Annotated in this window: 52 protein-coding genes and 1 pseudogene (1 of these 53 cut by a window edge); 36 read left to right on the forward strand and 17 right to left on the reverse strand. The window is 65.5% G+C overall.

The features are described 5' to 3' along the window. Positions 1–164 precede the first annotated feature (164 nt). Both GR328_RS17025 and GR328_RS17030 read right to left on the reverse strand, forming a co-directional pair. A pseudogene (locus tag GR328_RS17025) lies at positions 165–587 on the reverse strand (type III PLP-dependent enzyme domain-containing protein); the annotation flags it as partial. 692 nt (positions 588–1,279) lie between these two features. After that, positions 1,280–2,140 (reverse strand): IclR family transcriptional regulator, encoded by an 861-nt coding sequence (locus tag GR328_RS17030; protein ID WP_160885825.1) that lies wholly within the window; start codon positions 2,138–2,140, stop codon positions 1,280–1,282. A gap of 182 nt (positions 2,141–2,322) precedes the next feature. Here GR328_RS17030 and GR328_RS17035 point away from each other — a divergent pair, with 182 nt between their 5' ends. The 6 genes from GR328_RS17035 (at position 2,323) to argE (ending at position 9,107) form a co-directional block, all read left to right on the forward strand. Then, entirely contained in the window at positions 2,323–3,921 is a 1,599-nt protein-coding gene (locus GR328_RS17035) for an ABC transporter substrate-binding protein (RefSeq protein ID WP_160885827.1), read from the forward strand. Between the two features lie 68 nt (positions 3,922–3,989). Further along, complete coding sequence (locus tag GR328_RS17040; RefSeq protein WP_160885829.1) at positions 3,990–4,967, forward strand: ABC transporter permease; 978 nt, start codon at positions 3,990–3,992, stop codon at positions 4,965–4,967. Continuing rightward, a complete protein-coding gene (locus tag GR328_RS17045; protein ID WP_160885831.1) occupies positions 4,964–5,875 on the forward strand; it encodes an ABC transporter permease in 912 nt (303 codons plus the stop codon). Before GR328_RS17040 ends, GR328_RS17045 begins: the two co-directional genes overlap by 4 nt. A gap of 4 nt (positions 5,876–5,879) precedes the next feature. Beyond that, entirely contained in the window at positions 5,880–6,860 is a 981-nt protein-coding gene (locus GR328_RS17050; RefSeq protein WP_205790081.1) for an ABC transporter ATP-binding protein, read from the forward strand. Then, the gene (locus GR328_RS17055; protein ID WP_160885833.1) at positions 6,857–7,906 is read left to right on the forward strand and encodes an ABC transporter ATP-binding protein; all 1,050 of its coding nucleotides are present in this window, start codon (positions 6,857–6,859) and stop codon (positions 7,904–7,906) included. Before GR328_RS17050 ends, GR328_RS17055 begins: the two co-directional genes overlap by 4 nt. Before the next feature lie 34 nt (positions 7,907–7,940). After that, positions 7,941–9,107 carry an acetylornithine deacetylase gene (argE, locus tag GR328_RS17060; protein ID WP_205790083.1) on the forward strand — a complete coding sequence of 389 codons (1,167 nt, stop codon included), beginning with the start codon at positions 7,941–7,943 and terminating at the stop codon, positions 9,105–9,107. Positions 9,108–9,232: 125 nt separating this feature from the next. Here argE and GR328_RS17065 read toward each other — a convergent pair whose 3' ends face one another. From GR328_RS17065 to hutI, 4 genes are all read right to left on the reverse strand, one after another. Continuing rightward, entirely contained in the window at positions 9,233–10,558 is a 1,326-nt protein-coding gene (locus tag GR328_RS17065) for a YjiH family protein (RefSeq protein ID WP_160885837.1), read from the reverse strand. Positions 10,559–10,615: 57 nt separating this feature from the next. Continuing rightward, positions 10,616–12,283, reverse strand: a complete 1,668-nt coding sequence (gene hutU / locus GR328_RS17070) for a urocanate hydratase (RefSeq protein ID WP_160885839.1) — start codon at positions 12,281–12,283, stop codon at positions 10,616–10,618. 92 nt (positions 12,284–12,375) lie between these two features. Next, the gene (gene hutH / locus GR328_RS17075; RefSeq protein ID WP_160885841.1) at positions 12,376–13,920 is read right to left on the reverse strand and encodes a histidine ammonia-lyase; all 1,545 of its coding nucleotides are present in this window, start codon (positions 13,918–13,920) and stop codon (positions 12,376–12,378) included. Next, positions 13,917–15,125, reverse strand: a complete 1,209-nt coding sequence (gene hutI, locus GR328_RS17080) for an imidazolonepropionase (RefSeq protein ID WP_160885843.1) — start codon at positions 15,123–15,125, stop codon at positions 13,917–13,919. Before hutI ends, hutH begins: the two co-directional genes overlap by 4 nt. Before the next feature lie 175 nt (positions 15,126–15,300). On the opposite strand from hutI, the gene hutC reads away from it, so the two are divergent. Next, complete coding sequence (hutC, locus tag GR328_RS17085; RefSeq protein ID WP_160885845.1) at positions 15,301–16,068, forward strand: histidine utilization transcriptional repressor HutC; 768 nt, start codon at positions 15,301–15,303, stop codon at positions 16,066–16,068. 150 nt (positions 16,069–16,218) lie between these two features. After that, a complete protein-coding gene (gene hutG, locus GR328_RS17090) occupies positions 16,219–17,121 on the forward strand; it encodes a formimidoylglutamase (protein ID WP_205790084.1) in 903 nt (300 codons plus the stop codon). A gap of 15 nt (positions 17,122–17,136) precedes the next feature. Here the strand turns inward: hutG and GR328_RS17095 are convergent, their stop codons facing one another. Further along, positions 17,137–17,634: an Lrp/AsnC family transcriptional regulator gene (locus tag GR328_RS17095; protein WP_160885849.1), complete on the reverse strand. Its 498-nt coding sequence runs from the start codon at positions 17,632–17,634 to the stop codon at positions 17,137–17,139. A gap of 63 nt (positions 17,635–17,697) precedes the next feature. On the opposite strand from GR328_RS17095, the gene ehuR reads away from it, so the two are divergent. From ehuR to GR328_RS17150, 11 genes are all read left to right on the forward strand, one after another. After that, positions 17,698–19,158, forward strand: a complete 1,461-nt coding sequence (gene ehuR, locus GR328_RS17100; protein WP_160885851.1) for a MocR-like ectoine utilization transcription factor EhuR — start codon at positions 17,698–17,700, stop codon at positions 19,156–19,158. 313 nt (positions 19,159–19,471) lie between these two features. Beyond that, positions 19,472–20,473: a hydroxyectoine utilization dehydratase EutB gene (gene eutB, locus GR328_RS17105; protein WP_160885853.1), complete on the forward strand. Its 1,002-nt coding sequence runs from the start codon at positions 19,472–19,474 to the stop codon at positions 20,471–20,473. After that, the gene (eutC, locus tag GR328_RS17110) at positions 20,470–21,483 is read left to right on the forward strand and encodes an ectoine utilization protein EutC (RefSeq protein WP_160885854.1); all 1,014 of its coding nucleotides are present in this window, start codon (positions 20,470–20,472) and stop codon (positions 21,481–21,483) included. The genes eutB and eutC overlap by 4 nt, the downstream gene beginning before the upstream one ends. Then, positions 21,480–22,661, forward strand: a complete 1,182-nt coding sequence (gene doeA / locus GR328_RS17115) for an ectoine hydrolase DoeA (RefSeq protein WP_160885856.1) — start codon at positions 21,480–21,482, stop codon at positions 22,659–22,661. Before eutC ends, doeA begins: the two co-directional genes overlap by 4 nt. Then, a complete protein-coding gene (gene doeB, locus GR328_RS17120; protein ID WP_160885858.1) occupies positions 22,658–23,677 on the forward strand; it encodes a N(2)-acetyl-L-2,4-diaminobutanoate deacetylase DoeB in 1,020 nt (339 codons plus the stop codon). The genes doeA and doeB overlap by 4 nt, the downstream gene beginning before the upstream one ends. A gap of 186 nt (positions 23,678–23,863) precedes the next feature. Continuing rightward, positions 23,864–24,715 (forward strand): ectoine/hydroxyectoine ABC transporter substrate-binding protein EhuB, encoded by an 852-nt coding sequence (gene ehuB, locus GR328_RS17125; RefSeq protein ID WP_160885860.1) that lies wholly within the window; start codon positions 23,864–23,866, stop codon positions 24,713–24,715. Between the two features lie 73 nt (positions 24,716–24,788). Further along, the gene (gene ehuC, locus GR328_RS17130; RefSeq protein ID WP_160885862.1) at positions 24,789–25,454 is read left to right on the forward strand and encodes an ectoine/hydroxyectoine ABC transporter permease subunit EhuC; all 666 of its coding nucleotides are present in this window, start codon (positions 24,789–24,791) and stop codon (positions 25,452–25,454) included. Continuing rightward, on the forward strand, positions 25,451–26,143 hold the full coding sequence (ehuD, locus tag GR328_RS17135; protein ID WP_160885864.1) for an ectoine/hydroxyectoine ABC transporter permease subunit EhuD: 693 nt from the start codon (positions 25,451–25,453) through the stop codon (positions 26,141–26,143). Before ehuC ends, ehuD begins: the two co-directional genes overlap by 4 nt. Next, entirely contained in the window at positions 26,140–26,943 is an 804-nt protein-coding gene (gene ehuA / locus GR328_RS17140) for an ectoine/hydroxyectoine ABC transporter ATP-binding protein EhuA (RefSeq protein ID WP_160885866.1), read from the forward strand. The genes ehuD and ehuA overlap by 4 nt, the downstream gene beginning before the upstream one ends. Positions 26,944–27,041: 98 nt before the next feature. Then, on the forward strand, positions 27,042–28,553 hold the full coding sequence (locus tag GR328_RS17145; RefSeq protein ID WP_160885867.1) for an NAD-dependent succinate-semialdehyde dehydrogenase: 1,512 nt from the start codon (positions 27,042–27,044) through the stop codon (positions 28,551–28,553). A gap of 12 nt (positions 28,554–28,565) precedes the next feature. Further along, complete coding sequence (locus GR328_RS17150) at positions 28,566–29,957, forward strand: aspartate aminotransferase family protein (RefSeq protein WP_160885868.1); 1,392 nt, start codon at positions 28,566–28,568, stop codon at positions 29,955–29,957. 201 nt (positions 29,958–30,158) lie between these two features. On the opposite strand, the gene GR328_RS17155 is transcribed toward GR328_RS17150, so the two are convergent. From GR328_RS17155 to GR328_RS17170, 4 genes are all read right to left on the reverse strand, one after another. Further along, entirely contained in the window at positions 30,159–30,758 is a 600-nt protein-coding gene (locus tag GR328_RS17155; RefSeq protein ID WP_160885870.1) for a nucleotidyltransferase family protein, read from the reverse strand. Next, positions 30,755–31,774, reverse strand: a complete 1,020-nt coding sequence (locus GR328_RS17160) for a molybdopterin-binding protein (RefSeq protein WP_160885872.1) — start codon at positions 31,772–31,774, stop codon at positions 30,755–30,757. The genes GR328_RS17155 and GR328_RS17160 overlap by 4 nt, the downstream gene beginning before the upstream one ends. Beyond that, positions 31,771–32,463 carry an XdhC family protein gene (locus tag GR328_RS17165; RefSeq protein ID WP_160885874.1) on the reverse strand — a complete coding sequence of 231 codons (693 nt, stop codon included), beginning with the start codon at positions 32,461–32,463 and terminating at the stop codon, positions 31,771–31,773. The genes GR328_RS17160 and GR328_RS17165 overlap by 4 nt, the downstream gene beginning before the upstream one ends. Positions 32,464–32,525: 62 nt before the next feature. Next, a complete protein-coding gene (locus GR328_RS17170; RefSeq protein ID WP_160885876.1) occupies positions 32,526–32,849 on the reverse strand; it encodes an XdhC family protein in 324 nt (107 codons plus the stop codon). 395 nt (positions 32,850–33,244) lie between these two features. Here GR328_RS17170 and GR328_RS17175 point away from each other — a divergent pair, with 395 nt between their 5' ends. The 10 genes from GR328_RS17175 (at position 33,245) to dctA (ending at position 44,494) form a co-directional block, all read left to right on the forward strand. Next, positions 33,245–33,700 (forward strand): iron-sulfur cluster assembly scaffold protein, encoded by a 456-nt coding sequence (locus GR328_RS17175; RefSeq protein ID WP_160885878.1) that lies wholly within the window; start codon positions 33,245–33,247, stop codon positions 33,698–33,700. An 86-nt stretch (positions 33,701–33,786) separates the two neighbouring features. Beyond that, positions 33,787–34,248 (forward strand): SRPBCC family protein, encoded by a 462-nt coding sequence (locus GR328_RS17180; protein ID WP_160885880.1) that lies wholly within the window; start codon positions 33,787–33,789, stop codon positions 34,246–34,248. A gap of 186 nt (positions 34,249–34,434) precedes the next feature. Next, on the forward strand, positions 34,435–34,929 hold the full coding sequence (locus GR328_RS17185; protein WP_160885882.1) for a (2Fe-2S)-binding protein: 495 nt from the start codon (positions 34,435–34,437) through the stop codon (positions 34,927–34,929). Between the two features lie 104 nt (positions 34,930–35,033). Then, complete coding sequence (locus GR328_RS17190) at positions 35,034–37,397, forward strand: xanthine dehydrogenase family protein molybdopterin-binding subunit (protein ID WP_160885884.1); 2,364 nt, start codon at positions 35,034–35,036, stop codon at positions 37,395–37,397. 14 nt (positions 37,398–37,411) lie between these two features. Continuing rightward, positions 37,412–38,218: an FAD binding domain-containing protein gene (locus GR328_RS17195; protein ID WP_160885886.1), complete on the forward strand. Its 807-nt coding sequence runs from the start codon at positions 37,412–37,414 to the stop codon at positions 38,216–38,218. Between the two features lie 200 nt (positions 38,219–38,418). Beyond that, positions 38,419–39,333 (forward strand): AAA family ATPase, encoded by a 915-nt coding sequence (locus tag GR328_RS17200; protein WP_160885888.1) that lies wholly within the window; start codon positions 38,419–38,421, stop codon positions 39,331–39,333. Next, complete coding sequence (locus GR328_RS17205) at positions 39,330–40,547, forward strand: VWA domain-containing protein (RefSeq protein ID WP_160885890.1); 1,218 nt, start codon at positions 39,330–39,332, stop codon at positions 40,545–40,547. The genes GR328_RS17200 and GR328_RS17205 overlap by 4 nt, the downstream gene beginning before the upstream one ends. Before the next feature lie 227 nt (positions 40,548–40,774). Continuing rightward, the gene (locus GR328_RS17210) at positions 40,775–41,083 is read left to right on the forward strand and encodes a hypothetical protein (protein WP_160885892.1); all 309 of its coding nucleotides are present in this window, start codon (positions 40,775–40,777) and stop codon (positions 41,081–41,083) included. 583 nt (positions 41,084–41,666) lie between these two features. Then, positions 41,667–42,830, forward strand: a complete 1,164-nt coding sequence (locus GR328_RS17215; RefSeq protein WP_160885894.1) for a zinc-dependent alcohol dehydrogenase — start codon at positions 41,667–41,669, stop codon at positions 42,828–42,830. A 299-nt stretch (positions 42,831–43,129) separates the two neighbouring features. Next, on the forward strand, positions 43,130–44,494 hold the full coding sequence (gene dctA, locus GR328_RS17220) for a C4-dicarboxylate transporter DctA (RefSeq protein WP_205790085.1): 1,365 nt from the start codon (positions 43,130–43,132) through the stop codon (positions 44,492–44,494). A 258-nt stretch (positions 44,495–44,752) separates the two neighbouring features. Here dctA and GR328_RS17225 read toward each other — a convergent pair whose 3' ends face one another. Further along, entirely contained in the window at positions 44,753–45,769 is a 1,017-nt protein-coding gene (locus GR328_RS17225) for a LysR family transcriptional regulator (protein WP_160885896.1), read from the reverse strand. A gap of 168 nt (positions 45,770–45,937) precedes the next feature. Between GR328_RS17225 and GR328_RS17230 the strand changes: the two genes are divergently transcribed. The 4 genes from GR328_RS17230 (at position 45,938) to pgi (ending at position 50,714) form a co-directional block, all read left to right on the forward strand. Then, positions 45,938–47,146 (forward strand): M24 family metallopeptidase, encoded by a 1,209-nt coding sequence (locus tag GR328_RS17230; protein WP_160885898.1) that lies wholly within the window; start codon positions 45,938–45,940, stop codon positions 47,144–47,146. Between the two features lie 93 nt (positions 47,147–47,239). Next, positions 47,240–48,028: a hydroxypyruvate isomerase family protein gene (locus tag GR328_RS17235; RefSeq protein WP_160885900.1), complete on the forward strand. Its 789-nt coding sequence runs from the start codon at positions 47,240–47,242 to the stop codon at positions 48,026–48,028. A 35-nt stretch (positions 48,029–48,063) separates the two neighbouring features. After that, positions 48,064–49,029: a transaldolase gene (gene tal, locus GR328_RS17240; protein WP_160885902.1), complete on the forward strand. Its 966-nt coding sequence runs from the start codon at positions 48,064–48,066 to the stop codon at positions 49,027–49,029. Between the two features lie 47 nt (positions 49,030–49,076). Beyond that, a complete protein-coding gene (pgi, locus tag GR328_RS17245) occupies positions 49,077–50,714 on the forward strand; it encodes a glucose-6-phosphate isomerase (RefSeq protein ID WP_160885904.1) in 1,638 nt (545 codons plus the stop codon). Between the two features lie 138 nt (positions 50,715–50,852). Here the strand turns inward: pgi and otnC are convergent, their stop codons facing one another. The 5 genes from otnC to GR328_RS17270 form a co-directional block, all read right to left on the reverse strand. After that, positions 50,853–51,491, reverse strand: a complete 639-nt coding sequence (otnC, locus tag GR328_RS17250) for a 3-oxo-tetronate 4-phosphate decarboxylase (protein WP_160885906.1) — start codon at positions 51,489–51,491, stop codon at positions 50,853–50,855. Continuing rightward, entirely contained in the window at positions 51,488–52,762 is a 1,275-nt protein-coding gene (gene otnK / locus GR328_RS17255; RefSeq protein ID WP_160885908.1) for a 3-oxo-tetronate kinase, read from the reverse strand. The genes otnC and otnK overlap by 4 nt, the downstream gene beginning before the upstream one ends. 5 nt (positions 52,763–52,767) lie before the next feature. Beyond that, positions 52,768–53,385 carry an aspartate/glutamate racemase family protein gene (locus GR328_RS17260; protein ID WP_160885936.1) on the reverse strand — a complete coding sequence of 206 codons (618 nt, stop codon included), beginning with the start codon at positions 53,383–53,385 and terminating at the stop codon, positions 52,768–52,770. Between the two features lie 63 nt (positions 53,386–53,448). Continuing rightward, complete coding sequence (locus GR328_RS17265; protein ID WP_205790086.1) at positions 53,449–54,156, reverse strand: molybdate ABC transporter substrate-binding protein; 708 nt, start codon at positions 54,154–54,156, stop codon at positions 53,449–53,451. 7 nt (positions 54,157–54,163) lie between these two features. Beyond that, positions 54,164–54,364, reverse strand: coding sequence for a hypothetical protein (locus tag GR328_RS17270; protein WP_160885912.1), 201 nt, complete (start codon positions 54,362–54,364; stop codon positions 54,164–54,166). A 144-nt stretch (positions 54,365–54,508) separates the two neighbouring features. Here GR328_RS17270 and GR328_RS17275 point away from each other — a divergent pair, with 144 nt between their 5' ends. The 3 genes from GR328_RS17275 to zwf all read left to right on the forward strand — a co-directional run. Next, complete coding sequence (locus GR328_RS17275) at positions 54,509–55,369, forward strand: IclR family transcriptional regulator (protein ID WP_160885914.1); 861 nt, start codon at positions 54,509–54,511, stop codon at positions 55,367–55,369. A 452-nt stretch (positions 55,370–55,821) separates the two neighbouring features. Beyond that, positions 55,822–57,249 carry an NADP-dependent phosphogluconate dehydrogenase gene (gene gndA, locus GR328_RS17280; RefSeq protein WP_160885916.1) on the forward strand — a complete coding sequence of 476 codons (1,428 nt, stop codon included), beginning with the start codon at positions 55,822–55,824 and terminating at the stop codon, positions 57,247–57,249. Between the two features lie 17 nt (positions 57,250–57,266). Then, positions 57,267–57,671: the 5' end (the start) of a glucose-6-phosphate dehydrogenase gene (gene zwf / locus GR328_RS17285; RefSeq protein ID WP_160885918.1), read on the forward strand. Its footprint extends 1,074 nt past the window's final position; the window shows 405 of its 1,479 coding nt (coding positions 1–405); its start codon is at positions 57,267–57,269; its stop codon lies beyond the right edge, outside the window.

Raw genomic sequence — 57,671 nt, forward strand, 5'->3', positions numbered from 1 at the left:
CGTCTACATCACCGATCCTGATCAGCGTCGGCAGTCCCATTTGGCCCAACAGGCGGAGGAACAGTTTCGGCGGAAGTTCCTCGACATTGGCCATTCTGCCGGCATCCCAATCGCCGCCTGCGATCAGGACCGCTGCTGCGGCGGCTGGCACGCCGGCGGTGTAGGATACGGCTGTAGGGGCGGGCTGGATCAGCAAGGTCGAAACCTGATGCGCTGACCCGCAGGTTGAGACGGAGGCCGCGGCTCAATGCAGCGGTTTTATCCGCGAAGCGCTCGAACTGACCGACTGAGTTGAAAATGATCTTGTCCGCGTTGGCGATGACGTCGTCGACCTCATGATCGGCATAGGCAACGCTATAGGCGTGTGTCTCCCCGCCGAACTTGTCGTGACCCAGCTTCACCTCGAAGAGCGACGAGGACGTCGTACCATCCATGTACTCACACATGAGATCGAAGACCGACCATGTGGCGAAACATTTCAGGGCGAGCAGTATCTTCGCGCCAGAATGATCGCGCACATGCTGTATGATTTGCATGCTTCGAAGCAGAGCGGCCTTGTCGATGAGATAGTAAGGCGTTTGAGGCATCAGTGCGTGGTTCCCGTTGACGACGCGTTTCCCGCTGGGTCTGTGATGGACAGGGCTTGCATGGTTGATCAGGCATGGACAGATGCTTGTCGCCCGAGTTTGTTCAGGCGGCCCGCCCGGTCGCTCCGGCGCTAGAAACAGATATGCGCCTTCTTCAAGTGTCTCAGCTCCCCGAGCGACACTTTCGGAAGGTGTATGTCTATGGATTCTTGCCGGGAGGGCGGACGCGCCTTACATCAGCGCTTTAGCGCTGTTGCCCCGACTCCTCTTCTCTGCACGGGATACAGCGGCGACGGCCAATCCGTCAAAGCCAAGGTTACGGCTTTGCATCGCTACGTCGATTGTCTCAGCGCACGCAACAGCGGCGCGCACGGCAAGAGCATCTTCCGTTTGGGGGCATTCAGTAAAACTGAGCCCATCCCCAATTGGAAGAAGGTGTCATAAGACATAGCCCCCCAACCAGCAGATGAAGCCTGCATCTGACCGATGAATGTACGATACTGCGAGAGAATCAACCCCGCTTGGGCGATGCTCTGTTCCTGCGGGGAACTTTACTTCCGAATGCCGCTTCGAGAAGAGTCCCGGCGCAAGCGATCCGCGTCAGGCGAACGGCAGCCATCAGCCCTGACAGCATCGTTCACGCGGGCCCGGTACGGCGAGGACTTTGCAGCGGCTGCACCCGCGGGAGTGCCTCAGAACGGCTTCCATCCCCGCAACGAGCGGGAGATCAGGCGTGCTGCCTGCATGACAACCGGTGCGAGACGCTCTCGTGCGCCCTCAACGGTCCAGTCGGCGGTAGATGTCGAGATACCAACGGCTGCCAGAGGACGTCCGCTGCCGTCGAGAATTGGTGCTGCGAGCGCAATCTCACCGAGATTGACCTCCTCGCAGACAAGCGCGAAACCATCGCGACGCGCCGCCGTGAGGCATTGCTCCACCTCACCTCGGCCGATGATCGTGTGTGGTGTGCGCGCCTGGAATTCGGTGCAGTCGAGGATGTCGGCGACTTCCTTCGGGGATAGCCACGCGAGTTGCGCCCGTCCGCCGGCCGTGCAGAATGCCGGCAGCCGACGCCCGATGGTCGAGGTGGGATTCATGTACCGCTGACTGGGCATGCGAATGACCGCGACTACTTCCGGGCCATCTAGTTCGGCGACGTTCACAGTCTCCCTGCACTCATCGCGCGCCGATGCCACGAACGGGATAGCGACCTCGTAAAGCGGGCTTGCATGGAGATAATGATACGCGAAGTCGAGCATGCGTGCGCGAAGTCGGTAGCGGCGCGTCTTTTCATCCTTTCGGAGATAGCCGAGATGAACCAGCGTGTGCGTAATCCGCTGAGCTGCGCCCATGCTGATGCCTGATCGCACCGCAATTTCGCGTAAACCCAGAGCATCCCACTCGCCGTCGAAAGCCTTCAGCACACTCAAGCCCTTTGCAAGCGAGGCGATGAACTGCGGATCCTCCCGCAAGGGAGAAACCTGGGAATCCTCTGAGGGAGCAACAATTTTCTCATCCGGATCTGGCGCTCCAGCGCGCCTGCGCGACGTCAAGACAATTCTCCTCCAACAATGCCAAGCAGGACACTGCTTCTCTCGATCGCTTGACAAGCTTGACCTTTATAGATGTGATAATCGCGCTGCGCTACACTCATATCGCTATGCGATAGACGATACCGAAATTTCATAACAAAGCTGTCGGTGTTGCGCTTTGAGACATATACCAGAGAGAGGTCATGAAACAGCAGCTATCCGTCCTTGCCGGCATTCTCGCCGCCGTGCTTCTTGGAGGCCAAGCCTCGGCCGCCGAACTGCGCATCGGTACCGCCGCCGAGCCGAGCGCACTCGATCCGCATTATCATAACCTCACGCCGAACAACACCGTTCGCCGGCACATCTTCGAATCTCTGCTGGATCAGGATGCGAAGCAGCGCCTGATCCCGGCTCTCGCGGAATCCTGGAGGACGATTGATGACAGAACCTGGGAGTTCAAGCTCCGCAAGGGTGTGAAATTCCATGACGGGACCGAGTTCACCGCGCAGGACTTCGTTTACACGGTCTGTCGCATTCCGAACGTCGCCAACAGCCCGTCCTCGTTCACGCTCTACACGAAGGGCATCGACTCTATCGAGGTGTCAGATCCCCATACTCTCATCATCAGGACAGCCGCGCCCTACCCGCTGCTGCCCATCGAACTCACCACCTTCGGCATCATCTCGGCGAAGGCCGCCGGCGGCGAGAAGGTCACCTTCGACAAGGCCGGCTGCAAGGCCGATTCCTGGCCTTCGACCCAAGCCTTCAACGACGGCACCCTCGCCATCGGCACCGGCCCGTTCAAGCTCGTGGAATACCGCAAGGGCGAGCGGATCGTGCTCGACAGAAATCCCGACTACTGGGGCGCGAAGCCCGAATGGGACAAAGTGACATTCCGTCCGATCACCAGCGAGGGCCCACGCGTCGCCGCACTCCTTGCCGGTGACGTCGATCTCGTCGACGAGCCCCCGCTGCAGGATCTCGAGCGGCTGCGCAAGGATCCCAAAGTCTCGGTCGTCGAGACCCTGTCGAACCGCATCATCTATCTCGCCCTCGACCAAGCCGAGAAAACGCCGACGATCAAGGGCACCGACGGCAAGAACCCGCTGCGCGACATCCGCGTCCGTCAGGCGATGTCCATGGCAATCGACCGCGAGGCCATCGTCAAGCGCATCATGAACAACACCGCTGAGCCCGCAGCACAGCTCCTGGCGCCCGGCCTGTTCGGCACCAACCCGGACCTGAAGTTCTCCTACGATGCCAAGAAGGCGAAGGAGTTGCTCGCGGAGGCCGGTTATCCCAATGGCTTCGAGCTCACCATTGGCACGCCGAACGACCGCTACATCAACGACGAGAAGATCGCCCAGGCGGTCGCTCAGATGTACAGCCGCATCGGCATCAAAACCCAGGTCGACGCTGCGACGGTGAACGTCTTCTTCTCCCGTCGCAACAAGGGGGAGTTCAGCGTCTATCTTGGCGGCTGGAGCGCCGCTACCGGCGAAGCCTCGTCGCCCCTGAAGTCGCTGGTCGCAACGCGCATCAAGGAAAAGGGCTTCGGGCCGACGAACTACACCGGCTATTCCAACCCGAAACTCGACGATCTTATCACGAAGGCCCTTGCCACCGTCGACGACAAGGAGCGTGAGAAGCTCCTGGCCGAAGCGATGAAGGTCGCGGTCGACGACGTCGCCCTGGTGCCGCTGCACTACGAGGTCACCTCATGGGCGATGCGCAAGGGTCTGAGCTACGAACCGCGCGCCGACCAGTACACTCTCGCCTACGCCGTCCGCTCGGCCAAGTAGAAATACCATCGGCTGGGGGCGGCGCCTGCCGCCCCCGCTCCATTCCTGTCCCTCATGTGGAATTCGAGATGCTGGTTTTCCTGATCCGGCGCATTGCCCAAAGCGCGATCGTGGTCGCCATCATGTCCGTCCTGGTCTTCACTGGCATCTTCGCGATCGGCAACCCCATCGACGTGCTGATCAGCCCTGAGGCCGACGAGGCCGAGCGCGCCGCCGCCATCGCGCGCCTCGGGCTCGACCTGCCCATGCACGAGCAGTTCCTGGCCTTCGCCAAGAACGCGCTCTCCGGCGACCTCGGCACCTCCTTCGTTCACGGGGTCCCGGCGGTGCAGCTCGTCCTTGAACGCTTCCCGGCGACGCTGGAGCTGGCGCTTCTTGCCATGATCATCGCCGTGGCGATCGGTATCCCGCTCGGCATCTGGGCCGGGCTCAGACCCGATTCGAAGGCTGGCAAGATCATCATGGCCGGCTCGATCCTGGGCTTCAGCCTTCCGACCTTCTGGGTCGGCATGCTTCTGATCATGGCCTTTGCGGTCTCCCTCGGCTGGCTGCCAGCGAGCGGCCGCGGCGAGACGGTGGAGGTGTTCGGGATTCCCTTCAGCTTCGTGACGGCCGACGGCCTCAAGCACATGATCCTGCCGGCCCTGAACCTCGCTCTGTTCAAGGTATCCCTGGTGATCCGCCTCGCACGTGCCGGCACCCGTGAGGTCGCCCTGCAGGACTACGTGCGCTTCGCCCGGGCCAAAGGGCTGGCGCCACGCCGAATTGTCGGCGTCCATATCCTCAAGAACATCATGATCCCGGTCGTCACCGTCCTTGGCCTCGAATTCGGCTCCGTGATCGCCTTCTCGGTCGTGACCGAAACGGTCTTCGCCTGGCCCGGCATGGGCAAGCTCCTGATCGACAGCATCCTGCTGCTCGACCGACCCGTGGTGGTGGCTTATCTGCTCGTCACTGTGCTCCTCTTCATCGTCATCAACCTCGTGGTCGACCTGCTTTATTCACTGCTCGATCCGCGCATCCGCCTGGGAGGCGCCAAGGCATGACCGCCGTTAATCCCGCCACCGCCGCACCATCCCGGGTCCAGACGCCGCTCAAGCGCTTCGTCGTCGAGTTCCTCGACAGCCGCGTGGCCGTGCTCGGGCTCGTTGTGCTGGTGCTGATCGTCTCCTCAGCCCTGTTCGCGCCCTGGATCGCCCCGCAGGATCCCTACGATCTCAGCAAGCTCGACATCATGAACGGAATGCTGTCCCCTGGCAGCGCCGACATGGACGGCAATCTCTTCTGGCTCGGCTCCGACGAGCAGGGGCGCGACCTGCTGAGCGCAATCCTCTACGGGCTGCGCACCAGTCTCCTGGTCGGCTTCTCGTCCACCACGGTGGCGCTCGCCATCGGGCTCATGGTCGGCATGATCGCAGCCTATGCGGGCGGCAGTCTCGATGCCGCGATCATGCGGCTGGTTGATATCCAGCTTTCGTTCCCGGCGATCCTCATCGCCCTGATCCTACTGGCGGTGCTCGGCAAGGGTGTCGACAAGGTGATCATCGCGCTCACCGCCATACAATGGGCCTATTACGCCCGCACCGTGCGCAGCGCAGCGCTCGTCGAGCGGCGCAAGGAATACGTGGAGGCCGCCCAGTGCCTCGCGCTGCCGAGGCAGCGCATCGTGTTGCGCCACCTCCTGCCGAACTGCCTACCGCCGCTGATCGTCGTTGCGACCGTGCAAGTCGCCCATGCAATCACCCTTGAGGCGACGCTCTCGTTCCTGGGTGTGGGCGTGCCGGTCACGGAGCCCTCGCTCGGCATGCTGATCGCCTCAGGCTTCGACTATATGCTCAGCGGCGAGTTCTGGGTCAGCCTGTTTCCGGGTCTCGCCCTGCTGGTCACCATCGTCAGCATCAACCTGGTCGGTGACCAGATGCGCGACGTCCTCAACCCGCGCCTGCAGCATTGAGGAGTTGATCGTGACACGACAGGAAGCCGTGCTCGAGGTCGAGGATCTGCGGACCTATTTCTTCACCCGCGGCGGTGTCGCGAAGGCGGTGGACGGCGTGAGCTTCACCCTTCACCGCGGCGAGATTCTCGGGCTCGTGGGTGAATCCGGCTCCGGCAAGTCGGTGACAGGCATGTCGGTCCTGGGCCTCGTCGATCCGCCTGGACGCATCGTCGGGGGCGCGGTGCGCTATCACGGAGAGGATCTGGTGACGGCAGCCGAGAAGCGCCTGCGGCAATTGCGCGGCAGCCGCATCGCCATGATCTTTCAGGACCCGATGATGACGCTGAACCCGGTGCTCAGTGTCGAGACCCAGATGGTCGAGACCGTGCTCGCCCACGATAGGGTCTCGCGCAGCGAGGCGCGCGAGCGCTCCCGCGAAGCCCTGGCCCGCGTCGGTATTCCGTCGCCGGACGAGCGGCTCGCCGCCTATCCGCATCAGTTCTCCGGCGGCATGCGCCAGCGCGTGGCCATCGCCATCGCGCTCCTGCACCGGCCCGATGTGATCATCGCCGACGAGCCGACCACCGCGCTCGACGTGACGATCCAGGCGCAGATCCTGTTCGAGATGCAGAAATTGTGCCGGGAAACCGGCACGGCGCTCGTCTGGATCACGCACGATCTCGCGGTGGTGTCAGGCCTCGCCGACCGAATCGCCGTGATGTATGCCGGCCGCATCGTCGAGATCGGATCCGCAGTCGAAGTCATTGACGGCGCCCGTCATCCTTACACCCATGGCCTCCTCGGCTCGGTGCCGAGCCGCAACAGGCGCGGCGAGCCGCTCGCCCAGATCCCGGGCATGACCCCATCCCTGCTCAATCTGCCGGAAGGCTGCGCATTCCGGCCGCGCTGCCCGCGCGCCACCGATGCCTGCTTTGCCCTGCCGCCCTTGTCGGACGAAGCGCATGGCTGGCGCTGCTTCAACCCGCAAGGGGCCGTCGCATGACTGCAACCACCTCCTCGCGCGCTGCCGTGCCGCTTCCTGCGCCGGGCAGCGCGACGCCAATGCTCGAACTCTCCCACCTGACCAAGCGCTTCACCACCAAGCTCGATTTCGCCGAGCGTCTGGCGAAACGGCTCGGCGCCAAGGTGCAGGAATTCGACGTTCGCGCGGTCGATGACGTGAGCCTGGCCATCGCCCCCGGCGAGGTTGTCGGGCTGGTGGGAGAATCCGGCTGCGGCAAGACGACCCTTGGTCGCATGGTTGCGGGCATCATTCCGCCGAGCTCCGGCGAGCTCATCTATCGCGGCAGGCCCATGGCGGCGCTGCCGCACGACGAGGCTCGGCAGGCCACGCTGAAGATCCAGATGGTCTTCCAGGACCCGATGGCCTCGCTCAACCCGCGGCTGAGGGTGTCCGAGATCATCGGTGAGGCGCCGCGCGTGCACGGCATCGTCTCCCGCAATGAGCAGGCGGACTACGTCGCCTCGATCATGCGCAAGGTGGGCCTCGATCCTGCCTATGCGGCTCGCTTCCCGCACCAGTTCTCCGGAGGCCAGCGCCAGCGCATCGGAATCGCGCGGGCTCTGGCGGTGCAGCCAGATTTTCTCGTCTGCGACGAATCCGTGGCGGCCCTCGACGTCTCGATCCAAGCCCAGATCATCAACCTGTTCATGGAGCTGCGCCGGGATCTGGGCCTGACCTATCTCTTCATCAGCCATGATCTCGGTGTCGTCGAACACATCGCCGACCGCACCGTCATCATGTATCTCGGGCGCGTCGTCGAGGTGGCTCCGAGCGCGGAGCTGTTCACGAAGCCGAACCATCCCTACAGCCGCGCCCTTCTCGACGAAGCGCCCCGGGTCGATACCCGCAAGCGCACCTTCGCGCCGATCAGGGGCGAGATCCCCTCGCCTCTTGATCCGCCTGCAGGCTGTGCTTTCCATCCGCGCTGCCCGCTCGCTCTGCCCCGTTGCAGGAGCGAGCGCCCGTCGCTGCGCGAGATCGCGCCCGGACGGCTTTCCGCCTGCCATCTGAACGATATGCAATGAGCAGACGCTCGCACGTTTGAAAACTGGAGACATGATGCCTACTGACGACCTCGTCAGCCTCGATCTCATCCGTGATCTGGTCCGCTTCGACACCACGAGCCGCAACTCCAACTTGGAGCTGATCGGTTATATCCGCGACTATCTCGCAGGCCTGGGGATCGAGAGCACGCTGATCCTCGACGAGACCGGCCGAAAAGCCAGCCTCTATGCGACTGTCGGGCCGCAGGATCGCGGTGGCATCCTGCTCTCTGGGCATACGGATACGGTGCCGGTCGACGGCCAGGATTGGACGAGCGATCCGTTCACCCTCAGCAGGCGCGGCGACCGGCTCTACGGCCGCGGCACAGCCGACATGAAGAGCTTCGTAGCCATCGCGCTCGCTTTCGCCCCCGCGTTCGCGAAGTCGGATCTGAAGATTCCGATTCACTATGCCTTCTCCTACGACGAGGAAATCGGCTGCCTCGGGGTCCGTCCGCTCATTGCGTATCTGAACACCCTGCCAATACGCCCGCGCATGGCGATCATCGGCGAACCGACCGAGATGCAGGTCATCTGCGCGCACAAGGGCAAGCTCGCGACCCGCTGCCGTGTGGAAGGGAAGTCCTGCCACTCCTCGCTCGCGCCGCGGGGTGTCAATGCGGTCGAGTACGCGGCGGAAGTGGTTGCCTACTTGCGCGGTATGGCACGGCGCATTGCGGCGGAGGGGCCTTTCGATGAGGGCTTCGATATTCCCCACACTACCATTCATACAGGCGTGATCCGCGGCGGCACGGTGCTCAACATCGTGCCCTCGGAATGCGAGTTCGACTTCGAGTTCCGCTATCTTCCCGAGCAGAATCCCGACGCCCTGCTCGCTGAGGTAAAGCGCTTCGCCCACGATGTGCTGGAGCCGCAGATGAAGGCCGTGGCGCCAAATGCGGGCTTCTCCTGGCGGGAGCTGTCCTCGACCCCGGGCCTCGACGTCGCTCCGGAGGATGAAGTGGTGACGATCGCCAAGGCGCTCGCCGGTCAGAACGGCCAGTCCAAGGTCGCCTTCGCCACGGAGGCGAGCCTATTCCAGAAATCGGGGAGCATCCCAGCCGTGGTCTGCGGACCCGGTAACATCGACCAGGCGCACAAGCCTGACGAGTACATCGAGCTGAGCGAAGTGGCCAAGGGCGAGGCTTTCATGCGCGACCTGCTCGACAGAATCACGGCTTGATCCTGCCGTCAGCCTGAGCGCGCATTCTCGGTGCATGACCTCGCGGGACGTTGCGGGCGCCCGCCCGCCGAGATCGTCCAGCCCCGCCTTACAGGCGGGGCTGGAAATCAGGCTACGAACCGGCGCTACCCTATCCAGCCCATGTGGACAGCGAGCCAGGCTACTGGTGCCGTGAGCAGGATGCTCAGGGCCGTGCGAATATACCAGATGACCAGGAGATCGCGGAATCTGAGCGGAATCGAGGTCGCAAGCACGCAGGGGATCGACGCCGAAAGGAACAGCACCTGGCTTACCGAGACAATGGCAGCAGTGAAGCGCGCCGCAATCTCGCCCTCCTTCAGGAGGATCGCCGGCAGGAACATTTCGGCAAGTCCTGAAGCCATCGCCTTTGCGACTGCCATGGGCTCGGCGAACTGCGCGATCCAGGTAAACGGATAGAGAAGCAGGCCGAGGACGTCGAAGAGCGGAGTGTATTTCGCGGCGAGCAATCCGAGGAGGCCGACCGCCATGATGCTGGGCAGGATCATGGCCGCCATGCGCAGTCCATCGACCAAGTTTTCGCGCAGTGTTTCGGGAAGGCTCTTTGCCGCACTGGCCTGGTCGATGCCCGCCGCGACTGCGGCCTGCAACCGGCCTTTCCCCGCGGGCAGGGGCTGTTCGTGCTCCCTGCTGTGATCGAGTCCTGCGAGCGGCCACAGCCGGGCAGTGATCGCCGAGACGGCAAAGGTGATCACCAGGGTCGTCCAGAAGTAAAGATTCCAGGCATTCATCAGCCCGAGCGTCTTTGCGACGATCACCATGAAAGTTGCGGAAACGGTCGAAAAACCTGTGGCGATGATCGCCGCCTCTCGGACATTGTATTTACCCTCCCGGAACACCCGGTCGGTGATCAGCAGAGCCAGCGAATAGCTGCCGACGAAGGAGGCGACCGCATCGATAGCCGACCAGCCGGGTGTGCGCCACACGGGTCGCATGATCGGCTGGACGAGGATGCCGGTGAACTCAAGCAGCCCGTATCCGACAAGGAAGCCGAGGGCAAGCGCGCCGATCGGCACGATGAGGCCTACCGACAGGACTAGCTTGTCAAAGAGGAAGGGCAACATGTCAGGCGCAAACAGCGCGGCTGGACCGAACCCTGAAAGATACATGACCGTCAGGACGACACCGAGCACGCGCAGGATCGAGAAGACGGCTTGCGCCGTGTCCTTGCGCCATGTGCCCTGAACGAAGGGAGCGATCGCGCCGTACAGGATCAGCAGAGAGACGAAGGCGATTGCCGCCGGGCGTGCATAGGTCGAGACCGCCGTCGCAGCATGGTCAAGCGGTATAGTGGATTTGCCGGCAATGGTGACAGGCACGAAAAATACGAAGATGCCGATCAGGCTGTAGATGCAGAGCCTGGCAAGTGCTCCGCTGCGCGAGCCACGCTCGCTGTAAGTGATGTCCGTCATGCGTTTTCCCTCCCACATCAAAGGAATCGGCGGCCGTAAGCGGCCGCCTTGCTGCCGTCAGCCAAAAATCCCCGGCAGGTCGAGGCCGTGCTCCCTGGCGCAATCGAGAGCGATGTCGTACCCGGCGTCGGCGTGGCGCATTACGCCGGTGGCAGGATCGTTCCACAGCACGCGCTCGACGCGCTTGGCGGCTTCAGGTGTGCCGTCGCAGACGATCACCATGCCCGAGTGCTGCGAGAAGCCCATGCCGACGCCGCCGCCGTGGTGCAGCGACACCCAGGTGGCGCCGGAGGCGCAGTTGAGAAGCGCGTTCAGCAGCGGCCAGTCGGACACCGCATCCGAGCCGTCCTTCATGGCCTCCGTCTCACGGTTCGGGCTCGCGACAGAGCCGGAATCGAGGTGATCGCGACCGATCACGATGGGGGCCTTCAGTTCACCCTTTGCAACCATCTCGTTGAAGGCGAGGCCAAGGCGGTGACGGTCGCCGAGGCCGACCCAGCAGATGCGGGCGGGCAGGCCTTGGAACTTGATCCGCTCCTTGGCCATGTCGAGCCAGTTATGCAGGTGCTTGTTCTCAGGCAGCAGTTCCTTTACCTTGGCGTCAGTCCTGTAGATGTCCTCCGGATCACCCGACAGGGCGGCCCAGCGGAAGGGGCCTATGCCACGACAGAAGAGCGGACGGATATAGGCCGGGACGAAGCCGGGGAAGTCGAAGGCATCCGCGATCCCTTCCTCAAGGGCCATCTGACGGATGTTGTTGCCGTAATCGACCGTCGGGATGCCCATTTTATGGAAAGCGAGCATGGCACGGACGTGTTCGGCCATGGACTGTTTGGCCGCCTTCGCGACCACCTTGGGGTCAGCCTCACGTTTGGCTTCCCAATCGCCGATGCTCCAGCCCTTGGGTAGGTAGCCGTTGACGGGATCATGCGCGGATGTCTGGTCGGTGACGCAGTCGGGGCGAACGCCGCGCCTGACCAGTTCGGGGAGGATCTCGGCGGCATTCCCCAGCAGAGCGACGGAGACCGCCTTCTTCTCCTTGCAAGCTCTGTCGATGATCGCGAGGGCGTCATCCAGGTCCTTCGCCTGAACGTCCACATAGCCCGTACGAAGGCGGAACTCGATCCGGCTCGCCTGGCACTCGATGGCAAGGCACGAGGCACCCGCCATGGTGGCGGCGAGCGGCTGCGCGCCGCCCATGCCGCCGAGGCCTGCGGTGAGGATCCAACGGCCCGACAAATCGCCGTTGTAATGCTGGCGGCCCATCTCCACGAAGGTCTCGTAGGTGCCCTGCACGATCCCCTGGCTGCCGATATAGATCCAGGAGCCGGCCGTCATTTGGCCGTACATCATGAGGCCCTTGCGGTCGAGTTCGTTGAAATGCTCCCAGGTAGCCCAGTGCGGCACGAGGTTGGAATTGGCGATCAGAACCCGCGGAGCATCCGCATGCGTGCGAAAGACCCCGACGGGCTTCCCGGACTGCACGAGAAGCGTCTCGTCGGTTTCAAGGTTCTTCAGAGCCGCCACGATACGATCGAAGCTGTTCCAGTCTCGCGCCGCGCGGCCGATGCCGCCGTACACAACGAGCTCGCCCGGCTTCTCTGCGACGTCTGGATCAAGATTGTTCATGAGCATGCGCAGAGGCGCTTCCGTTAGCCAGCTCTTGGCCGACAGTTCGGTGCCGTGAGCAGCGCGGATCACGCGGGAGTTGTCGATACGGGTCATGAATTGGTCCTTACGTCATGGATCGGCGGGGCAATGCCCTTCAGGTTTCGAATGAAGGTAGGCGGCTCCCATTCGGCGTCGTCCTGGTCCGGTTAAACGGCCTCGGTCACGGAGGGCAGGACCTCGCAGCCTACAGCCTCCGCCAGCACCCCCGAGCGCACGAGCGCCGTGGCCGATGCGATGTCGGGAGCGATGTAGCGATCGTCGCCCAAGGTCGGAACGATGTTCCGGAGCGCGGAGCGAGCTGACTCCAGGCGCGGACTCGAGGCGAGTGGGGCGTGGAAGTCGCAGCCCTGGGCCGCGGCCAGCAACTCGATGCCGATGACATTCGCCGTGTTCTCGGACATGACCAGGAGCCGTCGCGCACCGTGGGCTGCCATCGAGACATGATCTTCCTGGTTGGCCGATGTCGGTATGGAATCGACGCTTGCCGGAAATGCCCGTTGCTTGTTCTCGGACACAAGCGCCGCTGCAGTGACCTGCGGAATCATGAAGCCGGAATTCAGGCCGGGCTCCGGAGTGAGGAAAGCGGGCAGGCCCGACAGAGCCGGATCGACCAGCATCGCGATGCGGCGCTCGGCGAGCGAGCCGATCTCGCACAGAGCCATGGCGATCATGTCGGCGGCGAACGCGACGGGCTCAGCATGGAAATTGCCGCCGGACACGACCTCGCCCGTTTCTGGGAAAACCAGCGGATTGTCGGAGACACCGTTGGCCTCGATCGCGAGCGTCGCTCCCGCCTGACGAAGAAGGTCGAGGCAGGCACCCATCACCTGAGGCTGACAGCGCAGGCAGTAAGGATCCTGCACGCGGTCGTCATTGGTGAGGTGAGAAGCCCTGATCTCGCTCGCTGTCATGAGCTCAAGCAGGGCGGCGGCAACTTCGATCTGCCCACGATGGCCACGGACGGCCTGGATTCGTGGATCGAAGGGCTTGTCCGATCCCCGTGCGGCATCCGTGGCGAGGGCGCCAGTGACAAGCCCGGCCTGCAGAAGGCGCTCGGCATGGAACAGCCCCGCCAAGGCCAGAGCCGTCGATGTCTGCGTTCCGTTGAGAAGCGCGAGACCTTCCTTAGGTCCGAGTTCGAGAGGTGCCAGGCCCACGCGTTCGAGCGCTTCATGAGCCGGCACCTGCACCCCGCCGAAGAAAAACGCTCCGAAGCCCATCATGGCAGCGGTCATATGCGCGAGAGGAGCGAGATCGCCCGAGGCGCCGACGGAGCCTTGCGCAGGGATCACAGGAACGAGGCCAGACTTGAGGCAATGGGCGAGATGCTCCACTGTGGAGCAACGCACCCCCGAGGCTCCCTGTGCCAGGCTTGCCAGCTTCAGGGCCATCATCAGGCGCACCACCGGAGCCGGAAGAGGTTCGCCCACTCCAGCAGCGTGAGAAATCACGATGTTGCGCTGAAGCACGATCAGGTCGGCATCGCTGATGCGGACATTCGCCAGCTTTCCGAAGCCCGTATTGATGCCATAGACGCTCTCACCCTTGGCAATGATCGCGTCGACGGCGGCGGCCCCTTGCGCCACTTTGACATCCCATCCCTTCTGAAGCGCGATGGCGGCGCCGAAATAGATGTCGCGCCACTGCGCCAGAGTGGCGGTGCCGGGATTGAGCGTCACGATCTGGTTCATTGTCCTCTCCAGACGCGGGAGTGCAACGGGTTGAAGCCGATCCGGTAGACGAGCTCGGCGGGACGTTCGATGTCCCAGACCGCAAGATCGCACCACTTGCCGGGCTCGAGCGTGCCGATGTCCTGCAAGCGGCCGAGCGCCCGCGCCGCTTCGCGCGTCACGGCTGCGATGCATTCGTCGACGGTGAGCCTGAACAGGGTCGCGCCCATGTTCATCGTCAGCAGCAACGAAGTCAGCGGCGACGTTCCAGGGTTGCAGTCGGTCGCCAGTGCCATCCGGGTGCCGTGAGCCCGAAACAGCTCCACAGGTGGCATCTGCTTCTCGCGAAGCATGTAGAACGCACCGGGAAGGAGAACGGCCACGGTTCCCGAGCGGGCCATGGCGGCGGCGCCCTCTTCATCAGTGTATTCGAGATGATCCGCCGACAGGGCGCCGTGCTCGGCCGCAAGTCTGGCCCCGTGCAGATTGGACAATTGATCCGCGTGCAGCTTGACTGGAAGATTGGCAGACTTGGCGGCCACAAACATCCGTTCAATCTGATCCGGCGTGAACGCTATCCCTTCGCAGAAGCCGTCGACCGCGTCGGCCAAGCCCTCCCGTGCGACAGTCGGCAGGAGCTCGTCACAAATGCGGTCGATGAACCTGTCCTTGTCGCCGTCCGCCTCAGGCGGGAGAGCATGGGCGCCCAAGAACGTGGTCGAGACGGATACAGGACGGACACTCTCCAGTCGCCGCGCGGCCCGAAGCATCCGAAGCTCCGTCTCGAGGTCGAGACCGTAACCGGACTTGACTTCGACCGTGGTGACGCCTTCAGCGAGCAAATGGTCGAGGCGCGGCAAGGCCAAAGCAATCAGCTCCTCCTCGGTAGCGGTACGGGTGGCCCGAACCGTCGAGAGGATGCCGCCTCCGGCACGCGCGATTTCCTCATAACTCGCGCCCGCCAAGCGCATTTCGAACTCATGAGCCCGGTTGCCGCCATAGACCAGATGAGTATGGCAGTCGATCAGACCGGGAGTGATCCAGCGGCCGGTGCAATCGATTGTTCGCACGGCGTCCCAGGGCGAAGGCAGCGCCTCTTGTGGTCCGACATAGGCGATCCGGCCGTCCTTCGCGCCGACCGCTCCCCCCTCGATGATCCCCAAGCCCTCGCGTCCCTCTGCGAGGGTCGCTAGGCGCGCATTCAACCAGACGGTATCGAATAGCATGGTCGGCCTTGGTTGCTCGTGATATGTATAGTCATAAATTGACCATTTTGACTTGTCTATACATTAATTGAAGATCCGATTAGACAATAGTCGCAAGGCGGGAGAAGGAATTGGCGGTACAGAAGCCATGCTTGGGAAAGACCCCGCAGAAATGTCGCTGGACACGAATCAGGACATGACCGAGCTCGAAGGGCGGAACACCGTGCATCTGAACCAGAGAATTCGGAGAGACATCGAGGACAAGATCATGTCCGGCGAGTGGCCGCCTGGGCACCGCCTGCCCTACGAGCACGAATTGATGGCCGAGTATGGCTGCTCGCGCATGACGGTCAGCAAGGTCTTGTCCGGTCTAGCCGTCCAGGGTCTCATCACGCGGCGGCGGCGTGCAGGATCGGTTGTCGCGACTCCTAAGGCCGACCGGGCCGTTCTCCAGATCCAGGACTTTGCGCTCGAGGCGAAGCGGGCAAACAAATCATACCGCCACCAGATCCTGCGCCGCTCTATCGAGCCGATCGACGCGGCCACGGCCGCGCGGATCGGCATGCCCGCCGAGGCGAAGGTGCTCTGCGTGGACACCATGCATCTGGTGGAAGGCGAGCCGGAAGCCTACGAGGAGCGCATTATCAATCTCGTAGCGGTCCCGGATGCGCGCGTGGAAAAGTTCGTCGAGGCTCCTCCCGGAACATGGCTCTTGAACCGCGTGCCCTGGACCGATGCTGAGCATGTGATCAGAGCAGTCAACGCAGACGCCAAGCTGCATAAACTGCTCCAGGTTGCGACAGGCTCGGCCTGTCTCGTACTCGAGCGACGGACTTGGCAGGCCGGGGTCTTCCTTACGGAGGCTCGCATCTCTTATCCTGGCGAACGCCACCGCCTCATTGGGCGCTTCTCTCCGGCCGGGAGCGGGCAGTTTCCGGAGGTGTCCTCCGATGGCACCAGTTAGCGTACAGACGCCGTCTCTCCGGAGTCGGGAGCTGCTACCGAAAGGTCCACCCAGATCGAGGTCTGCTAACCGGGCGCACGCACTATGGTGAACGACAGAAGCGGAATAGAGCCAGCTGGTCTTCCGGGCGATCAGGGAGAGGACGGCTCGGTGACACGTATCAAGGATATCCTTCGTCCATTGGATTTCGCAGCGCAGGGCGGTTCAGCCATTCTCGGCTTCGCCAGCGACGAGGGAGTGCGGCGCAATCATGGCCGGCCGGGTGCAGCCCGAGGCCCTGCCGCGATCCGGAACATGCTGAAGCGCTTTCCTGTCCACCGGCCAGTCAGCCTTTACGAAGCCGGTGATGTCGCATGCACGGAGGGCGACCTGGAAGGCTCCCAGGATCGCCTTGCCGAGCACATCGCAACGCTCCTCGGGCGCGACATTCGGCCTGTGGTCCTCGGCGGCGGGCATGAGATTGCCTATGGCAGCTTTCTCGGCTTGACCAAGCATCTTGGCGACCGGCTCGCCTCGACCAATGTACTCATCGTCAATTTCGACGCTCATTTCGACCTGCGGCGGGCGCCCCGACCGAATTCAGGGACACCGTTCCGGCAGATTGCGGAGCTGTGCGCCGCGCGCGGCGCCGCATTCCGATATCTCTGCTTCGGCATCAGTGAGCTTGCCAATACGTCAGCCCTGTTCGAGCGCGCCGACATCCTCGGCGTCGAGTACCGTCTCGACGAGGAGATGCGCGCATCGGCTCTCGCGGACATACGGGAGATGCTCCAGAAGAGGATGGCAAGCGTCGACAAGATCTATCTCTCGATCGATCTCGACGTGTTGCCGGCGGGAGTGGCGCCTGGGGTATCCGCACCGGCGGCACGCGGCGTTGCTCTTGAGATCATCGAAGACCTCGTCGACGAGATCGTGTCATCGGAGAAACTTGCTCTCGCCGATATCGCGGAACTCAATCCCCTCCTGGATCGGGACGATCAGACGGCGCGCATTGCAGCCCGTCTCGCCTACCGCCTTGCGGTCGGACCACGGAGGGCATGGCGTCACCCATAGACTCCGCAACACTCCTCACATGGGCTGCGTTGCCGATCGGTCCTCGGTCGGCAGCAAGCTCGGGAGCGGATCGGCGGATTTTACATTCTTCGTCACAACATATGTAAAGTATCGCTCGATCCCGAGATCCAGCCTCAGCAGCTTGTCGATCAGTCTCTGATAGGCATCGATGTCTTCGGAGACGATCCGGAGGATGTAATCCACACCGCCGCCGGTCGCGTCGCAAGAGACGATCGCAGGCTCTGCGAGGATTGCGGCCTCAAAGCGCTGGAAATCCGATTGCTGATGGCTCTTGAGCATGATTTCCACCAGAACGGTGGTCCGGCGCGCCAGTTTATCGGTGTTGATACGGGCGGTGTACCCGGTGATCACACCGCTCCTTTCGAGGCGGCTCAGGCGCTCCCAGCACGCTGTGGGAGACAGATTAACCGCTTCTGCCAGCCGAAGCTTGGTCATACGCCCGTCTCTTTGGAGAGCGGCGAGGATTTTCAGATCGATTTTGTCCAGTTTCATGACTATTCCGCAGCTCCAGCACAATGTAATGATTACCCCATCACAATCGGTTGAGACAATCCTATGCGTGAGCTGCCTCGCCTTCCCGCCAATCGGGATGCCCGGATCCAGTCCAAGGACGTTATCGTCGCGGATTGGAATCCAACACTGATCAAACGGAGGGGCATCACCAAGCACAAGCTCCTGACCGAGCGGATCATCGCGGACATCGAGGCTGAGATCCTGCCGGCGCATGCCCGCATGCCCACCCATCGCGACCTTGCGCGCCGGCTTGGGGTTTCGGTGCAGACGGTGAGCCTCAGCTACAAGGAGGCCGAGCGGTCCGGCTACCTCAGGGGCGAGGTCGGCCGGGGCACCTTCGTGCGCAGCCGCGTCACGGAGAAGGCGGACCGCTTCATGCTGGACCGGGACCCCGGCGAGACCGTGGACCTCTCGATCATCCGGGCCGTCTATACGGAGGCGCACGAGGAAGCCTCCCGCACCGTCATGGGAGAGCTCGCCCGGGGCGACAACAGCGCCTTCATGCGCCCGTGCCGGCCGATCGCGGGGCTGGAGCGCCACCGCGCTGCGGCCCAGGGCTGGCTGAGGGAGCTCGGGGTCGGGGCGGCGATGGACCGGGTCCTGATCACGAACGGCGCGGCCCACGGGCTGTTCCTGGCGGTCGCCGCCATCGTCCGTCCGGGCGAGATCGTCCTCACCGAGAGCCTGACCGACCATGGGATCATCGGCCTTTCCAACGTCCTGGGCTTCACCCTGCGGGGCCTTCCGACCGACCGCGAGGGCATCCTGGTCGAGGCCTTCGAGGAGGCCTGCGCCGCAGGCGGCGTGACGGCCCTGGTGCTCGTCCCCTCCCTCGGCAATCCCACGAGCCACGTCATGGGAGCGGAGCGGCGGCGGGCCATCGCGGAAGTGGCGCGCCGCCATGGGGTCTATGTGGTGGAGGACGAGGTCTACAAGCCGCTGCTGGAAGAGCCGCTCCCGTCCTTCACGGAGCTTCTGCCCGATCTCGGCTTCTTCGTGACGAGCTTCACCAAGTCGGTGCTGACGGGTCTGCGCGTCGGCTATCTCGTGGTGCCGCCGCAATACGCGATCCGCGTCGCGAGCATCATGCGGGTGACGAGCTGGAGCGCCACGAACCTGCCCGCCGAGATCGCGACCCGTTGGGTGGAGGACGGCACCGCCCGGAGCCTGGTCGATCTGCAGCGCCGGGAGGTCCGGGCGCGCCAGGCCGTGGTGGCGGACACCCTCGGGGCGCACGTCGCGCAGGCGCATCCCCTGTCCCTCTGCGCCTGGCTGAAGGTGCCGCCCCGGTGGACCGAGGACGGTCTCGTGCGCATGCTGGCCCAGAGGAACATCGCGGCGACCCCGTCCGATCCTTTCAGGGCAGGCCTGGACGGTCCCGGCGGGATCCGCATCTGCATCGGCGGCCGCCTGTCGCACGCGACCCTGGCGCGCGCGCTCCATGCGATCGCGGAAACTTTCGAGCAGCTGCCGCCCGTCTTCGACGCGGGGACCATCGCATAGATTGCCGATGGATTGCCCATAGATCCGCGCACGGATCCTCGCGGATGCGCCTTTCCTGCGCGCGGAGCACCCGCCGATGCACTTCCCGCTCCCGTCCTCGGCCCGCATCTGCCTCCATCATTGTTTCATGACAATATAAAGATTGACATGAAACTTGGTGCGCCACACCATCGCTTTGTCCTGACGAGAGGTGATGGATGCACGCAGTCGTCACAAAAGAATCCGGCTTCGGACCAGTTCAATTCGATGCGACACACGCAAACGTGGGCGCCGCCTCGAACCTCGCCGTTCCTGCACCGGCAGGTCCCCGGCCATGATCGCTGTGGGACCGGACCGGATCGCCGAGGCTCAGGCCCGCATTGCCGGACGCGTCCGGCGCACGCCGCTGGCGCCCTCTCCCAGCCTCTCCGCCCGCGCCGGCGCCCCGGTCCTCCTCAAGCTCGAAAGCCATCAGGCGACCGGCAGCTTCAAGCTTCGCGGCGCGACGAATGCGGTTCTTTCCTTGAGTCAGGAGGCGCGGCAGCGCGGCCTCGTGACCGCATCGACCGGCAATCACGGCCGCGCCCTCGCCCACGCGGCGAAAGCCGAGGGCGTGCGGGCCGTGATCTGCATGTCGGCCCTCGTTCCCGCCAACAAGGTCGAGGCGGTGCGCGCGCTGGGCGCCGAGGTGCGCATCGTCGGCCGATCGCAGGACGACGCGCAGGAAGAGGTCGAGCGCCTGGTGCGCGAGGCGGGCCTGACGGCGGTGCCGCCCTTCGATCATGCGGAGGTCATCGCAGGCCAGGGAACGATCGGCCTGGAGATCGCCGAGGCCCGCCCCGATGCCGAACTCGTTCTGGTGCCCCTCTCCGGCGGCGGGCTCGCCGCCGGAACCGCCATGGCGGTCAAGAGCAGGCTGCCGCGGGCGCGGGTGATCGGCGTCTCGATGGAACGCGGCGCAGCCATGCACGAGAGCCTGCGGGCCGGACGACCCGTCCTCGTCGAGGAGATGGAAACCCTCGCGGATTCCCTCGGCGGCGGCATCGGCCTGGAGAACCGTTACACCTTCGCCATGTGCCGGGATCTTCTCGACGAGATCGTGCTCCTGTCGGAGGAGGAGATCGCCGGGGGCATCCGCCACGCCTTCACGGCGGAAGGCGAGATCGTGGAGGGAGCGGGCGCGGTCGGAATCGCGGCGCTCCTGGCGGGCAAGGTCGAGGTGAAGGGGCCGACCGTAGTCGTGGTCTCGGGCCGCAACATCGACGAGGCGCTGCACGGATCGATCGTGAACGCCGCCGCCGGCGAAGCCGTCTCCCCGGGAGGATACACCCCATGACCCGGATGCTCGTTCTCACCGAACCCGATCTGCGCGAGATCGTGCGTCTCGACGCGAGCGCGGTGGCATGCGTGGAGGAAGCCTTTGCGGCGCTCGCCACCAAACCCGTCGTGATGCCGCCGATCCTGCGCCTCGACATCGTCGAGCATCGCGGCGAGGTGGACGTGAAAACCGCCTATGTGCCCGGCCTCGACGGGTTCGCCATCAAGGTGAGCCCGGGCTTCTTCGACAATCCGAAAATCGGCCTGCCGAGCCTCAACGGCCTGATGATCCTGTTCAGCACGAGGACCGGCCTCGTCGAGGCCCTCCTCCTGGACAACGGCTATCTCACCGACGTGCGCACCGCCGCGGCCGGAGCGGTCGCCGCCAAGCACCTGTCGCGGCCGGATTCGCAGGAAGCCGCGATCCTGGGCGCGGGCATCCAGGCCCGCCTGCAACTGGAGGCGCTCACCCTGGTGCGGCCAATCAGGCGGGCGCGCATCTGGGCGCGGGATTTCGCCAAGGCGGAATCCGCGGCCCGCGATCTCGCCACGTCGCTCGGCATCGCCGTGGAAGCGGTCCGAGACCCGCAGGGCGCCTGCGCGGCCGCCGACATCGTCGTCACCACTACCCCCGCGGAGCAGCCCATCCTGAAGGCCGAATGGCTCAGGCCCGGCCAGCACGTCACCGCCATGGGGTCCGATTCCGAGCACAAGAACGAGATCGACCCCGCGGCCCTCACCCGGGTCCGCTACGTCGCCGACAGCGTGGCGCAGACGCGCCGCCTCGGCGAGTTGCATCACGCCATCCGGGCCGGAGCGATCGACGGGACGCGTTCGTTCCCCGAACTCGGTCAAGTCATCGCCGGGCAGGCCCCCGGCCGCGAAGGCCCGGAGGACATCACGCTCTGCGACCTCACGGGGACCGGCGTGCAGGACACCGCCATCGCCACCCTCGCCCATGCCCGCGCCCGTGACGCGGGCGCGGGCCAATCCATCGACACCCAGAAAGCAACCGGAGATCGTCTGTGAGCGCGCCCAACCTCAATTTCAGCAGAGCGGAATATGCAGAGCGCCTCGCCAAGACGCGCAGGGCGATGGAACAGGCGGGGATCGATCTCCTGATCGTCACCGACCCGTCCAACATGCACTGGCTGACGGGCTACGACGGCTGGTCGTTCTACGTGCATCAATGCGTGCTCGTGCCGCCGGAGGGCGAGCCGATCTGGTTCGGCCGCGGCCAGGACGCCAACGGCGCGAAGCGCACCGCCTATCTCTCGCACGACAACATCCTCAGCTATCCCGACCACTACGTGCAGTCGACCGAACGCCACCCGATGGACTTCCTGTCCGGCATCATCGAGGCGCGCGGCTGGAGCAGGGGCGTCATCGCGGTCGAGATGGACAACTACTACTTCTCCGCCGCCGCTTATCTGTCGCTGGTGAGGCACCTGCCGAATGCGACATTCAAGGATGCGCTGTCACTCGTGAACTGGCAGCGCGCCGTCAAGAGCGCGACCGAGATCGACTACATGCGCAAGGCGGGCCGTATCGTCGAGGCGATGCACAGGCGCATCGTCGAGACGGTGGAGCCGGGCCTGCGCAAATGCGATCTCGTCGCCGAAATCTACGATGCGGGCCTTCGCGGCGTCGACGGCCACGGCGGCGACTACCCGGCGATCGTCCCGCTCCTGCCCTCGGGCGAGGAGGCCTCCGCGCCGCATCTCACCTGGGACGACCGCCCGATGCGAAAGGGCGAGGGCACGTTCTTCGAGATCGCAGGATGCTACAAGCGCTATCACTGCCCGCTCTCGCGCACCGTCTTCCTGGGCAAGCCGACGCAGGCCTTTCTCGACGCCGAGAAGGCCGTGCTGGAGGGCATGGAGGAGGGCCTCGCGGCGGCCAGGCCCGGCAATGTCTGCGAGGACATCGCCAACGCGTTCTTCGCCGTCCTCAAGCGCTACGGGATCGTGAAGGACAACCGGACCGGCTATCCCATCGGCCTGAGCTATCCCCCCGACTGGGGCGAGCGCACCATGAGCCTGCGCCCCGGCGACAGGACCGAACTCAAGCCCGGCATGACCTTCCATTTCATGACGGGTCTGTGGCTCGAAGACATGGGCCTCGAGATCACGGAGAGCATCCTCATCACCGAAACCGGCGTCGAGTGCCTCTCCAGCGTGCCGCGCCAGCTCTTCGTGAAGCCATGAACGCCGTCACGCCGATCAAGCGCCCCTCCCCCGTCACCGCCAGCGTCGATTTCGACGCGGACGGCGTGCAGCACGGCTTCCTGCGCCTGCCCTACAGCAGGGACGATTCGGCCTGGGGCTCGGTGATGATCCCGATCACAACCGTCAAGCGGGGCGAGGGGCCGACGGCGCTGCTCACCGGCGGCAATCACGGCGACGAATACGAGGGGCCGGTGGCCCTCTTCGATCTCGCCCGCACCCTCGACGCGCAGGCGGTGCAGGGCCGCGTCATCATCGTGCCCGCCATGAACTACCCGGCGTTCCGCGCGGGCACCCGCACCTCGCCCATCGACCGGGGCAACTTGAACCGGAGCTTTCCCGGACGCCCGGACGGCACGGTGACGGAAAAGATCGCCGATTACTTCCAGCGCATTCTGCTGCCGATGGCCGACATCGTGCTCGACTTCCATTCCGGCGGGCGTACCCTAGACTTCCTGCCCTACGCGGCCGCCCACGCGCTGCCGGACAAGGAGCAGGAGAGGCGCTGCTTCGATGCGGTCGCGGCGTTCTCGGCGCCCTATTCCATGCGGATGATCGAGATCGACGCGGTGGGCATGTACGACAGTGCCGCCGAGGAGATGGGCAAGGTGTTCGTGACCACGGAGCTGTCGGGCGGCGGCACGTCCTCGGCCCGCACGGTCGGCATCGCCAAGCGCGGCGCGATGAACGTGCTCAAGCACGCCGGCATCGTCGCGGGATCGCCGGAGACCGGGCCGACCCGCTGGCTCGACATGCCTTCGGGCGAGTGCTTCCGCTTCGCCGAGGACGACGGGCTCGTGGAGCCTGTCGTCGATCTCGGCGACCGGGTGCGGGAGGGCGACGTGATCGCGCGGATCCATCCGGTCGGGCGCACGGGGCAAGCCCCGTCCGAGTACCGGGCCGCCCTCGACGGCATTCTCGCGGCCCGGCACTTTCCCGGTCTCGTCAAGACCGGGGATTGTCTCGCCGTCGTCGCAACCGTGGAGGAAGCGAACTGAATCGAACTCAACCGCCGCCAGCGGCAACGCTGCAAGCCGGATCAACCGGCACGCGGCTCTTCAAGAGCATCGCACGCGCAAGCGGGAACCAGTTTCGCGTGAAAGGATGCTCAAGCCAAAAGAACAGCATCGGATGTGGGTTCGATCGTACGTCCGGTGATCGATAACACCAGAGGAGAAGACCAGATGAAGACCATGATCCGCTACGGCGTCGCCGTTCTCGCTCTCGCGGCAGGCCTCGGGGGCGCGCAGGCGCTCACCCTCGAAGATGTGAAGGAAGCGGGCTACATCCAGGGCGCCACGGCGAACGAAGTGCCCTACGGCTACATGAAGGAGGACGGCACCGCCGCCGGCATCGGCCCGGACGTCGCGATCGCCGTGCTCAAGCGCATGGGCATCGACGAGGTGAACTGGACGGTGACGCCGTTCGGCACCCTGATCCCCGGCCTGAAGGCCCGCCGCTTCGCCTTCGCGGCCGCCGAGCAGAACATCTCGCCCGAGCGCTGCAAGCAGGTGTCGTTCACCGAGCCGAATTCCAGCTATGGCGAAGGCCTGCTGGTGAAGAAGGGCAATCCGAAGAAGCTGACCACCTATGCGGACATCGCCAAGGATCCCTCCCTCAAGGTGGCGGTCGTCTCGGGCGCGAACAACATCGACTTCCTGCGCGCCGTCGGCGTGAAGGACAGCCAGATCGTCATCATCCAGGCCAATGCCGACGCGCCCGCGACCGTTCAGTCGCGCGTGGACGCCTATGCGGCGACGGAGCTCACCGTGTCGAAGCTCGCCGAAGGCAGCGAGGCCGTCGAGCAGGTGCGGCCCTTCACGGATCCCGTCGTCGACGGCAAGCCGGTCCGCAATTACGGCGGCTTCGCCTTCCGTCCCGAGGACAAGGAGCTGCGCGACGCCTTCAACAAGGAACTCGTGGAATTCCGCAAGACCGAGGATTACCGGAAGATCCTCACGTCCTACGGCCTGAGCGAGGAGAGCATCAAGGCCGCGGCCGCCAAGAACGTCGCCGACCTCTGCGCCGGAAAGTAATCCCGCTTCGTTCGAACCGTCCGGCCGGGGCTCGCCCATCCCGGCCGGATGAACGCCGTCAGGAGTTTCGACGATGACATGGACGCAATATCTGCCTCCCCTGCTGAAGGGTGCGCAAATCACGGTGACGATCTCGCTGGCCTCGATCGCCCTCGGCGCGATTCTGGCCTTCGCCGCCGGCATCGCGCGCACGTCGAGCAACCGGATCCTGTCGGGCATCGCCTTCGTCTATATCGTGCTGTTTCGCGGTACGCCGCTTCTCGTCCAGCTGTTCTGGTTCTACTACGCGCTCCCCCTGATCGGCATCTCCTTCGATCCGATCACGACGGGCATCATGACCCTGTCGCTCCTCACCGGCGCGTTCGGAGCCGAGGTGGTGCGCGGCGCTCTCCTCTCGGTGCCTCACACCCAGCTCGAGGCCGCGCGGGCGCTGAATTTCAGCAAGAGCTACACGCTCTGGCACATCTCGATGCCGCAGGCCGTGATCGAGATGATGCCGGCCTTCGGCAACCTCGCCATCCAGAATCTCAAGGACACGGCCCTGGTCTCGCTCATCTCCATCGCCGACCTGACCTTCCAGGCGCAGTCCATGCGCAACATCACCCTCGACAGCGCGACGGTCTACACCCTCACCCTCGTCGGCTACTTCATCATCGCCCTGTGCCTGATGCTCGTCATGCGGTTCATCGAGAAGAAGCTGAGGCGCGGGCCGGCCTTTCCCCGGAGCGCCCATTCATGATGTACGGTTATGCCTGGGACACGACGACGCCGCTGACCTTCGCGATCTCCATTCTGCCGATCCTCGGCATCGGCCTGCTGGTCACGCTCAAGGCCGCGGCGGTCGGCTATGCCATCGCGCTCGTTCTCGGCCTGGTGCTGGCGCTTCTGCGCCGCAGCCGGTTCAGGATCGTCTCCTGGACGGTGGCGGGCTTCACCGAGTTCGTCCGCGACACGCCGCTGCTCGTCCAGCTCTTCTTCCTCTACTACGTCCTCCCGGATTTCGGCATCGTCCTGCCGGCCTTCATGACGGGCGCGCTCGCGCTGGGCCTGCAATATTCGGCCTATACGTCGGAGGTCTATCGCGGCGGCATCGATGCGATCCCGCGCGGCCAGTGGGAGGCGGCGACGGCCCTCAACCTCAGCCGCCTCCGGACATACCGCGACATCGTCGTGCCGCAGATGGTCCCGCGCATCGTGCCCTCCCTGGGCAACTATCTCGTGTCGATGCTCAAAGAGACGCCGGTTCTCTCCGTCGTGACGGTGCTCGACATGCTCGGCCTCGCCAACATGATCGGCGAGCGGACCTTCGAGTATCTGGTGCCGCTCTCCATGGTCGGCCTGATCTTCCTGCCGATGACCCTCATCTGCTCGGCTCTCATCTACCTGGTCGAGAGAGCCCTGCCCAAAAGTGGGATTCCCCTGAGATGAACCCGATCATCCGTTTCGAGAACGTCACCAAGCGCTTCGGCGCGCTGACCGTCCTGGACAATTTCAACTTCGAGGTCGCGCGCGGCGAGAAGGTGACCCTGATCGGCCCGTCGGGCTCCGGCAAGTCGACGGTCCTGCGCATCCTGATGACCCTGGAGCCCTTCCAGGAGGGGCATCTGGAGCTCGACGGAATCCCCTACCACGAGCCCGGCGGCCACGGTCCGTTCAAGGCGAGCGAGAAGCATCTCCACAAGATCCGCTGCAATGTCGGCATGGTGTTCCAGAGCTTCAACCTGTTCCCGCACATGACGGTCCTGCGCAACATCGTCGAGGCGCCGGTGGCGGTGCTGAAGATGAAGCGCGACGAGGCGGAGAGCCGCGCCACCGAATTGCTGCGCATGGTCGGCCTCTACGACAAGAAGGACCATTTCCCGAGCCAGCTCTCGGGCGGCCAGCAGCAGCGCGTCGCCATCGCCCGCGCGCTCGCCATGCGCCCCCGCGTCCTCCTGTTCGACGAGCCGACCTCCGCCCTCGATCCGCAGCTCGTGGGCGAGGTGCTGGGCGTCATCCGCGACCTCGCGCAGGAACACGACCTGACCATGCTCCTGGTGACGCACGAGATGCGCTTCGCCCGCGAGGTCTCCGACCGGGTCTGCTTCTTCGACAAGGGCCGCATCGTGGAGCAGGGCGACCCGGAGCTCCTGTTCAGCAACCCGCAGCAGCCGCGCACCCGGGAGTTCCTGAGCTCCATCCTCGGCGAGCCGGCGCCCGCGCGAGAAAGTCTCCGGCGTGTTCCGTGAAAACCGAGAGAATCTCTCCCGCCCCGCCGGAGAACCGAAAGTGTCTCGCTGTCCGAAGCGCTAGCCTCGCCCTGATCCGATTTCCGAAAGGGCGACGCATGAACGCGATGACGCAGACCACCGCCTCCATTCCCGCGAAGGCGAACATCCACACGGCGCTCTCCCGCCTGCGGGATCCGCGCCTGCTCCGGGAGATGGCCTATATCGACGGCCGCTGGACGGCCGCGCCCGACGATGCGCGCTTCGAGGTGAACGATCCGGCCACGGGCCTGAACGTCGCCCGCGTGCCGCGCCTCGGCGCCGCGGCCGCCGGGCAGGCGGTGGACGCCGCGGCCCGGGCGCTCCCCGCCTGGAAGGCCCTGCTGCCGCAGGAGCGCGCGGCGCGCCTTCGCGCCTGGCACGCGCTCATGCTGGAGAACCGCGAGGATCTCGCCCTCATCATGACGCTGGAGCAGGGCAAGCCCCTCGCGGAATCCACCGGCGAGATCGATTACGCGGCCTCCTTCGTGGAATGGTACGCGGAAGAAGCCAAGCGCCTGAACGTGGAGAGCGTCACGAGCCACCTGCCCGGAGCGGAGATGCTGGTGCGCCGCGAGGCGATCGGCGTCGCGGCCCTGCTGACGCCCTGGAACTTTCCCTCCGCCATGCTCACGCGCAAGGCCGCGGCCGCGCTGGCGGCCGGCTGCACCCTGGTCGCCCATCCCTCCTCCTACACGCCGCTCTCCGCGCTCGCGCTCGCCGAACTCGCGGAGCGCGCGGGCCTGCCGCCCGGCGTGTTCAACATCGTGACGGGCGACGCCGAGCCCATCGCGAACCGCTTCTGCGACGACGAGCGCGTGCGCGTCGTCAGCTTCACCGGCTCCACGGAGATCGGGCGCAAGATCGCCGCGCGCTGCGCCCCCACCATGAAGCGCCTCGTGATGGAGCTCGGAGGCCACGCGCCGCTCATGATTTTCGACGATGCCGACCTCGACAAGGCGGTCGAGATCGCCATGGCGGCGAAGTTCGCCACCTCCGGCCAGGATTGCCTCGCGGCCAACCGCATCTATGTGCAGCGTTCGATCTATCCGGCCTTCTGCGAAGCCTTCGGCCGGCGCATCGCCGGCCTCAAGGCGGGACCGGGCCTCGACAGGGACGTGGAGATCGGGCCGCTGATGCACGCCAATGCGGTGGCCAAGGCGCAGGCGCAGATCGCGGACGCGCTCGCCCTCGGGGCGCGCCGCGTCACGGAGGAGAAGCGGACCGAAGGCCCGCTCTTCATGACACCGACGCTGCTGGCCGACGTGCCGGACGGCGCGCTGATCATGCGCGAGGAGACCTTCGCGCCGGTCGCGGCAGTGACGCCCTTCGACACGGAAGACGAGGTGGTGGCGCGGGCCAACGCCACCGAGTACGGCCTTGTCGCCTACGTGGTCACCGAGAACGGCGCCCGCGCCCTGCGGCTCGGCCGGGCCCTCGAATACGGAATGGTCGCGATCAACCGCGTGAAGATCACCGGCGCGCCCGTTCCCTTCGGCGGCGTGAAGCAGTCGGGGCTCGGCCGCGAGGGCTCGCGCCACGGCCTGGAGGCCTTCACCGAGCTGAAATACCTTTGTCTCGACATTCATTGACCGGAGAGTCCCATGCTGAACGAAACCAACAATCTCGACAACGAACTCAACGCCTGGGACCGGGATCACTTCTTCCATCCGTCCACCCACATGGCGCAGCACGCGCGGGGCGAGACCCCCAACCGCATCATCTCGGGCGGCGAAGGAGTCTACATCGTCGACCGGCAGGGCAAGCGCAGCCTCGATGCGTTTGCGGGCCTCTATTGCGTGAATGTCGGCTACGGCCGCACCAGGATCACCGACGCCATCGCCGCCCAGGCCGCCGCCCTGCCCTATTACCACGCCTATGTGGGCCACGGCTCCGAGCCCTCGATCCGCCTCGCCAAGATGATCATCGACCGCGCGCCGAAGGGCATGAGCCGCGTGTTCTTCGGCCTGTCGGGCTCCGACGCCAACGAGACCAACATCAAGCTCGTCTGGTACATCAACAACGTGCTGGGACGCCCCGAGAAGAAGAAGATCATCTCGCGCTGGCGCGGCTATCACGGCTCCGGCCTGATGAGCGGCAGCCTCACGGGGCTCGCCGCCTTCCACAACCTGTTCGACCTGCCGCGCCCGCCGATCCTGCACACGGAGGCGCCCTATTACTTCCGCCGTCCCGACAGGAGCATGAGCGAGGAGCAGTTCTCGCAATATTGCGCCGACAAGCTCGAGGAGATGATCCAGGCCGAGGGCCCGGAGACCATCGCGGCCTTCATCGGCGAGCCGGTGCTCGGCACGGGCGGCATCGTGCCGCCGCCAGCGGGCTATTGGCAGAAGATCCAGGCCGTCCTGGACAAGTACGACATTCTGCTCATCGCCGACGAGGTCATCACGGGCTTCGGGCGTCTCGGCACCATGTTCGGCTCGGATCATTACGGCATCAGGCCGGACCTCATCACCATCGCCAAGGGCCTGACCTCCGCCTATGCGCCGCTCTCGGGCGTGATCGTGTCCGAGAAGGTCTGGCGCGTGCTGGAGCAGGGCTCCGACGCCTACGGGCCCATCGGCCACGGCTGGACCTACTCGTCCCATCCCCTGTGCGCGGCGGCGGGCGTCGCGAACCTGGAAGTGGTGGACGAGCTCGACATCGTCGCCAATGCCCGCGAGGTCGGCGCCTATTTCAACCGGGCGCTCCAGGAGGCGGTGGGCTCGAACCGCTTCGTGGGCGAGGTGCGCGGCGAGGGCCTGATGGCGGCGGTCGAGTTCGTGCGCGACCGGGACGACCGCGTCTTCTTCGATCCCTCCGAGAAGGTGGGCCCGCGCATCACGGCCGCCCTGCTGGAGCGCGGGGTCATCGCCCGCGCCATGCCGCAGGGCGACATCCTGGGCTTCGCCCCGCCGCTCTGCCTGACCCGCGAAGAGGCCGACATCGTGGTCTCCGCCACGAAGGATGCCGTCGAGTCGGTCGCCGCGACTCTTTGAGGCCTTGCGACCCACCGGGTGCTCCGGGCCCCCGGACCGCGCCGCACCTCGTCATGGCTCTTCATCATGGCCGGGCCCGTCCCGGCCAGCTCGATCGGAAGGACGCTGCGTTTCGGACCATCGGGATCACCGGCACCGGGCCGGTGATCCCGGAAGACGGGATGGCGTGGGAGGTGCGTCGCGCCGGCGGCTCCCCCGCCGTCACGGCCGGAGCCCGGCGAGTTCCTCCCTCGTGTCGATGTCCTGAGCCACGGCCGGATCCGTGGTCGGCCATTCCAGGACGTCGGGCCTCCCGCGCAGAACCGGGCCCGCTCCGGCGTCTCCGGAGAGGCTCTCGATCTCCCCTTGAAGCGCGCGCGAGAGGACGACGGGGTTGCCCCGCCGGCCGTTCAGGGTGGGGACGAGAGCCGCGGGCTCTCCCCCGTCCCGCCAGGCGGCCGCGAGAGCGTCGATGAGACCGGCCGTCACGAACGGCATGTCCCCGAGGAGAACGATCGCGGCCCGGGCCCGTCGCGGCAGCGCGGAGAACCCGGCCTTGAGGGATGTGGAGAGCCCCTGCGCATACAGGGCGTTGCGAACGATCCGGACGGGGAGCCCCTCGAGCGCCGCCGCGACCTCCTCCCCGAGATGGCCGGTCACCACGACGACGGGATCGGCCGTGGACCGGATCGCGGCCTCGGCCGCATGGCGCACCAGGGACTTGCCGCCGACCTGCGCCAGAAGCTTCGGCTCGTCGCCGAAGCGCGTGCCGCGCCCGGCCGCCAGGAGAATGGCCGCAACGTCGCTTGTCTCCCGGCTCATTCCTCGCCCCTGCTTGTGCCGCCCTCGCGCGGCTGCGGCCGCGAGACGATCTCCATGAGAAGCCCTCCGACCCCGAGAGCCGTGATGTCGGCCCGCGTCACGGGCACGTCCGCCAGAAGGCGGTGCAGGATCCAGTCGAACCCGTTCTCCTTCGGGGAGCGGGCGCAGCCCGGGGCGCCGATGACGGGCTTTCCGGCGATGGAGCCGATGAGGAGCAGGTTGCCCGGATCCACCGGCATGCCGAAATGCTCCACCCGTCCCCCGGCCCTCTCGATGGCGGCGGGGATGACGTCCCGGCGGTCGGCGATGGCGGAGGCGCCGAAGATCACGATGAGCTGCGCGACGTCCTTGGCCTGACCGGCCAGCTCCTGCGCCAGGGCCGCCGCCTCGTGGGGCACCCGGCGGTCCGACACGATCCGGGCATCGGCGGGTTCCAGCCGCTGGCCGAGCACCGCGAGGGTCTTGTCCACCACGCTCGGCTTGAGGCCGGGAAGAAGCGTCGAGATCACCCCGAGCGCGCGGCGCTTGTAGGGGGCGACGCGCAGGGCATCCCTGCCGGCCCGGGCGATCCCGGTCTGCAGCAGGGTCTCAGGGATAGCATAGGGGATGATCTTGACGGTGCCGACCATCTCTCCCGCGACGACCGGCTTGAAGGCGGGCAATGTCGCGGCGGTCATGGCCTCGTCGACGGCGTTGAGGCCGTCGATGGCGCCGGCATCGATCAGGAGAACGCCCGACGCCTCCGCGTAGAGGTTGGAGCGCCCGGTGAAGGGCGCTTCGACGACGACGTTCTCGCCGGCCAGCGCACGGGCGAGCCGGAGAGCCGCCTCGTCCTCGGCGACGTCGCCGGGCTCGTACCGCGCCGCGATGATCGTCTCCACCCCGGCCTGCCTCAGCCGCATTGCCATGTCGGGCGAGACGAGGGTTCCCTTCCTCACCACGACATCGCCCGCGCGCACGCTGTGGGCGGCGAGCGCGCCGATCGCCTCCTCCACGGGAACGGGACCGAACCTCACGCCGAACGCCTCCGCTCCTTGCGCAGGGTCGCGACGATCTCGGCCAGGATCGAGACCGCGATCTCCGCGGGCGACACGGCTCCGATATCGAGGCCGATCGGTGCATGGATGCGGGCGAGGTCCGCTTCCGTGAAGCCGGATTCCGTCAGCCGCTGCACGCGCCGCTCATGGGTTTTGCGCGAGCCGAGGGCGCCGACATAGAAGCATTCCGACCGCAGCGCCGCGGCGAGCGCGGGATCGTCGATCTTCGGATCGTGGGTGAGCGCCACGAGTGCCGTGTAACGGTCGAGCCCCATCTCGGGCAGGACGGTGTCGGGCCATTCGGCGAGGACCGGCGCGTCCGGAAAGCGCTCCGGCGTGGCGAAGGCCGTGCGCGGATCGACGATGGTGACGTCGAAATCCACGGCCCGGGCCATGGGCGCGAGCGCCTGGCTGATATGAACGGCACCGATCACCGCCAGTCTCACCGGCGGCGCCTGCACGGTCAGGAAAAGCTGGCGGCCCTCCTGCTCGACGAGGCCGCTCCTGCCCTGGCGAAGCCTGTCCCGCAGCTCGTCTGCCAGCGGGTCGCCTGCGATCTCCGCCTCCCGGACGAGGCGCTGCTCGCCCGAGGCGATGTCCGTCACGAGGATGGCGGCCCGCCGGGCAGCGCGCTCCGCGTTGAGGTCGGACAGGAGGCTCAGGCGCATGCGGTTCCCCCGCCTCCGTGGCAGAGGAGCGAGACACGCACTCGCAGAGGATCGGCGCTCATCTAGTCCACCCGCTCCACATAGATCTTGATGCGCCCTCCGCACGACAGGCCGACCTGCCAGGCGGTCTCGTCGGCGACCCCGAATTCGAGCATGCGCGGCTTCCCGTCGGCGATCACATCCAGCGCCTCGGTGATGACCGCGCCTTCGACGCAGCCGCCGGACACGGAGCCGAGAAAGTTGGTGTCCCCGTCGATGACCAGGTGGCTGCCGACGGGCCGGGGCGCCGATCCCCAGGTCTCGACGACGGTGGCGACCGCGACGCCCCTGCCCTCGCGCCTCCAGGCTTCCGCGTTCTTCAGGATTTCGGCGTCGGTGGAGAGCATGGTTTTCCCGGCGGAGAGGCGGCTCACGCAGCCGCGCGACGATCGATACTGCCATCACCTTCCCTCGCGCCGCAACCCGCATGCGAGAGCATCGGGCGTGAAGAGCGCACCCGCACCGTCGGGATCGATCCGAGGCTCCCACCTTGGACGGGCGTGTCGTGTCATGGCCGGCCCCGTGCCGGCCATGACGATCCGAAAGGCATGGAGCTTCACGGGGTCGGGACCACCGGCACAAGGCGGTGACGACGTGGAGGAGCTGGCGAAAACCGGATCCGCTTGTTCGCACGATGCGCGAGGCCGCCGATGGCGAGCGGCGGGCGGAACGTTGACACGCGCGGCGATGGGGCGTCTGATCGGCTGCGAACAAGCACCATGTCGGATGGCTCGCGGTCAGGATGCTGAACGACATCTACAGCCGGCGCGTCTTGGAACTCGCCGCCGACATCCCGCTTCTGGGGATCCTGCCGAATGCGGATGCCAGCGCGAAGGCGCATTCGAAACTGTGCGGGTCGACGGTCACGGTCCATCTGAAGCTCGATGGCGGCGTCGTCAGCGCCTTCGCTCACGAGGTGAAGGCCTGCGCCCTGGGTCAGGCCTCCTCGTCGATCATGGCGCGCCACGTGGTCGGCTCCACGGCCGGGGAACTCCGCGCCGTCCGCGATCAGATGCGCCGGATGCTGAAGGAGAGCGGCCCTCCTCCGTCGGGCCGATGGGCGGAGCTGGCGCTGCTGGAGCCCGCGCGGGACCTGAAGGCCCGCCATGCATCCATCCTTCTGACCTTCGATGCGGTCGCCGACGCGCTCGCCCAGGCCGAAGCCGCCGCGCAAAGCCATGCCGCCGGAGATCCGTGATCGGCGCGCGCCTTCTGGACAGGTGACGCGCCGCCCGATTTGCCCATACTCTGCCGTGGGGAACGCTGACAGGAGGAGACATCAGCATGGCGATGACGATGCAGGGCGAGGTCACCCTTCCGGCCGACCGGGCGGCGGTGTGGGCGGCGCTCAACGATCCGGAGGTTCTCAAGGCCGCCATTCCCGGCTGCCAGGAGCTGGAGAAGATCAGCGACACGGAGTTCCAGGCGACGGCCAAGGTCTCGGTCGGCCCCGTGAAGGCGACCTTCAAGGGCGGCGTCACGCTCACGGATCTCGACCCGCCCAACGGCTACACCATCGGCGGCGAGGGACAGGGCGGCGTCGCCGGCTGGGCCAAGGGCGGCGCGAAGGTGCGCCTCGAAGAGGTCGAGGACGGGACACGGCTGGTCTACGACGTCGAGGCCCATGTGGGCGGCAAGATCGCCCAGCTCGGCGGACGCCTGATCAACGGCGTCGCCAAGAAATACGCCGACGAATTCTTCGCGAATTTCGCCAGGATCCTGTCGCCTGCGGAATCCGCCGCGTGATCGCCGCCTCGAGTCCTTCCGCTCAATTTCGCGATACTTGACCGCTCACACGGGGCGGTCCACACTCGACGTCGACGTGTCGCATTCGTGCGGCCGTCCAACAAGAACGCCAACAAGAACACCTGCCGGTGCCTGAGACCACCTGAAGGTTGGCCGGGTTGCCGGCGCCCGAGGAGGATATCACGCATGACCACCGTCTCCCTGACGGTGAACGGTCAATCCGTCACCGCAGACGTCGATCCCCGCACCCTGCTCGTTCAGTTCCTGCGCGAAAATCTGAGGCTGACCGGAACGCATGTGGGCTGCGACACCAGCCAGTGCGGCGCCTGCGTCGTTCACCTGAACGGACAGGCCGTGAAGGCCTGCACGATCCTCGCGGTCCAGGCGGATGCGAGCGTCGTCACCACCATCGAGGGCATCGCCGAAGGCGGCGAGCTGCACCCGATGCAGTCGGCCTTCCGCGAGCATCACGGCCTTCAATGCGGCTATTGCACGCCGGGCATGATCATGTCCGCCATCGACATCGTGAACCGCAAGGGGAGCGACCTCGACGAGCAGACCATCCGGGCCGAGCTCGAGGGCAATCTGTGCCGCTGCACGGGCTATCACAATATCGTCAAGGCCGTCGCCGCCGGAGCCCGGGCCATGGCCCGGGCGCCGCTGCAGCAGGCGGCCGAGTAGGGCCGGCACGCCCGCGCAAGGGCCGGCGGCGCGGGCCGGCGCCCTTCGGGGCCACCGTCGAGGCGCCGCCCGGTGCTGGGCCAACGAGGACAAGGGAGGATTTCATGACCGCAACAGGGATCGGCGCTCCCGTACGCCGGAAAGAGGATCAGCGTTTCGTCACCGGCCAGGGACGCTACGTGGACGATTTCAACCGACCTGGCCAGGCTTTCGCGTATTTCCTCCGCTCGCCGCACGCCCATGCCGCGATCCGGTCCATCGACACCGGCCCGGCCACGATCATGCCGGGCGTCGTGGCCGTCCTCACGGGCGACAACCTCGCGGCCGACGGGATCGGCGGCCTCATCTGCGGCTGGATGATCCATTCCAAGGACGGCTCGCCGATGAAGGCGGGACCGCATCCGGCGCTTGCGCAGGGCAAGGTGCGCTACGTGGGCGATCACGTGGCGGTGGTGATCGCCGAAACCCTCGCCCAGGCCAAGGACGCCGCTGAAGCCATCGTGGTCGATTACGAGGTGCTCCCCGCAATCGTCGACACCGCCGAGGCCGCGAAGGCGTCGGTGCAGGTGCACGACGTGGCGCCCGACAACACCGTGTTCAACTGGCATCTCGGCAATCGGGAGGAGACGGAGGCCGCCTTCGCGCGCGCCAGGCACGTGACGAGGATCGATCTCGTCAACAACCGGCTGGTGCCCAACCCCATCGAGCCCCGCGCGGCTCTCGGCGAGTACGATCCCGGAACCGACACCTACACCCTCTACACCACGAGCCAGAACCCCCATGTGGCCCGCCTCGTGCTGTCGGCCTTCATCGGAGTCGCGCCCGAGCACAAGCTCCGCGTCATCGCTCCCGACGTCGGCGGCGGTTTCGGCTCGAAGATCTTCATCTATGCCGAGGAGACGGTCTGCGTCTGGGCGGCCAAGAAGGTCAGGCGCCCGGTGAAGTGGACCTCGGACCGCTCCGAGGCGTTCCTGGCCGACGCCCATGGCCGCGACCACGTCACCCACGCGGAGATGGCAACCGACGAAAACGGCAGGATCATCGGCTTGCGGGTTCACACCACCGCCAATCTCGGCGCGTATCTGTCCACCTTCGCGTCTTCGGTGCCGACCTATCTCTACGCGCCGCTCCTGTCGGGCCAGTACGACATCCCGGCGATCTATTGCGAGGTGGACGCGGTCTACACCAACACCGCCCCCGTCGACGCCTATCGCGGCGCGGGACGGCCCGAGGCCACCTTCGTGGTCGAGCGGCTCGTGGAGAAGACCGCCCGCGAACTCGGCCAGGATCCGGCGGAGTTCCGCCGCAGGAACTACATCACCCAGTTCCCGCACCAGACCCCGGTCATCATGACCTACGACACGGGCGACTACGCCGCCTCCCTCGACAAGGCGCTGGACCTCGCCGATTACCGGAACTTCCAGCAGCGCAAGCAGGAGAGCGCCCGCCGCGGCAAGCTCAGGGGCATCGGCTTTTCCAGCTACATCGAGGCCTGCGGCATCGCCCCCTCGCAGGCGGTCGGATCCCTCGGCGCGGGCGTGGGCCTGTGGGAATCCGCCGAGGTGCGCGTCAACCCGACCGGCTCCGTCGAGGTGCTCACGGGTTCGCACAGCCACGGCCAGGGCCACGAGACCACCTTCGCGCAGCTGGTCTCCGACCGGCTCGGCATTCCCATCGACCAGGTCAGCATCGTCCACGGCGACACCGACAAGGTGCAGTTCGGCATGGGCACCTACGGATCGCGCTCCGGCGCGGTCGGCATGTCGGCCATCGCGAAGGCGCTCGACAAGGTCATCGCCAAGGGCAAGAAGGTGGCGGCCCATGTTCTCGAAGCCTCCGAGGGAGACATCGAGTTCAAGGACGGCAAGTTCGGCGTCGCCGGAACGGACAAGGCGCTCGGCTTCGGCGAGGTGGCCCTCCAGGCCTACATCGCCCACAAGTTCTCCGGCCAGGATCTGGAGCCCGGCCTCAAGGAAGGCGCGTTCTACGACCCCACCAATTTCACCTTCCCGGCCGGCGTCCATATCTGCGAGGTGGAGATCGATCCCGATACGGGCGTCACAAGGATCGACCGCTGGACGGCGGTGGACGATTTCGGGGTGATCATCAACCCGATGATCGTCGAGGGCCAGGTCCATGGCGGCATCGCGCAGGGCGTGGGACAGGCGCTTCTCGAAGGGGCCGTCTACGATCAGGGCGGCCAGCTCGTGACCGCGAGCTTCAACGATTACTGCATGCCGCGCGCCATCGACCTGCCGTCGTTCCAGGTCGGCATGACGGTGACGCCCTGCCCGTCGAACCCGCTCGGGATCAAGGGCTGCGGCGAGGCGGGCGCCATCGCCGCCCCGCCCGCGGTCATCAACGCAATCACGGACGCCCTCGGCCACGAGGACATCGCGATGCCCGCGACGCCCCAGGCCGTCTGGCGGGCGGCGCAGAAGGCCCGCATGCCCATGGCGGCGGAATAAGGGAGGACAGAGGCATGTATGCTTTCGACTATCACCGCCCCACGAGCGTCAAGGAGGCGGCAAACCTCGCCGGACAGGCCGAGGACGCCAAGTTCCTGGCGGGCGGGCACACGCTGCTGCCGACCATGAAGCTGCGGCTCGCGGGCCCCGCGAGCCTGATCGATCTCGGCCAGGTCGCCGAACTTCGCGGGATCGAGCGATCCGGCGATGCGATCACGGTCGGCGCCATGACGAAGCACGCGGAGGTGGCCGGCTCCGCCGATGTCCGCGCGGCGATTCCGGCTCTCGCGGAGCTGGCCGAACTCATCGGCGATCCGCATGTGCGCAACCGCGGCACCATCGGAGGCTCGGTCGCCAACAACGACCCTGCCGCCGATTATCCGGCGGCGTGCCTCGCCCTGAACGCAACGATCGTCACGGACAAGCGGAGGATCGCGGCGGACGACTTCTTCCAGGGCATCTTCACGACGGCGCTGGACGAAGGCGAGATCGTCACGCAGGTGTCGTTCCCGATCGCCGCGAAGGCCGCCTATGCCAAGTTCCGCAACCCGGCCTCCCGCTACGCCCTGGTCGGCGTGTTCGTGGCCAAGCATGCCGACGGGGTGCGCGTCGCCGTGACCGGCGCGGGCTCCAACGGCGTGTTCCGGGTGCCGGAGATGGAGGAGGCCTTGGGCCGGAACTTCGCTCCAGAGGCCCTCGACGGCATTGCCGTGCCGGAGGACGAGATGAACAGCGACATCCACGCGGATTCAGCCTACCGGGCTCATCTCGTCGGGGTCATGGCCCGCCGCGCCGTCGAGGCCGCCGCCGCGCGGGGCTGAGCGAACGCGAACAGAAAGACCGTCGAATCCGGTGCCCGGGCTAGCGTATCGTGCGGAAAAGCGGACCCGGTTTTCCACCTCCCACGATACGCTGTTCAACGGTGGAGCATCGGACGTGATAAGTGGACTTGCCCTTCTGGGACAGATCCGGTGCTCTACTCTTTGAAGAGCGCATCGTGCCTCATGGAGCAGCATAGCCCGTGGCTGACCAACCCGGTTCCATCGACGAGACATTGGCCCTGCTGAACGGCGCGGGCTATGTCGCCGACCGTCCGCTCGCGACGGTGCTCTTCCTCGCATTGAAGCTCGGACGCCCCCTCTTCCTCGAAGGCGAGGCGGGCGTCGGCAAGACGGAGATCGCCAAGGTGCTGTCGTCCGCCCTCGGGCGGCGCCTCATCCGCCTGCAATGCTACGAGGGGCTCGATGTCGCCTCGGCCGTCTACGAGTGGAACTATGCCGGGCAGATGATGGCGATCCGGCTCGCCGAGGCCGGCGGGACGGTGGATCGCGGGACGCTGGAGAGCGACCTGTTCTCGGAGCGCTACCTGGTCAAGCGGCCGCTCCTGCAGGCTCTCGAACCCGACACGGCGGGAGCCCCGGTTCTGCTCATCGACGAGCTCGACCGCACCGACGAGGCCTTCGAAGCCTTCCTGCTCGAAGTGCTGTCCGATTTCCAGGTGACGATTCCGGAGCTCGGCACCGTGAAGGCGGAGCATCCTCCCATCGTCGTCATCACCTCGAACCGCACGCGGGAAATCCACGACGCATTGAAGCGCCGCTGTCTCTATCACTGGGTCGATTACCCCAACGCGGAGCGTGAGCTTGCCATTCTCCACGGTCGCGTCCCGCAGGCACCGGAACGGCTGTCGCGGGAGATCGTCGCCTTCGTCCAGGCGATCCGCAAGGAGGAGCTGTTCAAGGCTCCGGGCGTCGCGGAAACCCTGGACTGGGCCTCGGCCCTGGTGGAGCTCGACGCGGTGGCGCTCGATCCGGCGCTCGTCTCGGACACGCTCGGCGTTCTCCTGAAGTACCAGGACGACATCCAGAAGATGCAGGGCAGCCGGGCGAAGGACATGCTCGACCGCGTCCGGGACTCCTTGAGGAATCCGGGGTGAGCATTCCGTCCGCCCCCAGGGGCGAGGGACGCCTCGCGGACAACATCGCCTATTTCGCGCGGGCCCTGCGCCATGCGGGACTGCCCGTGGGTCCCGGCGCGGTTCTCGATGCCATCGCTGCGGTCGAGGCGGCGCGGATCGGCACGCGCGAGGATTTCTACTGGACGCTCCATTCCGTCTTCGTGAAGCGGCACGAGCACAGCATTCTTTTCGACCAGGCTTTCAGGATCTTCTGGAGACGCCGCGCGCTGCTCGAGAAGCTCATCGCCCAGATGTCGCCCGTCGCTCCCGGAGGGCAGGAGGAGAGAAGGCCCCAGGCGGGCGCCCTGCGCGTCGCCGAGGCCCTGGCCGCGCCCCGGCGGGAGCAGCCGGAACCGGTCGAGACGACCGAGTTCTCCGCCCGTCTCACGGTCTCAGACCGGGAGGTCCTGAAGACGAAGGACTTCGCGCAGATGTCGGCCGCCGAGATCGCGCAGGCCAAGCGCCTGATCGCCGGGATGTCCCTGCCGCATGACGAAGTGGTCACGCGCCGCTTCCTGCCGGATCGACGAGGCCGGCGGATCGATCCGCGCAGAACCTTCCGGCGGTCGCTGCGCGCCGGAGGCGCCGTGATCGATCTGGCCTATCGCTCGCCCGCCGTCAGGCACGCCCCCGTCGTAGCCCTCATGGACGTCTCGGGCTCCATGGCGGAGTACTCGCGGCTCTTCCTGCACTTCCTGCACGCCATCGCCGAGAAGCGGCGGCGGGTTCACTCCTTCGTCTTCGCCACGCGCCTGACCAATATCAGCCGTGAACTGACGAGCCGCGATCCCGACGAAGCCCTCGCCCGCGCATCGAAGCGCGTGCAGGACTGGGAAGGCGGAACGCGGATCGCCCATGCGCTGCACGAGTTCAACCGCCATTGGTCCCGCCGGGTGCTCGGCCAGGGCGCCATCGTCCTGCTGTTCACGGACGGGCTGGAGCGGGAGGTGACGCGGGAGCTGACCTTCGAGATGGACCGGCTCAAGCGCTCCTGCCGCCGCCTGATCTGGCTCAACCCGCTTCTTCGCTTCGACGCCTTCGAGGCCCGCGCCTCCGGCATCCGCGCGATGCTGCCCCATGTGGACGAGTTCCGGCCCATTCACACCCTGGCCTCGATGGAGGAGCTCTGCCGGGCCCTCTCGGGCGAACCGGCCGCCGGCCGCAGCCCGCGCCGCCGACTGCGGGCATCATGAATCCGCCGCGTGTCAACGCGTGAGGCCCGCTTCCTCGTCGTGGCTGTCCCATTGCGCTCCTCCTCCCGTCACGGCCGGGCCCCGGACCTGATCCGCCGGTCTCTTGAACCGTCTGGATTCGTGCTTATCTCGAGCGGGACCCCGATCCGGAACCCTCTGACGTAAGCCAGCCGGCACTTGCGTGATGTCGGATCTTCCCTGACCCGACGGCCGGCGACAGGGCGACCATGCTTCAAGAGGCTTTCATTCTCATCGTCAATTTTCTGATCGTCGATCCGCTTCAGGCCGAGCTGGACAGGCGCCTCTCCGAGGCACGCGCTCCACAGGCCGTCATCGCCGACGTCAGGGCCTGCGCCGATGCCGCGCTTCCGGTCCTCGCCGACCGCGTCACGGGAGACCCGGCCTGGGCCGCGTCGACGGCTCTCGACGTCTGGCTCGAGAGATCCGCACCGGAGGACGTGCTCGTGAAGGCCGCGCCGCAATGTGACGGCCCTGTCAGGGCAGCGAAGGGATATCTTCAGGGACAGGGAGTCTGACGCCTTTTTCGGCGAAGTGGACCCGGGACGCCGCCAGAAAACGCGCTAGGACCTTGTGTCATGACCATCTCCGGCTTTGAACCGGGGATCAGTCCCGGCCATCCCGCCTCTCCATCCCGCTTCCGATGAGCGCAGCGCTGAACGGATCGGGATCACCAGGCCAATCACCGGCCCAAGGCCGGTGATGACGAGATGGAGCGAGTGCGCCACAGCATCCCCGACGCTTTCTGCCATCCTCGGCACATGCGGCGGACCGTTCGGAGATGCCCGTCAAATCAGCCGGTTAGCCTCGCGTGACGGCATGAGCGCGCGCGGCCGGAAAAGCTCTCACTTTCATATCGTGAAATTGCGCTTCACGTCGTTGACGGGCGAGATGCCCCAAACCATACTTTTTTGAAATCAAATAATAACCGAGGAACGATGTAAAAATTGCCTGATCTTTGATGGCTGACCTCAAGCACGTGAAGCGTTGCTGTTCAAAGCCACAGGATACCTTCTGAAGAATCGAGCACGACGACAAAGGATCGTGTTTCATTTTAGTTTCGCGCCCTCAAGAAAGTGGCTGCCCGGAGGAGATCTATACATGCCGATGCCAGAGAATGTTCGTACCCATGCCGATTATCCGATCCCGGAGACCATGAAGGCCTGGGTGCTGGGAGATCCGGGCCAGCTGAGCCTGGTCGACAAGCCGGTGCCGGCTCCGAAGAAGGCGGAGGTGCTGGTCCGCATCGATGCGGTCGCCATCTGCGCCACCGATCTCGAAATCATCAACCACGGCCCTCCGGCCCAGATCCAGGGCGGCGCACCGTTCAACAAGAACTTCACGCCGGGTCACGAATACATGGGCACCGTCGTGGCCCTCGGCCCGGGCGTGGACGAGTACAAGATCGGCGACCGCGTGACGGTCGAGATTCACGCCGGATGCGGACAATGCAAGCGCTGCCGCCAGGGCATGTACACCTCGTGCCACAACTACGGCAAGAACTACGGGGATGTCGACAAGGGGCACCGCGCGAACGGCTTCACGACCGACGGAGGCTTCTGCGAATACCAGGTGAACAACATCAACACCCTGGTGCATGTCGCGGACAGCATGAGCGACGAGGAAGCGACCCTGGTCGTGACGGCCGGCACGGCCATGTACGGCCTGACCGAGCTCGGCGGCCTCGTCGCCGGAGAGAGCGTGGTCGTCAGCGGCCCCGGCCCGATCGGGCTGCTCGGCGCGGCGGTCGCCAAGGCGCTGGGCGCTCAGCCGGTCATTCTCACCGGAACGCGCGACAACCGCCTCGAGATGGGCAAGAGGCTCGGCGCCGATCACGTCATCAACGTCCGCAAGGAGGACCCCGTCGAGGCGGTCAAGCGCATCATGGGCGGCAAGGGCGTCGATTACGTTCTCGAGTGCTCGGGCGCGCCGAATGCGGTCAACGAGGCTGCCCAGATGCTCAACCGGGGCGGCAAGATCTGCCTCGCGGCCTTCCCGAGCGATGCCGTCCCCGTTGATGTGGCCTACCTGGTCCGCAACAACATCTATCTCTACGGCATCCGCGGCGAGGGCAAGACGGCGACCCATCGCGCCGAGGCCTTCATGCGCCAGAAGCGCTTCGACGCCACCCTGGTCCATACTCACACCTTCGCGATGGAGGATCTTCCGGAAGCCCTGCGGTACGCCAAGGACCGCGTGGAAGATGCGATCAAGGTCGTCGTGAAGAACAAGCACGCCATGCAGTTCGCCGAAGCGGCGGAGTGAAACGTCGCGGCGCTGGCCATCAGCCAGCGCCGCTTCCTGCTTCCGGTGATCGGACCGAGCCTCCAGAGGCTACGCCACGGTCGGATCGCCGCGCCGAAGGAGTGGCTTCGACGCAATCTCTCACGAGGTGTCACGAATGCGAAGGCATTCTCGCTCGCCTCATCGCCGAAATGCGCGAAAAAACCAAGCGCATCATACAAAATACGATACGCCAACAAAGACAAAGGGCGCACTTGTCAAGACGGGGGCAAGATGAGGTCCGTAAAAACGATCCGCTAGTCTCTAGCAGGGAGGATGGAATGTCTCAAGGTGCAGTTTTCGCCGACACGCTTGGCGGTCCGCCGAAGGCTCCGAAAGGAGCCATGAAGTGGCTACAGAAGCTTTACGTCCAGGTTATCATCGGCGTCATCATCGGCAGCTTGATCGGGTACTTCGAGCCTCAGCTCGCAGTCCAGTTCAAGCCGCTCGGCGATGTCTTCATCCGCGCGATCAAGGTCATCGTCACGCCGATCATCTTTCTGACGATCGTCGTCGGCATCGCGACCATCGGCGACATGCGCAAGATCGCCAATATCGGCGTGAAGGCGCTGATCTACTTCGAGATCGCGTCGACGATCGCGCTGCTGATCGGCCTCATGGTCGGTAATCTGTGGCCCGTCGGCCGCGGGATCAACGCCGATCCGGCGACGCTCGATGCGGGCGCGGTTTCGGGCTATGTCTCGAACGCGGAGCACATGACGCTCCTCGACTTCTTCATCAACATCATCCCGAAGACCTTCGTCGAACCTTTCGTCTCCGGCGACATTCTGCCCGTGCTGTTCGTGGCCGTGCTCTTCGGCCTCGGCCTGTGCAAGCTGGGTGATCGCGCAAAGCCCTTCATCAGCACCCTCGAGGTCGCGACCCACGGTCTCTTCGGCATGGTCGGCATCATCATGCGCTTCGCTCCGATCGGAGCAGCCGGAGCGATGGCGTTCACCATCGGCAAGTACGGAACCGGCTCGCTGCTGAGCCTGGGCGAGCTGGTGCTTTCGGTCTACATCGTCAGCGTCCTGTTCGTGGTGATCGTTCTCGGCCTCTTCCTGCGCATCGCCGGGTTCAACCTGTTCAAGGTGCTGTCGCACTTCAAGGACGAGATCCTCGTCGTGTTCGCCGCGACGTCGGCCGAGACGATGATCCCCCGCTCCATGGAGAAGCTGGAAGCCATGGGCGTGAAGAAGGAGGTCGTCGGCCTCGTCATGCCGACCGGCTTCTCCTTCAACATGGACGGCACCGCGATCTACATGACCATGGCGGTGCTCTTCATTGCTCATGCGACCAATACCGAGCTGACCGTCGCCCATCAGCTGACGATCCTGTTCATCATGCTCTTCACGTCCAAGGGTGCGGCGGGCGTGACCGGCGGCGGATTCATCGCCCTGGCGGCGACGATGCCTGCCATCGGCGTGCTGCCGATCGCCGGGCTGACCCTGCTCATCGGCGTGGATCGCTTCATGGCCGAGATCCGGGCCGCCACCAACCTCACCAGCAACATCATCGCCACCCTGGTGGTCGGCCGCTGGGTCGGAGCGGTGGATTGCGAAAAGGCCCGGGCGGTGCTCGACGGCGAGATCGTTCCGGAGGCGCCGAAGACCACGAAGATCGACGTTCTCCAGCCCGCCGAGTAGGAAGACCACGGCGTCCGACGTCCCGATACCACAGCGAAGCGCCCGCGCATCAGCGCGGGCGCTTCATGTCGTCGTGAGGGCGATCGGCGAGCTCGCCTCGTTCCATCCGGCTCGTCATCACCGGCTTTGCGCCGGTGATCCACGTCTTTGAAGCGCCGTGTTTCTCATGACGCGGATGGCCGGTTCAAGTCCGGCCATGTCGGGAGCGGGCGGGAGACCGCGGGAGGGCCTTCGGCAAAAGAAGCGAGCCATCCGCCCTCAGGCCGTCCAGGCGGCCCTGGGCAGGTTCTCGGCGGCGTAGCTCAGGAATGTCGCGGGCGCGAAATGCAGGTTGCTCGCCGCGCGAACCACCAGACCGAAATAGTGAGCGGGAAGCTCCTCGTCCTCCAGAGGCCGGAACAGGAGATCGCCCCCGGTCGGAGGGCTGTGGGCTCCGATGGAGGTCATGATGGACACGTGGTGGCCCAGTCGCGCGAGCTCGACGAGCATCGCATTGGAGCCCATCTCGACGACGGGCTTGTTGAGCAGGTTCGAGCCTTCCAGGAGCGGGTTGATGGCGTCGCGGATGGAGAGGCCCGCCTTTCCGATCGCGACGGGATGCTCGAAGCAATCCGCGAGCCTCAGGCTCGGTGCCTGGGCAAGGGGGTGATCCCTGCGCATGAGCGCGCCTACCAGCACTTCGTGGCGCACGGGCATGTGCACGAGCGTCGGCGGCTGTGTCACGAAGGCGAAGCCGAGATCGACATGCTCCTCGGCGACCATCTTGATGACCTCGGACGACGAGGCGACGGCCACGTCCAGATGGATCGTGGGATAGGCCTCCGCGAAGCCGGACAGCAATTGGGGCAGGACCGAGAGGCCGACCGTCTCGGCGGTGGCGATGCGCACGGAGCCCGTCTTGAGGCCCCGCAGCATGTCGAGTTCCGACACGGCAGCCTCGAGCGGCGCGGAGATCCGGCCGAGATGCCGGTAGAGGATTTCGCCGGCCGCCGTCAGACGCAGCCTTCGCCCATCGCGCTGAAACAGCGTCATGTCGAGCGCATCCTCGAGCTGCAGGATCTGGCGCGAGACAGCAGAGGATGCCACGTTCAGACGGCGCGAGCATTCGCGCACGGAGAGCGTTTCCGCCACGACCTTGAAGTAGACGATGGCGGGCTGGTGAAACATGCGCTCCAGCAACGCGGGCGAAAGCGGACGGCCGCGCGGGATGGGCGTCGGCGGGAATCCGGACGGCGCATCGCCCGCGTGGTTCTCGTCCATGGAAGCGCTTTTCATCGTTGCTGCCGATCCGGCAACAATGTGCTCTGAAATCGGAAATAGCAAGCGCATTCAGATTGGGTCACAGTGCAGGAGAAATGAGCTGGATGCATTCAGAAAACCGGCCTCGAGAAACGGCCAGGCGGCACCCGGCGCCGAGGAAATGACAATCTAGGGAGAATTTCGATGAGCTTCGCATATTCCGAAGGCAATCCTGTCGAGGACACCTCAAGGCTGCACAAGCCGCCCTTCGACACGAGCCGGCTCGACCGTCTGATGGAAGAGGCGAAGCTGGACGCTCTGCTGGTGACCTCCAAGCACAGCATCCAGTATCTCCTCGGCGGCTATCGCTTCTTCTTCTACGACTACATGGATGCCCACGGTCTCAGCCGTTATCTGCCGTTCTTCATCTACGTGAAGGGCAAGCCGCTCGACTCGGGCTATGTCGGCGCTCCCATGGAGCGCTACGAGAAGCAGCTCGGCAAGTTCTGGGTCTCGAATCTCGATCTGACGAACTACACGAGCACGGGCTATGCCGGCGCGGCTGCCGAGATGCTCAAGAAGGTCGGCGGCGCGAAGGGAAATGTCGGGATCGAGGTCGGGTTCATGCCGATCGACGCCTACAAGGTCCTTCAGGCGAAGCTCCCGGACGCGGAGCTCGTCGATGGGACGTTCACTCTCGAGATGCTGCGGGCGCTCAAGACTCCGGCGGAGCTGCAGATCCTGAAGGAGGCATCCGAGAAGGTCGTGGATTCCATGCTCGCGGTGATCTCCAGGCATGGCCCGGGGACGACCAAGACCCAGCTCTTCGAGGCTCTGCGCCAGGAGGAGACGGCCCGCGGGCTGAAGTTCGAATACGCGCTGACCAATATCGGCACAGCCTTCAACCGGGCGCCCTACGACAAGGTCTGGGAAGAGGGAGAGACGCTCGCGCTCGATTCCGGCGGAAACTACAAGGGCTATATCGGCGATCTGTGCCGCATGGCGTACACCAGGGAACCGGATCAGGAGCTCGTCGATCTCCTCGGTCAGGTCGAGCTCGTTCAGCAGGCGGCCCGCAAGGGCCTGCGCCCCGGCGTCAGAGGCGGAGACATCTTCGATTGGGCCAACGGCGCCCTGTCGCGATGCTCCGTACGCGACAAGATGTTCTTCTCGGCGCATGGCATGGGCATCGTGAGCCACGAGGCCCCCTGGCTGATGAGCACGGCTTTCCCGCGCTATCCCGCCTATCATGCGGAGCGTCCCCTGGAGGAGGGCATGGTGATCTCGATCGAGACGGAGCTTCATCACACGCAGAGAGGCTTCATCAAGCTGGAAGACACCGTGGCGATCACCAAGGACGGCTGGGAAGCCTTCGGCGATCACGGCCGCGGCTGGAACATCGCGGGTCGATAACGCGGAGATGATGCCCTGCCGGGCGGGCGAAACCCCGCCCGGCGGAAGCAGGTTGCCGGCGCCGGTGACGGCGGCCGTTCACGGGGAGCCACGATGTCTGAAACGTTCACATACAGCGCCCATCTGGGCTATCTCTTCACGGACAAGCCGTTTCGAGACCGCATCCTCGCGGCGAGGAAGCATGGCTTCGCGGCGGTGGAACACCCAGCGCCGTACGGCATCGCGCCCGCCGCAACCCTGGCGGAGTGGCTGAAGGAAGGCGGCACCACTTATACCCAGTTCGGCCTTCACTCCGGAGACGCGGGGCGGGGCGAAAAGGGGCTCGCGATTTTCCCAGAACGAAAGGACGAGTTCCGCCGCAGCGTCGCCGATGGACTCGACTACGCGGAGGCGATCGGCGTCACCATGGTCCATGCGATGGCCGGCGTGCTTCCTGCGGCTCGACGCAGCCAGGTTCACTGGGACTGCTACATCGAGAATCTGGCCCTCGCGGCCCGGGAAGCCTCCAAGCGCGGCATCACCATTCTGGTGGAAGCCATGAGCGCCGGCGCCGTGCCCGATTATTACATCGAAACGCCGGATCGTGCCGCAGAAGCCATCGCCGAAACGGGGCAATCGAATATACGCCTGTTGTTCGACGTGTTCCACACGGTGAACAGCGGGCTCGACCTTGACGGGCAGATCCGCCGGCACGCCCCCCTGATCGCCCATGTGCACATCGCCGATTTTCCCGGGCGGCACGAGCCCGGTTCGGGCACGCTGGATTTCGCGCGGATCGGCAGGACGCTGGCCGAGACCGGGTACAAGGGCGTTCTCGGCTGCGAATACGTACCCGCTGGGCAGACCGAGGACGGGCTCGACTGGCTGAAAGCCGCTGCCTAGATCCTCCCGTCGGACCCATCCATCAAAGGTAAGCCATGGCCTCCAAACTAGCTCAACTGCGGACGATGACGACCGTGGTAGCGGATACCGGCGACATCGACGCCGTGCGTCAGTTGAAGCCGATCGACTGCACCACCAATCCGACCATCGTGCTCAAGGCGCTCGAAACGCCGGCCTTCGAGGAGATCGTCGCCCAGGATCTGCGGTGGGGATCCCGCAAGATCGGCCCCGAAGACGCCATCATCAACGCCGTGGCCGACCGACTCGCCGTGTCGGTGGGAGCGGCGCTTGCCCGCGAGGTTCCGGGTCGCGTCTCAACGGAGGTAAACGCCGACCTGTCGTTCGACATCGAAGGCTCCCTGGCCTGCGCGCGGCGCATCATCGCCGATTACGAGCAGCGGGGCATCGATCGCGACCGGGTCCTGATCAAGCTCGCCGCGACGTGGGAGGGTATCCGGGCGGCGGAGATCCTCCAGCGGGAGGGGATCGACTGCAACCTGACGCTCATCTTCTCCCGGGCACAGGCCATCGCCTGCGCGGATGCGGGCGTGTACCTGATTTCACCCTTCGTCGGACGCATCCTCGACTGGCACGTCAAGTCCACGGGCAAGAGCTATGGAGCGGAGGAGGATCCCGGCGTCCTCTCGGTCCGGACGATCTACGACTACTACAAGTCCAACGGCATCGGCACGATCGTCATGGGCGCTTCGTTCCGCAATACGGGCGAGATCGAGGCGCTGGCCGGTTGCGACCGCCTGACCATCGCGCCCTCCCTGCTTCGGGAACTCGATGCCGCCGAGGGCGTGCTGGAACGTCGGTTGTCCCCGGAATCGGTTCAAAGGATCGCGCCCGTCGACATGGACGAGCGGCGCTTTCGGTGGGACATGAACGAGGACGCCATGGCGACCGAGAAACTGGCCGAGGGCATCCGCACCTTTGCCAGGGATCTGCAGGCTCTGCGCAGCATGGTCGGGCAAAAGCTGCGCAATGCCGGAAGATGATGCAAGACCATGACGAGCGAGGGGATGCGCAAAGGGAGGATCCGCTGATGCCGCAAGAACAAAGACGACACTTGCAGTCGAACCTGGTCGAGCGAGGCAGGGCTGCCGCACGGACGGGAATCCGCGCCCTCTTCGACGCGGATCCCGACCGGTTCCGGGCCTTCACCACGGCGCTGGAGGACCTGACGCTGGATTATTCGAAGACCGCTTTGTCCGTCGACGACCGGGCCGCTCTTCTTGCCTTCGCCCGAGCCTGCCGGCTGGAGGAAAAACGGGATGCGATGTTCGCCGGCGAGCGCATCAACGTGACGGAGCGCCGGTCGGTCCTCCATGTCGCCCTTCGCGGCCGGATCTCGGATCGCTATGCGGCGGACGGCATTCCGGTCGGCGAAGACGTCGAGCGCGTCCTCGCCGCCATGTCAGATTTCGCGACGCGGATCCGGAACGGAACCCTCACCTCGAGCGCGGGGCACATGTTCACGGACGTCGTCAATATCGGCATCGGCGGCTCGGATCTCGGCCCGGCCATGGCGACCCTCGCGCTCGCACCCTACCATGACGGCCCGCGCGTTCATTTCGTGTCCAATGTCGACGGCGCCCACATCGCCGATACGCTGAAGGGCCTGAATCCGTCCACCACCCTCTTCGTCGTCGCCTCGAAAACCTTCACCACCGTCGAAACGATGACCAACGCCGCCACGGCGCGGCGCTTCATCGTCGATGCGCTCGGCGAGGAGGCGGTTCGCGATCACTTCTGCGCGGTGTCCACCGCCCTCGACAAGGTCAGGGAATTCGGCATCGACGAGAACCGGACCTTCGGTTTCTGGGACTGGGTGGGAGGCCGCTACTCGATCTGGTCGGCGATCGGGCTGCCCGTGATGATCGCGATCGGCGCACCGCATTTCCGCAGCCTGCTGGCCGGTGCGCGTTCCATGGATCTGCATTTCCGGCATGCCCCCCTGGAAGAGAACCTGCCGGTGATACTCGGCCTGGTGGGCTGGTGGCACCGCGTCGCGCTCGGCTATCCGTCGCGGGCGGTCATCCCTTACGATCAGCGGCTGTCACGCCTGCCCGCCTATCTGCAGCAGCTGGACATGGAATCCAACGGGAAGAACATCGGCCTCGATGGGAACCCCACCGCCACGGTCACCGGCCCGATCGTCTGGGGAGAACCGGGAACCAACGGGCAGCACGCGTTCTTCCAGCTGCTGCACCAGGGAACGGACCCGGTCCCCGTCGAGTTCCTCGTGGCGGCGCAGTCCCACGAGCCCGAGCTGCAGGAGCACCACGATCTGCTCATCGCCAACTGCCTTGCGCAGAGCGAAGCCCTGGTCAAGGGACGCACATGCGAGGAGGCCCGCGAACAACTGCTGGCCGCCGGAAAGACTCCGGAAGAGGCGGCCGCCATCGCGCCGCACCGGCAGTTCAGCGGCGACCGGCCGTCGATCACGCTGTGCTATCGCAAGCTCGATCCCAACACCCTCGGCAAGCTGATCGCCCTCTACGAGCACCGCGTGTTCGTCGAAGCCCAGCTGTTCGGCATCAACGCCTTCGATCAATGGGGCGTCGAACTCGGCAAGGAACTTGCCGTCGGGCTGCTGCCGGTCGTGCGCGGCGAGGCTCCCGTGGAGCGATCCGGCGTTCTGACTCGCGGCCTGGCCCGGACGATCGCCCGACTCCAGTAGTCACCGGCTCCATCCACGTCATCACCGGTCCCGTGCCGGTGATCCCGCTCGTGTGGTCCGGCCATGACGGAAGGCCATGACGCCTCATGATCCCAGGGGCTTCCTCGGCGAGCCGGATCCGCCTCGCCGAGACACGATCTAGCTCGGAAAGGCGCGGTCGATGTCCGCGATGGCTTCCGCCGTCAGGGGCGACGCCTTCCGGTCACCGATGATGAAGTAGAGCTTGGCCGTTTCCTCGAGCTCCTCGTAGGCATAGACGGCCTCTTCCAGCGAGCTGCCCGAAACGATGGGGCCATGATTGGCAAGCAGCATCGCGCGATGCTCCCGTGAGGCCGCGCGCACCGCATCTGCCAGGGCCTTGTCGCCGGGGCGATAGTACCCGATCAGCGGCAGCTTGCCGACCCGCATCACGTGATAGGCCGTCAAGGGCGGCAGCGCGTTTCCCGTATGGGCGTGGCACAGGCACGAGGCGGCGACCGAGTAGGTGGAATGGAGGTGCACGATGGCCTTGGCGGCGGGCCGCTCCTCGTAGACCGCCATATGGAAGAAATATTCCTTGGACGGAGGATCGCCGCTCAGAAGCTCGCCCGCCGGCGTAAGCTTCGAAATGCGCTCCGGCTCGAGGAATCCGAGGCAGGAATTGGTCGGGGTCACGAGGATCGAGCCGTCGTCCAGCCGCACCGAAAGGTTGCCGGCGCTGCCATGCGCGAGCTGGCGATTGTACAGCAGCGATCCCATGCGGACGATCTTCGCGCGCAGTTCCGCTTCCTGGCTCATGGCCGTTTCCCCTCCAGCACGGCCATGGCGTCGGCGAAGAAGGTCGGACGCCCGAAATTGCCCGACTTGAGGGCAAGCGCGATCTCCCTCCGGCGACTGACCAGCACCGGCACGCCCGGATCGATCTCGGGACCGATGACGAGGTCGCCGAGATCGAGCGCCTGGGCGACCGCTCCGGAGGTCTCGCCTCCTGCGACGATCAGCCTGCGGACCCCGTCGTCGACGAGCCGCTGAGCAAGCCCGGCAAACAGCGCGTCGAGCCGTTCCGCCACGGCCGCACGGCCGTAGCGCTCCTGGGCCGCGGCCACCTCCGCGGGCGTGCCCGACGAATAGGCGAGCGGTGCCTTGCCGCGATTGTCCCTGAAGAACGGGAGTAGGTTCTCCGGCCCGATCTTCCCGGCCATCACCTCATCGACGGAGATCGCAACGACCGGGTGATGGCGCGCATGGATCTCGATTTGGCCGCGGGTGGCTCCGGAGCAGCTGCCCGCCAGAATAGCCTCGGGGCCGGCCACCCCCGGAAAGGCCTGGCCCCGGCCCTTGGCAAGGCCCTTCGCGATGAAGTTCGCGGGCAGCCCCAGCGCAACCCCCGATCCTCCCGTGACGAGAACCGCATCCGCACAGGCGCGCCCGATCGCCACGAGATCGTCGTCGCAGGTCGCGTCCACGATCGTCAGGATTTCGTTCTCCTGCGCGCTCGCCTGAAGAGCGGCTCGGATGGCGTCGGCACCGGCACGCACGACGTTCAAAGGAACCAAACCGACCTCCGTGTTCGTCTGCAGCCTCAGCCAGCGCCGGATGTTGGCGTCGGTCATGGGCGTCAGCGGGTGATGCTGCATGCCGGATTCGTTCAGCAGCCTGTCGTGCACGAACAGGTGCCCCTGATAGATCGTGCGGCCGGCGGAAGGAAACGCCGGGCAGGCGACGACGCCCTTGACGGCGAGGGCCCTCGCCAATGCCTCGCCGACCGGCCCGATATTGCCCTTCGCCGTCGAGTCGAAGGTCGAGCAGTACTTGAACACGAATTGCCGGCATCCCTGAGCCTTGAGCCATTCCAGGGCCGCCAGGGACTGCCTCACGGCCTCCTGGACGGAAACCGATCGGGTCTTCAGGGAGATGACCGCCGCCTCCACTTCCGGGGCCGCGTCGCCGTCGGGAATTCCCATGTACTGCGACGTCGTCAGGCCGCCCTGCCCCGGCAACCCCTTGGCCAGGGTGTTGGCGATGTCGCTGGCGCCGGTGAAATCGTCCGCGATGACTCCAAGCAGCATGATGTCTACTCCGCCACCAATGTGCGCATCCTGCCGACGGCGGCTTCCGGCGCTGCCAGCACGGGCACCCCGACGGTCCTGCGAACGGCGTCGGCGGCGCGGGATGTCGAGAAATGGGCGAGCATGATGGCGTCGTGCTGCGCGAATTTCGGCGCCATCTCGGCGACGAGCCGGTTGTGCGTGTCCGCATCCCCGCGTCTCAGGAGGTCGATCGCCTCGGGGACCACGATCGTGTCGAGAGTACTGAAGGCGCCGGCTTCGGCGGTGAACTGCGCGAACTCCTCCTCCATGGTCGACACCGCAGGCGCGAACGTGGCGAGCATGCCGATCCGGCGACCGGCGGCAATCGCCTCCCGGAACATGGCCTCGTTGGGCTTGAGGACAGGAATCGGGAGCTCGGCAGCCATGCGGTCGATGGCCGGTCCGAAGGCCGAGCACGTGATCAGAATCCCGTCCGCGCCGATCCTCGAAGCGTAGCGGCCGAAATCGACGAAGCGTTCGATCAGCGCTTCCGACAGCTCGGGGCCGTCCTTGGCGCGGTCGATGGTCAGGCCGTCGTCGAGCAGGTTGACGGCCTCGGCCTCCGGCCACAGCCGCGACATCGCGGACTTGATCGGCTCCATGGCGACCGGGGTGGCATGTAGCAGGACGATGCGGGGAGCGCTCTTCGGCACGATGGTTCTCCACTATTGCTGCGCGGTGGCGGCCAGCCGCGAGGTGAGGCCGCCGAGGCGATAGGCGCGATCCGCCTCCGGAGAGGTGAGATGGGCGATGAATTCCTCCGCGAGGTCCGGGTTCGCGGCGTCGGTGAAGACCGCGACCGAGAAGTCCGTGTGCTTCTGAAGCGGATCGGGAAAGGGCCCCACCACCTCGACGCCCTCCACCGACATCAGCTCGCTGATCTGCTGCACGGCGAGATCGGCCTCACCGGTGACGAGCTTCTGGGCGGTGAAGCCCGCAGGGATCGTGACCGCTCGAGCCTTGACCGTCTCGGCCACACCGAGGCGGTCGACCAGGTCGCCGAAGTAAATTCCGCTTGCTCCCGTCAGGGAATACGCGACGGCCCGCGCGGAAACGAGCGCCTCCTTGAACGTTTCGGGCGTCGAGATGTCGGGGGCGGGCGTTCCGGCGCGCACGGCGAGCCCGAAGCCGGCCCGGGCGATGGGCGTCACGGTCCCGGCGCGGACGATCCCCGCCTCGGCGAGCGATTGCATGGATTCGTCGATCATGATGATCGCGTCGGCACGCTCCCCGCCACGCACGCGGTCCATCAGGACGGCGGTCGGGCTCCATTGCACATCGACGCCGTGACCGGCGGCAGACCATCCCGGGAGGATCGACCGCTTCAGAGCGACTTCGACAGCAAGGGTGCTCATCAACGTCAGGTTTCGCATCTTGATCTCACCAATAGTGCCGCATGATCGCGTGGAACTTCATGAACATCTTGAAATGTACTTCAGCCGACTGCATGGCGAGATGGATAAGCGCCTGCCCCTGGCCGGATCGACTTCGATACAACGAGGCCTGACGGGGCGGTGTCAACGCGCGAGAATGGAATTTGACAGTGTGAAAAACCATCGTGCGGTCGATGACGGCGCGCATGGGCGGCCAAGCCTGAAAGCCTGACCGAAAGGGACGACACTGGGTCGCAGGGCCCGCCAATTTCACAAGGTGAAATACGGCGCCGCGCGGCCTTGACCGCCTCTCCCTTCGCCCCTAGCCTCTTGCCAATAAAAGAGGAACGCCATGCAGGTCGCAGCAGAACAAAACAGCCGTGTTACGGAGCCGCGCAGCCGTCAATACGAGATCGCGGCGAAGAGTTCTGGAAAAGAGGGCAGCGGCAAGAGTATCCAATCTGTTGATCGGGCGCTTGCGATTATTGAAGTTCTTTCTTTGAGCGGCGCTCCCTTGATGCTCGGCGAAATCGCGGCGCTGACGGACATCAATCTCTCTACTTGCCATCATCTCGTCAAAACTCTGGTCAACCGCGGCTATGTAATCTATGCGGGTCGAAGCAGGGGCTACGCACTGAGTTCCAAGCTGGAGGCTCTGTCCCAGCGTTCGGCCCGGGAGTTCAATCTGGTCGAGTTCGTCCGCCCGAGCCTGCTGCAGCTGAATGCGGATCTGCGGGAGGCGGTGCAGATGGCCGTTCTCTGCGGCTCCACCCTGGTGACGCAGGTCCGGCTCGCATCTCAGATTCCTCCTCATGTCGAGTCGAACGACATGTCCAAGGTTCATGCGGCCCATGCAGTTGCGACCGGCAAGGCCATTCTGGCGTGGCTGCCGGAGGCCGAGCTGGCCCGCGTCGTGGCCGATACCGGCCTCGCCGGCTTCACGGAGAGGACGATCACGTCCTTCCCTGCCCTGGTCGAGGAACTGCGTCTGGTGCGGCGGGCGGGATTTGCCGTCTCCGACGGGGAATTCCATCCCGACCTCGTCGGCTTTGGCGCCGCCATTCGCGACACCTCGGGAGCCGTGATCGGCGCGATCGGCGTCTCCATTCCCAATCGCCGCGCCACCGACACGTACCGGGGTTATATCGCGCGGGCCGTGACGAAATGCGCGAAGGACCTTTCCGGCAGAATGCCGGCGGGCTGCTTCGTGTAAATCCTCCCGAAGACCATTCCGGCTCCGCGGATCGGCCTTCGCGCCTGCGGCGCGCGCGCTGGCGCATGCGCCGGACCGAACCCCTTCCCTAGCGCATCGCGCGGAAAAAGCGGATCCGGCTTTCCGCCAAGAACGATGCGCTCATCGAATGAATTGAGCATCGGACCCAAAAGCGGATCCAGTCTTGGGTCCGATGCTCTAAAGACGGTGCCCTGACAGGATTTCCGGAGCCCGGGGCAGCAGAGCGCCACGATGCGCCAAGTACCGGATGCGCCAAGTATACGTGCGGTATACGTGCGTCGTATTCGCGCGTCGTGCCATGCTTCGGGCACCATCTCGCCGTATCCTCGAATTCCGTTTTCACATCGTCGAAAAGCCTTTTGCGTCAGCGACTTTTCGCATTCGCTGTTCTAGCGTTGGACACAGTCGCTGCACTGGATCAGGAGGAAACGATGAGCTCAGAGAAGGCCGATGTCGGCGTACTCGGGTTGGGCACCATGGGCGCAATGCTCGCCCTGAACTTCGCCGAAAAAGGGTTTCACGTCGGATTGTTCAACCGCACAGCGGAAAAAGCAACGAGACTCCGCGACGACAATCCGGAGCTTGGCGGCCGACTTCACCCTGCGCGCTCGGTGGAGGCATTCGTTGCCGCGCTGCAATCGCCCCGCGTCATCGTTCTGATGGTCAATGCCGGCCGTGCCGTGGACGACCAGCTCGACGTGCTGATGCCCCTGCTCGACAAGGGCGACATCGTGATCGATGCCGGTAACACCGACTTCAACGACACCGTCGCGCGGAACCGGCGATGGGAGACATCCGGAATCCATTTCGTCGGCATGGGCGTTTCCGGAGGAGAGCTCGGTGCCCGGCACGGCCCGTCCATCATGGTGGGAGGCGACCGGGAGGTCTGGCAACGGCTGCGGCCTCTCCTCGAGCCCATCTCCGCGAAATACGAGGGTGAGCCCTGTGTGGCGTGGCTGGGGCCCGACGGGGCCGGACATTTCGTCAAGACGATCCACAACGGGATCGAATATGCCGACATGCAGATGATCGCCGAGATCTACGGCATCATGCGCGACGGCATGGGCCTCAGGCCATCGGAGATGGCGACCGCGTTCGCGGCCTGGAACACCCGGGGCCTGTCCTCCTATCTCATCGAGATCACGTCGGTCGTGCTGGCCGAGACCGATCCCAAGACGGGAGCGCCGATGGTCGATGTCATCGTCGACGAGGCGGGGCAGAAGGGCACCGGGCGCTGGTCGGTCATCGAGGCCCAGAGGCTCGGCGTCGGCGCGACCACGATCGAGGCCGCCGTGTCCGCCCGCAGCGTTTCGTCCCTTCGCGGCGAACGCGTGGCGAGCGCGAGGATTTACGAGGATGTCAGGCCTGCCGCCGCGGGCTTCGACAGGGGCGGCGCGGGACTGGCGGAGCTCGAGGCTGCGCTCGAAACGGCCAAGATCATCGCCTATGCCCAGGGCTACGCCGTCATGGCGGCCGCATCGAAGGAATACGGGTGGAATCTGCCCCTGGGCGAGATCGCCCGCATCTGGCGCGCCGGCTGCATCATCCGCTCCGTGTTCCTGCAGGACATCACGAGGGCATACGAGACCAGCAACGAGGTCGTGAACCTGCTGCAGGAAAGCTCGTTCGCCAAGCGCGTCAGCGGCGGTCAGCAGGCCCTGCGGAACGTCGTGGCGAAGGCTGCCCTGGCGGGCATTCCGGTCCCCGCGCTGTCGGCGGCCCTCGCCTATTTCGACGATTATCGTCGCTCCCGCGGCACGGCGAACCTCATCCAGGGGCAGCGCGACCTGTTCGGTGCGCATACGTTCCGCCGCCTCGACGAGGACGGCATCCATCATCATCAATGGCCTGCGGTCTGAGAACGGGGGCGGTGAAAATGATCGGCCAGATCTCAAGGGTGGAGCTTTTCGACTGCGTCATCTTCGGTGGTGGAGGTGACCTGGCCGAACGCAAGCTCCTGCCGGCCCTCTATTACCGCGATCGCGACGGGCAGATTCCCGCGGGCTCGCGCATCGTGGGCGTCTCCCGCACCGAGCGTTCTGACGAGGACTACCGGATCTTCGCACAGAAGGCCATCGAGCTTCATGTCGACGCTGCGGATGTCGAGCCGGAGGCGCTCGCGCGCTTTCTCTCGCGCCTGCATTACCGTAGCGTCGACGCCCTCGGCGACAGCGGCTGGGAGGAGCTGAAGGTCCTGCTGGACGATGGCGGGAAGGATCGCGTGCGGGCCTTTTATCTCGCTGTCGGGCCCACGATCTTCGGCCCGCTTGCCGCCAAGCTG

It is taken from the genome of Microvirga makkahensis (genome assembly GCF_009830105.1).
Classification (GTDB): Bacteria; Pseudomonadota; Alphaproteobacteria; order Rhizobiales; family Beijerinckiaceae; genus Microvirga; species Microvirga makkahensis.

Excerpts from the sequence above, each read along its gene's own strand:
- eutC (WP_160885854.1), top strand. The coding sequence starts at position 20,470 with ATGACCCGGATGCTCGTTCTCACCGAACCCGATCTGCGCGAGATCGTG.
- GR328_RS17275 (WP_160885914.1), top strand. The coding sequence starts at position 54,509 with ATGCAGGTCGCAGCAGAACAAAACAGCCGTGTTACGGAGCCGCGCAGC.
- tal (WP_160885902.1), top strand. The coding sequence starts at position 48,064 with ATGGCCTCCAAACTAGCTCAACTGCGGACGATGACGACCGTGGTAGCG.
- GR328_RS17145 (WP_160885867.1), top strand. The coding sequence starts at position 27,042 with ATGAACGCGATGACGCAGACCACCGCCTCCATTCCCGCGAAGGCGAAC.
- ehuB (WP_160885860.1), top strand. The coding sequence starts at position 23,864 with ATGAAGACCATGATCCGCTACGGCGTCGCCGTTCTCGCTCTCGCGGCA.
- otnK (WP_160885908.1), bottom strand. The coding sequence starts at position 52,762 with ATGCTGCTTGGAGTCATCGCGGACGATTTCACCGGCGCCAGCGACATC.
- hutH (WP_160885841.1), bottom strand. The coding sequence starts at position 13,920 with ATGAACCAGATCGTGACGCTCAATCCCGGCACCGCCACTCTGGCGCAG.
- GR328_RS17195 (WP_160885886.1), top strand. The coding sequence starts at position 37,412 with ATGTATGCTTTCGACTATCACCGCCCCACGAGCGTCAAGGAGGCGGCA.
- GR328_RS17155 (WP_160885870.1), bottom strand. The coding sequence starts at position 30,758 with ATGAGCCGGGAGACAAGCGACGTTGCGGCCATTCTCCTGGCGGCCGGG.
- hutC (WP_160885845.1), top strand. The coding sequence starts at position 15,301 with ATGACCGAGCTCGAAGGGCGGAACACCGTGCATCTGAACCAGAGAATT.
- ehuD (WP_160885864.1), top strand. The coding sequence starts at position 25,451 with ATGATGTACGGTTATGCCTGGGACACGACGACGCCGCTGACCTTCGCG.
- GR328_RS17065 (WP_160885837.1), bottom strand. The coding sequence starts at position 10,558 with ATGACGGACATCACTTACAGCGAGCGTGGCTCGCGCAGCGGAGCACTT.
- gndA (WP_160885916.1), top strand. The coding sequence starts at position 55,822 with ATGAGCTCAGAGAAGGCCGATGTCGGCGTACTCGGGTTGGGCACCATG.
- eutB (WP_160885853.1), top strand. The coding sequence starts at position 19,472 with ATGATCGCTGTGGGACCGGACCGGATCGCCGAGGCTCAGGCCCGCATT.
- hutI (WP_160885843.1), bottom strand. The coding sequence starts at position 15,125 with ATGCTATTCGATACCGTCTGGTTGAATGCGCGCCTAGCGACCCTCGCA.
- pgi (WP_160885904.1), top strand. The coding sequence starts at position 49,077 with ATGCCGCAAGAACAAAGACGACACTTGCAGTCGAACCTGGTCGAGCGA.
- GR328_RS17210 (WP_160885892.1), top strand. The coding sequence starts at position 40,775 with ATGCTTCAAGAGGCTTTCATTCTCATCGTCAATTTTCTGATCGTCGAT.
- GR328_RS17190 (WP_160885884.1), top strand. The coding sequence starts at position 35,034 with ATGACCGCAACAGGGATCGGCGCTCCCGTACGCCGGAAAGAGGATCAG.
- GR328_RS17270 (WP_160885912.1), bottom strand. The coding sequence starts at position 54,364 with ATGCGCGCCGTCATCGACCGCACGATGGTTTTTCACACTGTCAAATTC.
- argE (WP_205790083.1), top strand. The coding sequence starts at position 7,941 with ATGCCTACTGACGACCTCGTCAGCCTCGATCTCATCCGTGATCTGGTC.
- doeB (WP_160885858.1), top strand. The coding sequence starts at position 22,658 with ATGAACGCCGTCACGCCGATCAAGCGCCCCTCCCCCGTCACCGCCAGC.
- GR328_RS17225 (WP_160885896.1), bottom strand. The coding sequence starts at position 45,769 with ATGAAAAGCGCTTCCATGGACGAGAACCACGCGGGCGATGCGCCGTCC.
- GR328_RS17260 (WP_160885936.1), bottom strand. The coding sequence starts at position 53,385 with ATGGAGCCGATCAAGTCCGCGATGTCGCGGCTGTGGCCGGAGGCCGAG.
- ehuC (WP_160885862.1), top strand. The coding sequence starts at position 24,789 with ATGACATGGACGCAATATCTGCCTCCCCTGCTGAAGGGTGCGCAAATC.
- GR328_RS17095 (WP_160885849.1), bottom strand. The coding sequence starts at position 17,634 with ATGAAACTGGACAAAATCGATCTGAAAATCCTCGCCGCTCTCCAAAGA.
- dctA (WP_205790085.1), top strand. The coding sequence starts at position 43,130 with ATGTCTCAAGGTGCAGTTTTCGCCGACACGCTTGGCGGTCCGCCGAAG.
- GR328_RS17035 (WP_160885827.1), top strand. The coding sequence starts at position 2,323 with ATGAAACAGCAGCTATCCGTCCTTGCCGGCATTCTCGCCGCCGTGCTT.
- GR328_RS17150 (WP_160885868.1), top strand. The coding sequence starts at position 28,566 with ATGCTGAACGAAACCAACAATCTCGACAACGAACTCAACGCCTGGGAC.
- hutU (WP_160885839.1), bottom strand. The coding sequence starts at position 12,283 with ATGACCCGTATCGACAACTCCCGCGTGATCCGCGCTGCTCACGGCACC.
- GR328_RS17055 (WP_160885833.1), top strand. The coding sequence starts at position 6,857 with ATGACTGCAACCACCTCCTCGCGCGCTGCCGTGCCGCTTCCTGCGCCG.
- GR328_RS17235 (WP_160885900.1), top strand. The coding sequence starts at position 47,240 with ATGTCTGAAACGTTCACATACAGCGCCCATCTGGGCTATCTCTTCACG.
- GR328_RS17045 (WP_160885831.1), top strand. The coding sequence starts at position 4,964 with ATGACCGCCGTTAATCCCGCCACCGCCGCACCATCCCGGGTCCAGACG.
- GR328_RS17215 (WP_160885894.1), top strand. The coding sequence starts at position 41,667 with ATGCCGATGCCAGAGAATGTTCGTACCCATGCCGATTATCCGATCCCG.
- otnC (WP_160885906.1), bottom strand. The coding sequence starts at position 51,491 with ATGAGCCAGGAAGCGGAACTGCGCGCGAAGATCGTCCGCATGGGATCG.
- GR328_RS17230 (WP_160885898.1), top strand. The coding sequence starts at position 45,938 with ATGAGCTTCGCATATTCCGAAGGCAATCCTGTCGAGGACACCTCAAGG.
- GR328_RS17180 (WP_160885880.1), top strand. The coding sequence starts at position 33,787 with ATGGCGATGACGATGCAGGGCGAGGTCACCCTTCCGGCCGACCGGGCG.
- GR328_RS17040 (WP_160885829.1), top strand. The coding sequence starts at position 3,990 with ATGCTGGTTTTCCTGATCCGGCGCATTGCCCAAAGCGCGATCGTGGTC.
- ehuR (WP_160885851.1), top strand. The coding sequence starts at position 17,698 with ATGCGTGAGCTGCCTCGCCTTCCCGCCAATCGGGATGCCCGGATCCAG.
- GR328_RS17175 (WP_160885878.1), top strand. The coding sequence starts at position 33,245 with ATGCTGAACGACATCTACAGCCGGCGCGTCTTGGAACTCGCCGCCGAC.
- ehuA (WP_160885866.1), top strand. The coding sequence starts at position 26,140 with ATGAACCCGATCATCCGTTTCGAGAACGTCACCAAGCGCTTCGGCGCG.
- GR328_RS17185 (WP_160885882.1), top strand. The coding sequence starts at position 34,435 with ATGACCACCGTCTCCCTGACGGTGAACGGTCAATCCGTCACCGCAGAC.
- GR328_RS17165 (WP_160885874.1), bottom strand. The coding sequence starts at position 32,463 with ATGCGCCTGAGCCTCCTGTCCGACCTCAACGCGGAGCGCGCTGCCCGG.
- GR328_RS17170 (WP_160885876.1), bottom strand. The coding sequence starts at position 32,849 with ATGCTCTCCACCGACGCCGAAATCCTGAAGAACGCGGAAGCCTGGAGG.
- GR328_RS17265 (WP_205790086.1), bottom strand. The coding sequence starts at position 54,156 with ATGCGAAACCTGACGTTGATGAGCACCCTTGCTGTCGAAGTCGCTCTG.